The sequence below is a fragment of the Marinobacter persicus genome (genome assembly GCF_002934325.1).
Lineage (GTDB): Bacteria > Pseudomonadota > Gammaproteobacteria > Pseudomonadales > Oleiphilaceae > Marinobacter > Marinobacter persicus_A.
Genome location: NZ_PTIV01000017.1, coordinates 1 through 57671, shown reverse-complemented (window position 1 = coordinate 57671; position 57671 = coordinate 1). Strand labels below are relative to the sequence as shown.

Sequence of the window (57671 nt, the reverse complement as noted above, 5' to 3'; positions counted from 1 at the left end):
TCGCTGGCCGGGTCAACGCCTTCACGGAGCAGCATGGCCACAGGAATATTGAAACTGGAAGTGGAGTTGACATCGCCCAGTGCGATTCGTTTGCCGCGGATATCGGTAATGCTGTCGATACCACTGTCCTTGCGGGCAAAAATGCCGGAGTAGTAGACGGATCCGCCTTTTCTGACCGCCATGGCCAGCAGATTGGCGCAACCACGGTCATGGGCCTGCAGATAACTGACGGGGCCAAACCAGGCAATGTCGGCAGAGCCATTACACATGGCTTCAACAACCGCGCCGTAGCTCTGGCCAACTTTCAGCTCAAAGTTCAGGCCGGTAGCTTCGGAGATGGCATTGAAGATGGGTTCAAAGTCTTTCCGGGTGCCGTCTTCAGTGCCGCCGTCGGCGGGAATTAGCACTACCCGCAAAGGCCGGTCACTGGTGCCATCGCTGGCGGCGGCCATGGTAAAGGCTGAACCGAGCATGGCGATGATGGCCACAGCGGACATCGCGTATTTGAGAATAGAGTGCAGTTTCGGATACATTACAAAAGCTCCCGTAGGGTGTTGATTCAGGTGTTCGACCGTTAGCAGACAGTCATGGGTTGATGCACAGTTGGATCCGGTCTGCGCGAAACCGGGTAATCACGTACTCAAGCGGGGTCAGATCCCGCTCATGCACGTTGGTACTCTTTACCCGCAGCACGGGCTGGGTCCGTGGCATCGCCAGAAGACCGGCGTCGTCGCCCTGCGGGAGCATCGCTGTTACCAGGCTCTGGACGCGCTTGAGCGAGTAGCCGTAATGTTCCGCCAGAAAGCCGTGCAGAGAGCCACCCTCATATTCGTCCCGGACCTTTGCGAACCGAGCTTCCGGCAGGAAGTGCGAAATAACGCAGAAGGGCGAGTCATCCACGGTTCGCACGCTTTCAATCCAGATAACCGGCTCCCCCACCTCAATGCTCAGTCGTTCCGCTACCCGTTCGATGGCAGGCAGAACCTGTTTGCGAACCACACGCCCACCAGTGGATGCACCCATGGCCGTCAGGTTTTCGGTAAACCGGGTGTCGGAGCTCAGTGGGTAGTCGATCTGGTTATTGATCACGAAGACGCCGCGACCGTGCTGACGCTCCAGAAGACCATCGGCAACCAGAAGATCAATCGCGCGCCGGAGTGTGTGGCGATTAACACCAAAACGATCCGCCATCTCGTTTTCCGAGGGCAGCATGTCGCCGGGGGCGTACTGGTTCAGAACATCACGCTCCAGATGCCGGGCAATCTGGCGGTAAAGGGCGTGGCCGGTTTCGCGTTGCAGGGTGTAGAGGCTCATAGGCATGTCTATACAAGTTGATTTGTAAGAGAGCCTAAAGGACTAATGTGACAAAGCTGTGATGGTTTAGTGACGAGACTGCCGGGACCGAATGAGCTTTACTGAAACTTAAATTCCATCAATGTGGCTTGCCGGATTTGGGGAATGCCTACCGGGCGAATTTTTCGGACATTGAAAACAAGATTGGACTTACCCCCTTACGAACGACACACCCGAGCCTCAAACAGGGGCTTTGCGACTCGGATCTGAATGTCCGCTTTGCGACCATACCGGCTACCAAATAGCTTGTTCCGATATCACCTAAGGCGGCCCCGAATCCGCGGGGCTGATCAATGGTTGCCACCGCGACAATGATCTTAAGGGAAGGAGCCGCGATCTAACCGACCAATCACTAAGCACAAGGTTTCAATATCTTCGACTGACTGCAGCATCTGGTCTGGCGACTTCCAGCCAAGAGCGCGAATTGGGCTCCTCATCCAGCGATCTCTTGCTGCTTCATCCCCTTCAAAAAGATCCAAGGCTTTCATGTGAATCTGCGCTACGAGTCCATCGAGATTGTCTCCCGTACTGCCTTGCTCGCCCGAGTTAAGTATGATGGTACCATCCTCGACGGTAACCTGAATCAGCTGTCCGTCCTTGAAACCAGAGTCAGCGAGAACCCCTAGAGGCAATGCAATCAAAACCTCAGTCTCAGATACTCGGATTTTCGTGATCCTTCTAGATGGCATCGACCTCTAGCTCCGGGCACGCATGCAGTTCTTCAGAAAAAAGAACTTGGCGGTATGTAGTATCGTTATCTTCTTTAGGATCGCGAGTATCGTAAATCAAGCCGTTCTCGAACTGATAAATATAGTTCATCCTCTGCAGATCGGTGCGATCTGACAATGCCACAAGCTTCAAAAGGCGCTGCATTCTCCAGCTTCCAGTTTGGTTGACCCTGGGAGGGGTGACTGCCATGACCTTGGTAATACAAAACAGCTCGTCATTCTCTTTGATTAAGGCAACGAGGTCGGAAGGTCTCGTGTATAGGTAGTACCGGTATCCAGTGCCGCCTTGTCGAAAGTATGCGGTGCTGACAAAGAACCAAACATCGCTGTGCGCAAGTTCCACGCTAAGCCAGAACTGCTCATCAGAAAAAGGGCGTCCCAAGAGTTCTTCAGTGTAAGCCTGAGTCATAAACATAGTTGGTACTCCACCCCAAAATGCAAACTATAGCGTGTAGTGTTATAGCGCGCAATTCGCTTTCATGGGCCCTTTCCTTGGGGGGGCAACATGGAACTGCAGCAGGCTTTCGGGATAGCACTTAGGCGACAGAGAAAAGCAAAAGGGCTCTCTCAAGAAGCATTCACACCCATCAGCAGCCGAACGTACCTGAGCGAACTCGAACGAGGTCTCAAGTGCCCAACGCTCGACAAGATTGAAGAACTCGCCTCGACTATGGGCATCCACCCGGTGACACTACTGGTTGAATGCTTCAAGCTTAAAGATGAAACAGACACGAAGAAAATTTTTGACAGGGTTTCGAAAGAGCTTGCCAGTCTCAAAGACAGTTAGCACGCCATATAGTGAATCTCTCTGGATCTGGCCTGATGCAGGTCTCACTGGTGAGGTCGCATTTTCCCAATTCTGCCAGGGCGCAATATGGAGCCGGCTCAACCTGCCGACCTTCCTACAGAGCCATTAAATAAATACCGGGGTGTACAAACGGCATTCCGGTAATCAGGGGGAGTCGTTCAAAAACACCAGTGAATCTTGCGTTTCAATGTTCACTTCTCTCTATTCGACAGGTGAACGTCGCATACTCCAGTTGGTAGATTGACAAACATCTGAATTTGACACAATTTCCCTTATTTCGGTGCAATCAACAATTCGTGAAATTCGTCGAAAAGCACCGCCGAGTAGGCTTCCAGCATCGGATCATTCTGGATCAGACGGGTGAGGATGCCTTCGGTGACCACCTCAATGCGGGTGGCGGAGGAGACTTTCGTATCCAGGCGGGTGCGATAACCGACCGTCTGGCCGGGCTTTTCACCCAACTGCCGGGCCATGAACCGCGCCGCCGAACGGGCCGCCAATCGCCTGGGTTCCAACATCAGGATTCTGCCGTCACCGCGCCAGGGCGCATCCAGCAGGGCCAGGGGCACGCGGGTGGTCTTACCCGCGCCCGGCGGCGCCTGCAGGAGGGCCGTGTTGTGAGCTTCCAGCGCCGCTTTAAGGTTGGGGAGAATATCGTCTATGGGCAGCATTCGGAGTTATTTCGAGCGGGCGTGCCAGTCTTCCGGCTTGGGCACGAAAAAGGCCAGCAGCAGGCCAAACGCGAGCGCCGCCACGCCGATACCAAAAGCGGATACCAGAGTGCCACCGGCATCCAGCCACTGCTTGGTAAGCCAGGGGCCTACCATCTGGGTGAAGCCATAGAGTGCCACCATGGCCGCCGAGAGGCGCGGCCCCTGATGCGGATGCAGCGCGCGGCCCAGACGCTGGGTCAGCAATACCGTACCCAGGAAGGTACCCCCCACCAGCGCGGCACACAGCACCAGCCCAATGGCCCCTGGCCAGAGCACGGCCGCCAGCACACCCAATAGTTGAATCAGGAAATTCAGCTTCAGCGCTGCCAGGTCGCCCAGCCGGGCACCCAGCTTGTTCCAGAGCCAGGGCGCGGGAATGGTGAACAGGGCCACGATCACCCAGGTACCATCCAGCAGCGCATGCCCGTCCGGCAGTTCCAGCTTGGCCAGCAGGGGCAGGAAGGTCATGGGCAGGATATAACCCAGTCCGGCTCCGGCGTAGGAAAGGAACAGCGGCGCACTGGCACGGTCGATCAGCGGCGTGTTCACAACCGCCTTGCCGGACTCGTCATGCTCTCGCACCGGAATGTGCAGTTTGCGTAGCTGCATTACACCCCACCACGCCAGCGGAATGGACAGCAGCGCCGCCGGCCACCAACGCTCAGCACCCTCCAGCCAATCGGCAGTGCCGGTCACCAGGCCACTGGACACCAATAAACCCGCGCCCACGCCGATGTACACCAGCCCACTCATGGTGGCGCGGTTGCGCAACACCAACCATTCCAGAATCAGCGCCGGTGCCTGCACAAACACCACGCCGTTGGCCACACCATTGAGCCAGCGACCAGCAGAAATCACCGTCAGGTTATCGGTCTGGGTCATGACCAGCGTGGTGATTACATGAACCACTAGAAACAGCGGCAGCATGAACCGGATCTGGTCAATGCGGTGCCACTTGATCGCCACCATGGCGCCCATCAGGTAACCCAGGTAATTCCAGGTGGCCACCGCCGCGCCATCGGCGGCACTGAACTGGCCATCGGCCACCAGGTAGGGCAACAGAGGGGTATAGATAAACCGACCCAGGGTGTGCACCACCAGCAATACCAATGCGCCGGCCAGCAAAACAGTGAACAGTTGCTTAGGGTTCGGGGCAGTCTGTGAAGTCATGGCAGTTACCCGATTATTGTTGGTATATGAGTCGAAAAACCGCCAGTGTATGCAAAGCTAACAATCTTGTCAGTGTGACCTTCGATTGAGGAGCCTCTGATGAACTCCGGATCATCCCCGTGAATCACGCTCTCGATTAGCCCGCGCCCATTGATAGATCCGCTCGTAGGCCTTCAGGAGGTGCTGTGGATTGTGGGGTGGCTGGATCAGCGCCTGCACCTCCGCCTCCGGGTTCAGCAGGGCAAAGTGCCCGGAGTGATCCACCAGCAACTGACCGTCCTCCTTCCGATGCTGAAATACCGCGCTCATACTCTTCGCCAATTCTCGGGTCGTTTCGAGATCCCCGGTCAGGCCATGGAAGTGTTCTCCGAAAAACGCTGTGTAGTTTTTCAGCCGCTCCGGCGTGTCATGCTCCGGATCGGCACTGATCAACAGGTATTGCGGCTGCGGCAGCTCCGCCGGCAACTGCCCGTCCATCTGCCGCAAGATGGTCATCGCCATCGGACAGATGTCCGGGCAGCTTGTATAGCCAACAAAGGCAAAGGTCCAGCGGCCCTTCAGATCTTCCCGGGTGGTGGGCTCGCCCTGCTCATCGGTCAGCGTAAACTCCGCGAGCGGCCGGGCCTCGGTATAGACATAGGCGTTGTATTCCGCCAGATCCGGCGCGGGTTCCGGCTCGGCGCTGGCCAGATGCATCTGGCGGTAAAGCACAAACGAGAAAATGCTGGCGACAACCAGCAGCAAAACGACCAGCGTCGTCCGTACAGACCCACTCATCATGACTCCAGAATGATTGCCCGAAAGAGGGAGGGTATGGGATGTCTTTTCTGGCGGAAAAAAGATGTCTGAGCGCAGCGAGTTGCTTTTTTCCAGAAGAAAAGATGTCCCATGGCCTCCCGGCCCCGCCAGAACGGGGTTTCAGAAGAACACAAAATGGTCCACAAGAAGTACCACAAACAGCGCCATGAGGTAAGTGATGGAATACTTGAAGGTATTGAGCGCCACCCGGCGATCATCGTCCTTCAACAGCCGGACGGCGTACCAGACAAAGCGTAGCCCCAGTGCCAGGGCACCCACCAGATAAATACCGCCCGACATGCCTGTGACAAAAGGTAGCAGGCTGGCCGCCAGCAACAGCAGCGTATACAGCAGGATATGCAGCTCGGTGTAATGGTTGCCATGGGTCACCGGCAACATCGGAATCCCCGCCTTGGCGTACTCCTCCTTGCGGTGGATCGCCAGCGCCCAGAAGTGCGGCGGCGTCCAGGCGAAGATGATCAGCACCAGCAGCAGCGCATGCCCCTCCACCTGACCGGTCACCGCCGTCCAGCCCAGCAGCGGCGGCATGGCGCCGGCCAGACCGCCAATAGTGATATTTTGCGGCGTGGCCCGCTTCAGGAACAGGGTATAGACCCCGGCGTAACCCACCAGGGACGCCAGGGTGAGCCAGGCGGTCAACTGATTGACCATCACCATCAGGACCGCCATGCCGGCACAGGCCAGCGCCATGGCAAAGGCAATGGCCTCAAACGGCGAAACACGCCCGGTAGCGACCGGGCGCCGACGGGTCCGGGCCATCAGGGTATCGATCTTCTGGTCGACAATATGATTGACCACCGCTGCAGAGCCGGCCAGCAGGGCGATGCCCAGGTTGCCAAACAAAAGCACCTCCCAGCCTGGCACGCCCGGCGCCGCCAGCAACATGCCGATCACCGAAGTCAGGATCATCAGCGCGACCACCTTGGGCTTGGTCAGCTCCAGGAAATCCCGCCAGCCAATCGCCCGGCCGCGGGCTTGAAGTGGTTTCTGGATCGGCAGTGTTCTTGTGGAATTGTTCATGCCGTCGCCTCCCGAGAGATGACTGGTGGGCTATCCATACTAGCCCTGGGTTCCGGTAACTGGTGATGGCGCCAGATCAGGTGCACCACCGACACCAACAGCAACGCACCCATGGCATTGTGCGCCACCGCAATGGCCAGCGGAATGTGCAGAAGGACATTGGCCAGCCCCAGCGCCACCTGCAGCGCCAGCGCCAGGGCCACCCATTGCAGTGCGCGGGTCAGGCCGGTGTCACCGCGCTGGCGCCAGAGTACCGCCAGCAGTACAGTGAAATACGCCAACACCAGCAGGGCACCTGCCCGATGGGTCACATGGATGGCCACCCGGCCATCCGCCGTCAACTGGCCACCCAGGTAATTGGGACCAACCTGCTGGGTAATATCGAAGCCATGCCGGAAATCCATACCCGTCGGCCACCACTGGCCCTGACAGGTGGGCAGATCGGTACAGGCCACGGCTGCGTAGTTAGCCGCCGTCCAGGCGCCGAGCGCAATCTGCAGTACCACCAGTAGCAAGCCGCCATACAACCAGGGCCGAAAGCCCGCCACCGGACTGTTGTTGTGCGCCGTGCCGGCCGATTGGCCGAACCGGGCCCATTTTCTCAATCGAAGGGTCAGTAACACCAGCAGCGTCAGGGTGGTAAAACCGCCAAGCAGGTGCAGGGCCACTGCCTGGGGCCAGAGTTTGAGGGTCACCGTCCACATGCCAAACGCGGCCTGCAGGACCACAAAGCCAGCGATAAACAACGGCAAGCGAACAGGAATGCCGGACTTACGGTAGCGAACGGCCGTCCCAGCCAGTCCAAAAATTAACAGGCCGAGGGTGCCTGCGGCATAACGATGAATCATTTCCGGCCACCCCTTGGCCACATCCACCGGGGTTTCCGGGAAGCGGGCATTGGCGATGGCAATATTGTCGGCACCCTGGGGCACGGTCAGGAAGCCATAACAGCCGGGCCAGTCCGGGCAGCCCAGGCCTGCGTGGACGAGCCGGGTCCATGCGCCCAGGGTGATCACCACCAACGCCAACCCACAGCCAACCGCAGCCCAGACAGCCATTTTCCGGGCCGGGGCCTGGGTCGCCAGGGTTGTCTCACGCTCAGTTTCCACCTTCGCCATGCCCACACGCCTCGTCAGCCAATCTGGGAGAGCTTCAGCAAATGCTTCAGATCCTTCAGTAATTGCTTGCCGGTATGCTCCGGACCATAACCCATCATCACATTGCCGAAGGGGTCAATCAGCAGAATGCCCGGCTGGTTCGCCGGATTGATCGCTTCAGGCCAGGCACCAGTACCCGACCGTTGCAGACGCTCCATTAAGCGGTATTCTTCAGGCCAGCGCTGCGCCAGGTCGGCAGGGATGGAGCCCAGCCAGGCCGACCGACTGACACGGGGCGCGCTCTTGCCCAGTGCAATGTTTACCTGACGGGCCAGATACAACAGTCGCTCGCAACGGGCGTCACAGTCCTGGGCGACAACAAGCATATGCCACTGAGGGTCCGCCTGCTCGACGCCAAAACGAGCCGAAAAAGGCTGGCCGTTGGCAGTTTCGAGATTCAGCTGCTGTACCGGAATCAGGGGTTGGATCAAAGTGCCTTCGTTGGTCTGGCTGGAGGGATTCAGCCACCCGGTGAAGTACATGATGCTGGCCACAATTATCGGCCCAAAACCTACTGCAAACAGCAGCAGGGCCGTTCGCCGACCCCGGCGAACCTGTTGGGGGCCAGGCTGCCCTGAATCTGGCGTGGCATTAGCCGTCGTTGTTGTCATTATCGGCTCCTGGGGTTTTCCGGTAACTTGCCACTACTGTCAATATAGTCAGCGCCAGGGCCAGTGCAAACCACTGGGCGGCATAGCCATAGTGGGTTTTGGGTCCCATCACATCCGGTGACTGGTCAGCCCGGTAGGCTCCTGGCTGCCGGCTGCCGGAGAGCTGGATAATCATCGTCGCTGGCCGGAACGCCTCGCCGGCAACCACTTCTCTGGGCAAGGTCTGGACCCTCCGGGGCCAGGGCCCGGTTGCCGGTTTTGATTCCGCCAGCATCGGTGGTTCCGGATACGGTGCCAGCCGGCCCTGCAACGTTACCCGCTGCGTCGGTGTGTCGATGGACGGCAACTGATCGCGGGTCCGCCCGGCAGGCACCCAGCCACGATTGACCACCACAACCGGCCCGGCTTCCGGCTCAAAAAGGCTCAACACTTCATACCCCGGCACACCGTCCCGGGTGCGGTTATCCAGAAGCCATACCGGCTCCGCGTATCGGCCAGAAAGGGTGACCGGCTGGCCGGTGCGCATCTCCCGGCTCACCTGCTCAGCCCAGGGCCGCTGCTGTGCCGAGCTCTGCCAGGCCCGTAACCGTTCTTCCTTCTGTGCCGCCCGGTCCAGTTGCCAGATTCCCAGAGCCACCAGAACTGGCAGAAACACGCCAGTGAACAGCAACAACCGCCAGTCAAACTGCCATTGCCGTGCCATTACCCGGCCCTTTGTGCGGCTTTGCTATAGTGAAACCAATTACCCGGAGATTCTTCGGCTATCCAGAATGTCCCAGCAGGGGATTGGCCCATGCTCAAAATTGCCATCGTCATACTGCTCCTGGCTGTCATTGTGAGCCTGTTCAGCGGCCTGTTCTTCCTGATTCGCGATCGCGGAAAAACCCGCCGGGTGGTGAACTCCCTGGCGGTGCGGGTCTCGCTCAGTGTCTTGCTATTGCTGGTAGTACTGATTGCCCTGTGGACCGGCAATCTATCACTGAATCCAACGCCATGACCCACTGATTTAAATGATGTAGACGAAGACAAACAGACACAACCAGACCACATCCACGAAGTGCCAGTACCAGGACGAGGCTTCAAAACCAAAGTGACTGTCTTCGGTAAAGTGCCCTTTCTGAACCCGGAAGAACATGACGATCAGCATGATGGTGCCCAGGGTCACATGGGCCCCGTGGAAGCCGGTCAGCATGAAGAAGGTACTGCCGTAGATGCCGGAGCTCAGCGTCAGGTCCAGGTCCTGGTAGGCATGCATGTACTCCTCGGCCTGCAGGACCAGGAAGGCCAGGCCAAGCAGGATGGTCGCGCCCAACCACAGCTTGAGTTTCTGGCGATTACCCGCCTTCAGGGCATGATGGGCCACGGTGATGGTGAACGAGGAGCTGACCAGAAGAATAGTGTTGATCAGCGGCAGTCCCCAGGGGCCGATGATCTCTTTCGGCCCTGGGTAGGCCTCCGGGTCGGGGTTATTGACCAACGGCCAGCTGGCCTGGAAGCCCTCCCAGAGCATGTTGGCCGTGGCCTTGTCCCCCTCGCCGCCAAGCCAGGGCACGGCAAACACCCGCACGTAGAACAGCGCGCCAAAAAAGGCGGCGAAGAACATGACTTCCGAAAAAATGAACCAGCTCATGCCCCACCGGAAAGACCGGTCCATCTGATCGCTGTATAGCCCGGCGCGGCCCTCCCGGATGACGCTGCCAAACCACCCAAACAGCATGTACGCCATCACCAGGGCGCCAGCGAAGAACATCAGCCAGGACAGGGTGGTGCTTTCGCCCTGCTTGGCGTTGACCATGATCGAAGCCACCCCGTAGAGGGTCAGCCCCAGGCCCACCGTGGCAATGATCGGCCACTTGCTCTGCTCCGGAACGTAGTAGCTCTGTTCTTGTGCCATGACTCTCTCCAATCTGCTGGCCGGAGGTTATTTCACCTCCGGCGGCGTGGCAAAGGTGTGGTAGGGGGCCGGCGAGGGCACCGTCCACTCCAGACCTTCCGCCCCTTCCCAGGGCTTGGCCGGGGCCTTCTCGCCGCCTCGGACGCACTTCACCACAATGAACAGGAACAGGATCTGGGTAGCGCCGAACATGAAGGCGCCGATACTGGAGACCATGTTGAAATCGGCAAACTGCAGGGCGTAGTCCGGAATCCGGCGAGGCATACCCGCCAGCCCCAGGAAATGCATCGGGAAGAACGCCAGGTTCATGCCCACGAACGACAGCCAGAAATGGGTCTTGCCCAGGGTCTCGTCGTACATGTGCCCGGTCCACTTGGGCAGCCAGAAATACGCGGCGGCGAAGATACCGAAAATGGCCCCCGGCACCAGCACATAATGGAAGTGGGCCACCACGAAGTAGGTGTCGTGGTACTGGAAGTCCGCCGGTGCGATGGCCAGCATCAGGCCGGAAAAACCGCCAATGGTGAACAGGATGATGAAGGCCACGGCAAACAGCATGGGGGTTTCAAACGTCAGGGAACCCCGGAACATGGTGGTCACCCAGTTGAATACCTTCACCCCGGTGGGCACCGCAATCAGCATGGTGGCGTACATGAAAAACAGCTGGCCGGTCAGCGGCACGCCCACGGTGAACATATGGTGAGCCCAGACCACGAACGAGAGCAGGGCAATCGCCCCCACGGCGTACACCATCGAGGCATACCCAAACAGCGGTTTGCGGGAAAACGCCGAGACAATGTGGGAAATGGCCCCGAACGCCGGCAAAATCATGATATAGACCTCCGGGTGCCCGAAGAACCAGAACACATGCTGGAACAGCACCGGATCGCCGCCGCCGGAAGCGTCAAAGAAGCTGGTGCCGAAGTGGATGTCCATGAGCATCATGGTGACCACACCAGCCAGTACCGGCATCACTGCAATTAACAGGAAGGCGGTGATCAGCCAGGTCCAGACGAACAGGGGCATTTTCATCAGGGTCATCCCCGGCGCCCGCAGGTTCAGGATGGTGGCAATCACATTGATCGCGCCCATGATCGACGAGATCCCCATGATGTGGATTGCGAAAATAAAGAAGGTCGTGCTGGGCGGCCCGTAGGTGGTGGAGAGCGGCGCGTAGAAGGTCCAGCCAAAGTTGGGCGCGCCGCCCTGCATGAACAGCGTGGATACCAGGATCAGGAAGGCGCAGGGCAACAGCCAGAAACTCCAGTTGTTCATGCGCGGCAGAGCCATGTCCGGGGCGCCGATCATCAACGGCAGCATCCAGTTGGCCAGGCCCACGAACGCCGGCATCACCGCGCCGAACACCATGATCAACCCGTGCATGGTGGTCATCTGGTTGAAGAATTCCGGCTGCACAATCTGCAGGCCAGGCTGGAACAACTCGGCCCGGATCACCATCGCCATGCTCCCGCCCAGCAGGAACATCGCGAAGCTGAAGATCAGGTACATGGTCCCGATGTCTTTGTGGTTGGTGGTGAACAGCCAGCGAGTGATCCCGCTGGCCGGGCCATGATGGTGTTCCTGGCTGTGAGTATCTGCAACCGCGCTCATGAAAGCCCCCGTTATTCGCTCATGTATTCCATGATTTCTTTGGGTGAAACCATCTCGCCGGTGTTATTGCCCCAGGCATTGCGCTCGTAGGTGATCACTGCCGCCAGCTCCACTTCGCTGAGCTGCTCGCCGAACGCCTGCATGGCCGTGCCGGACACGCCATTGACCACGATATCCATATGCGCATCCATGTCTCCGGTCACAACGGCGGTGCCCCTCAATGATGGGAAGGCGGGCGGTGAGCCACTGCCATCCGGCTGGTGACAGGCCGCACACACGGTGTTGTAAACGCTCTCGCCCCGCTCCATCAGCTCTTCCAGGGTCCATTCCTTCTCGGTCAGCTGGCGTTCGCGCTCGGCGGCTGCCCGTTGTTCGGCCACCCAGGTCTGATATTCCTCTTCAGGAACAGCCTCGACCACCACCGGCATGAACGCATGGCCCTTGCCACAGAGCTCCGTACATTGGCCGCGATAAATGCCGGGCTCATCGATGCGGGTCCAGGCCTCGTTGATGAAACCGGGGATGGCGTCTTTTTTCACACCCAGCTCCGGCACCCACCAGGAATGGATCACGTCGTTGGAAGTCAGCAGGAAACGCACTTTCTTGCCCACGGGCACCTTGAGCGGCTTGTCCACTTCCAGCAGGTAATTCCGACCCTTGGCCTGGCGGTTCTCGATCTGATCCGTGGGAGTGGACAGGTTCGAGAAGAACCCGAACTCCTCATCCACATATTCATACTGCCAGCGCCACTGGTAGCCGGTGACTTTGATGTCCACGTCGGCGTCAGTCGTGTCGTACATATCGATCAGGGTTGCCGTGGCAGGGATCGCCATGGCCACCAGGATGGCAAATGGGATAATGGTCCAGAGGATTTCCACCACCGTGTTCTCGTGGAAATTGGCCGGCTTGTGGCCCTTGGATTTGCGGTGGGCAATGATCGACCAGAACATGACCCCGAAAACCACCACGCCGATGGCCACACAGATTCCAAGAATGGTCATGTGCAGGCCGAAGATGTCATTGCTGGTGCCAGTGACCCCCGGCGACATGTTCATGGTCCAGTCAGCCTGGCCCAAAGAGGGAACTAGAACGCCGGCCACCGCGACCATCCGGAGGGCCCGTTTGGATTGCACGCGCATACTGTGTCTCCACAGAGTGTTATTCTTGTCGGTTTTTGCGTCTGCCCGAAAACGGCTATATCAAATCCGAGTATAGACACAGATCAAGAAATGACTAAAAAACCGACAAATAAACCCGTGGTATTGACCGAATTTTGAAACCAATCACGACGAACAACACCTTCGGGACCATTGACCGACGCCTGTGGGCACTGGCCTGGCCACTGATGCTGACCAACCTCACCGTGCCGTTGCTCGGCTTGGTGGATACTGCCGTGCTCGGCCATCTGGACAGTCCCGAATACCTGGGCGCGGTCGCCGTGGGCGCCAACCTGTTCAGTATCCTGTACTGGACGTTCGGGTTCATGCGCATGGGCACCACCGGGCTGGCCGCACAGGCCTGGGGCCAACGCGATCCATTTGCCCAGGTGGCGCTCCTGCTGCGGTCACTGATGCTGGCGGTGGGCATCGGATTGTTGCTGATACTTTTCCACAAACCTCTGATTGCCCTGGGCCTGGAACTGATGAATCCAAGCCCGGCCGTGGCTGAATTGGCGGCGGAGTATGCAGGCATCCGTATCTGGAGCGCCCCGGCAGTGCTCTGTCAGTACACGCTGGTGGGCTGGCTGATCGGCACCCAGTTTCCCCGGGGCCCCATGGTGATGCTGATCATCGCCAACGGCATCAACATTGTGCTGGATATCCTGTTTGTGACCGTGCTGGGCTGGAACAGCCGGGGCGTGGCCATGGCCACGGTTATGGCAGAATACGGGGCCACGGCCATTGGCCTGGCCATCGTGCTAACCCGGATGCCGGAGGGGCAGCGCCTGACCCGGGAACTGTTCGGGCAGCTGGCCGATTACTTGAAGATTCTCCGGGTCAATCGCTACATCATGGTCCGCACCATAGCCCTGCTGCTGGTACTGGCCTTCTTTACCGCCCAGGGCGCGCGCCAAGGCGATACCGTCCTGGCGGCGAACGCGGTGCTCATCACCTTCCTGCTGGTGATTTCCAACGCCCTGGATGGCTTCGCCAACGCCGCTGAAGCCCTTATTGGAGAGGCGGTGGGCAAGGGCAGCCGGCGTCGCTTTCGGGCCGTGTTCGCGTCCGCCCTGCGCTGGTCTTTGTGGGGCGCGCTGATACTGACCATCGGATTCGTGCTGGGCGGGCGCTGGCTGATCAGTCTGTTAACCGGCATCGACGAAGTGCGAATCACGGCCTGGCAGTATCTACCCTGGCTCTGGCTGCTACCTTTTGCCTCGGTCTGGGGATTCCTGTTCGATGGCGTGTTCATCGGTGCCACCCGCACCCGGGAGATGCAGAACACCATGCTGTTTTCCGCCGTGGGAATCTTCCTCCCGGTGTGGTGGCTCACCACCGGCTGGGGCAACCATGGGCTCTGGTTTTCGCTGATCAGTCTGATGCTGGCCCGGGCCGCGAGCATGGGATGGCTGAGTTGGCGTTACACCCGAAGGAGCATCTGGTTTGAGCAGGAATGATTGTCACTTGCAGGGCAGTTTTCGAAATATTGGCTACACTGTGCCTAAACAACAGGGCGGCACCGGGAGCAGCCCATCAACCAACGGTTCGGATACCTCTGGAGGCGCCTTGCGACCTCAAATAGCGCAGAGTCAGACTGCACCCGATATGACACCACAGGTTGTCCTTGAAATCATTGACCAGGCAAGGCGCCAGGAAGCTCGCTCTGGCACCTTCTTCCGCCAGATGAAAGCTGTCCGCCTCCGGCTGCCTTCGTCTGTGGTGGTGGATTGTCGTCAACCGCCCAATTGCCTGTTCCGCTTCGCGGTGGAATACATCGAAATGGCCCCGCGCCTGATCGAATGTGTTGACGCCTGCGCGGCTGAGGCCGGCTGCAAATCCCTGTTCGAACCGTTCACCGATGCCGCCATTCGCTATTTCACCCAGCCTTCGGCGCAACTGCTGCGTTACGAGGGTTTGGATGGCCTGCTGATCCGTGCCTATCAGTGCCACCGGCTGATGGAAGACATGCACGATAATAACCGGTCTATCCGGGCCAGTGAGTTGTTTGACCTGGAAGCCGTGCGGGCCAACCTGCTGGTGCACCAGATGATTGGTGAACCCTTCGCCAATGAACTGGACGAAGCCATCACGCTGACCGTCATGAAGATTGCCGGCACCCCGGATTTCTACGACCTGGATCTCGAACCGTTTATCGAACAGGCCAACAACCGGGCCTGGGACTGGATGCGTAATTACTGGGAAAACCTATTGGTTCGCAATCACATTCATTTTGCCCTGGGCTCGTGTGGCTGACGCCGGTCACTGAATCTTTCCCCAAAAATCAGTATTCTTCGCGTTCTGATTCACCATCAAGGGGAAGACAACGTGCTGGAAAATACCGATCTGGGGAAGTTGCTGGTCCGATTGACCGTCGGCGGGCTACTGCTGTTCCACGGCATCGCCAAGCTGTTCAACGGTCTTGGATTCATTGAAGGCCTGCTGGCCAGCCACGGCCTGCCCACAGAGCTGGCCTGGGGCGTGTATATCGGTGAAATCGTGGCACCGCTGATGGTCATCCTCGGCTACCAGACCCGCATCGGGGCAGTCTTGATTGTCATCAACATGATCGTCGCGATTGTCCTGGCCCATACCAACGAGCTATTGGCCCTGAGCCGCTCCGGCGGGCTGGCACTGGAACTGCAACTGTTCTTCCTGATGAATGCCGCTGCCGTCATCTTTCTGGGTCCTGGCAAGTACAAGCTCAAGAACTGACCAATCCGCTTTGACTCCGGCGGGCATTTCCTGCAAATTACCGCGCTTTTCAAACTGCCGGCGCCCACAAGGCGCCGGTAAAGCCACAATTCCTACCCGGAGTTTGCCATGAATGCCGTTGTTGCCGCGGTCCTGATCATGCTCGTACTGAGCCTGTGCCGCATTCACGTTGTTGTTGCCCTGATTATCGGCGCTATTTCCGGCGGCCTGATTGCCGGAATGTCCCTGGACGCCACCATTGATGCCTTTAATAACGGCCTGGGAGGCGGCGCCACCGTGGCACTGTCCTACGCCACCCTCGGTGCCTTCGCGGTAGCCATTGGCAAATCCGGCCTGGCCCACGCCCTGGCGGACCGCGCCCTGGCCATGGTCGGTCGCCAGGACGACGGGGGCGCCGCCAAGGGGATCCGTTTCATGATCATTGGCCTCCTTGTGGCCATTGCCATGTCCTCCCAGAACATCCTGCCCATCCACATCGCCTTCATCCCACTAGTGGTGCCGCCGCTGTTATACGTGATGGCCAAACTACGCATGGACCGCCGGCTGGTGGCCTGCGTACTCACCTTCGGCCTCATCACCCCGTACATGTTCCTGCCGGTGGGCTTCGGCGGCATTTACCTGAACGAAATCCTGCTGGCCAACGTGGCCGACAACGGCGTGGATGCCAGCGAGTTGAACGTCATGTCCGCCATGGCCCTGCCGGCCCTGGGCATGCTGCTGGGGGTACTGGTGGCGGTGTTCTTCAGCTACCGGGGCAACCGGGACTACAACCTCGAGGCCATTGCCAAGACCGAACGCACCGACATCCAGTACAACCCGAAAACCCTGTTCATGGCCCTGGTGGCCATTGTGGTCGCCTTCGTGGTCCAGCTCTGGCTTGGTTCCATGATCCTGGGCGCCCTGGCAGGTTTTGTGCTGTTCAACGTCTCGGGCGTGGTGAAATGGAAGGAAGCGGACGACCTGTTCACCGAAGGCATGAAAATGCTGGCCATGATCGGCTTCATCATGATCACCGCCAATGGCTTTGCCGAGGTGATGCGGGAAACCGGCGACATCGCCAGCCTGGTGGAAGGCTCGGTGGGTGTGATTGGCGATAACAAGCCCCTGGCGGCCCTGCTGATGCTCGTCGTCGGCCTGTTGATCACCATGGGTATCGGCTCGTCGTTCTCCACCATTCCCATCATCGCGGCCCTGTACGTGCCCCTGGCCCTGCAAATGGGCTTCAGCCCCCTGGCCATCGTGGCCCTGGTGGGCACTGCCGGTGCCCTGGGCGATGCCGGCTCCCCGGCCTCCGACTCCACCCTCGGCCCCACCGCCGGCCTGAACGTCGACGGCCAGCACAACCACATCTGGGACACCGTGGTGCCCACCTTCCTGCACTACAACCTGCCTTTGCTCGGCTTCGGGTGGTTGGCCGCCATGGTGCTTTAGGGCTGGGAGTTGGCTTCCTTTGGTAGCCTGCTGGTATCTGGCGGGTAGTGAGGGGCTGGTGGGGGGTGTCAAAACGGAAAACGGTGGTTTTCCTGAATGTTTTGACACCCCCCACCAGCCCCTCACGTTTATCTCTTGTGATAACGCCTTTTGAAAAACATGAGAGATGCTACTCTCCAGCCAAATCTTTAAAGACCGGAAATTACTGAAATCAGCTCTTTAGGTGTACCGAAAGCACCAAAGCGATTTTAAAGAAGCCAAAAAAGGGGTTCGGGGGATAGGGTCCAAAACATTCAGGAAAACCACCGTTTTCCGTTTTGGACCCTATCCCCCGAACCCCGATTCCCGCAAAAACCCGCAGGCTACAGAGCCAAACTCCGAACTCAGTCCTCAGCGGCAGACTTAAAAAACACCACCTGCTTAACCGTATGGTCGTCCTCGTTGGCCCTGGTATTCACCCGGGTCTGCAACTCGGCAGCCGTCGGTTCGGGCTGATCAGACATCGCATCGGTAAACCCGCAGGCCACACACTCGCGCACCTGCTCGTCGTTGTCGTCCGTGAACATCATGATCTTGTCCATCTCGGCACAGCGGGGGCACACGGCACCGGCGATGAAACGTTTGGGACTTGCCATAATTCAACTCCAGATTACGTCACCGACCGTCTGTACGACGGCCGGCCAGCATTGTATCAGGCGGCGCTGTCGCTGTTGCCACTGATACCAGTTTGTTTGAGCAGCGCATCCACCTCGGGTTCCCGACCACGGAATGCCTTGAACAGTTCCATGGGCTCCTGGGAACCGCCTTTCTCCAGGATATTGGCCAGGAAAGCTTCGCCGGTCTCCGGGTGGAAGATGCCCTTTTCCTCGAACAGGGAGAAGGCATCCGCCGCCAATACTTCCGCCCACTTGTAGCTGTAGTAGCCCGCCGCGTAGCCGCCGGCGAAGATGTGGGAGAAAGCGTTGGGAAAGCGGTTGAACTCGGGCGCTTCGATCACCGCGATCTCTTCACGCACCTTGCGGTGCATGTCCAGCGGATTGGTGGGTGCTTCCTCGGTGAATTCCGCGTGCAGGCGGAAATCGAACAGGGAGAACTCCAGCTGGCGCACCATGCCCATGCCGGACTGGAAGTTCTTCGCCGCCAGCAGCTTGTCCAGCAGGTCCTGGGGCAGCGGCTCGCCGGTTTCGTGGTGGCTGGCGATCAGGGCCAGGGATTCGGGGTCCCAGCACCAGTTTTCCAGGAACTGGCTGGGCAGCTCCACTGCGTCCCAGGCCACGCCGTTGATGCCGGACACGTCCATCACGTCCACCTGGGTGAGCATGTGGTGCAGGCCGTGGCCAAACTCGTGAAACAGGGTGGTGACCTCGTCGTGGGTCAGCAGCGACGGCTTACCCTTCACCGGCGGGGTGAAGTTACAGGTCAGGAAGGCCACGGGCAGCTGCAACTGGCCACGCTGGTTACGCCAGCGCACCCGGCAATCCGCCATCCAGGCACCGCCACGCTTGCCCTGCCGGGCGTAGGGGTCGAGGTAGAACCAGGCAACCGGCTCGCCATCGCGACTGATGCAGTAGGCCTTGGCATCCGCGTGCCAGGTTTCCACCTCCGGCTTTTCCTCGATCTGCACGTTGAACAGCTTCTCGGCCACGCTGAACAGGCCACCGACCACCTTGTCCGCCGGGAACCAGGGGCGCAGGGTTTCCGGGGAGATGTCGTAACGCTTCTGGCGCAGCTTCTCGCTGTAGTAGCCCACGTCCCAGGCCTGCAGCTCGTCCACGCCATACTCGTCTTTGGCGAACGCCTGCAACTCGGCAAATTCTTTCTCTGCCTGTGGCTTGGATTTGGCCGCCAGCTGGTTCAGGAAGTCCAGTACTTCCTCGACACTGCGGGCCATCTTGGTGGCCAGCGACAGCTCCGCGTAGTTGTCAAAACCCAGCAGCTTGGCCATGGCGTGGCGGCGTTTGAGGATTTCCGCCATCACCGGGGTGTTGTCCCACTGTCCGGCATCCGGCCCCTGGTCCGAGGCTCGGGTAACAAAGGCTTCGTAGACTTCCCGGCGCAGCTCGCGGTTGTCGCCGTAGGTCATCACCGGGAAGAAGCTGGGGAAATCCAGGGTGATCACATAGCCATCCAGCTCTTTCTGCTCAGCCGCCTGCTTCGCCCCTTCCAGCGCCGATTCCGGCAGGCCGGACAGCTCGTTCACATCGGTGATGTGCTTGTACCAGTGCTGGGTGGCGTCCAGCACGTTGTCGCTGAACTTGTTGGACAGGTCCGCCAGCTCACGGGAGAGTTCGGCGTATTGCTTCTTCTGGTCCTCGGGCAAATCCACACCACCCAGACGGAAATCCCGCAGGGTGTTTTCCACCGCCTTGCGCTGGGCCTGACTCAGCTGCTCAAAGTCGTCCCGTTCCGCCAGTTTCTTGTAGGCGTCACACAGCTCGGCGTTCTGACTGATCTCGGTGCTGTACTCGGTGAGTTTTTCCAGGCAATTCTTGTACACCTGGCGCAGCTCGTCGTTGTTGGCCACGCCGTTGAGGTGACAGATCACCGACCAGGCGTTGGCCAGCTTGTTCTCCATCGCCTGCATGGGCTGGACCAGCGTGTCCCAGGTAGGGTCGTCCTGCTGGGCCAGCTGCGGAATTTTCATGCGATTTTCGCTGAGAATCTGGTCAATCGCCGGTTCCATGTGTTCGGTGCGGATATGATCGAACTTCGGCAGCAGATCGTCAGTCAGTAGCGGGTTGTTCATAAAGGCCCTTCTCAGCTGTTCGTTTATGAGATAGCTTGCATCTAAGTACGGGGTGCAGGTGGGGGATGGCTTTCAGAAACTGTGCGGAGCCAGGGATGGCGGAGCTCAAGCGTCACATGGATGTGCCGCAAGGAGCGTGTTTCTGAAAGCCATCCCCCACCTGCATCTTGCACCGTATTTTGACTATTGAGGTATATGTAATGGCGAATGTACGAACACACAAGGGTATCACACCACAATTTGGCGAACGCTCGTGGGTGGACGAGAGCGCCGTGGTGATCGGCGATGTGCAGATGGGCGAGGACTGCTCGGTCTGGCCGATGACGGTGATTCGCGGCGACATGCACAAGATCCGCATTGGCAACCGCTGCAGCATTCAGGACGGCTCGGTGGTGCACATTACCCACGCCAGCGACTACAACCCCGGCGGCTGGCCAACGACGATCGGGGATGATGTCACCGTCGGCCACAAGGCCCTGTTACACGGTTGCACCATTGGCAGCCGCGTTCTGGTCGGCATGGGCTGTACCGTGATGGATGGCGCCGTGGTGGAAGATGAAGTGATCATCGCCGCCGGCACGCTGGTGCCCCCGGGCAAGCGACTGGAATCCGGTTATCTGTACGTGGGCTCTCCCTGCAAACAGGCCCGGGAACTGACCGATAAGGAAAAAACCTTTTTCAAATACACCGCCGCCAACTACGTCAAACTCAAGGACGAATACCTGAACGGCGACCAGTAAAACCTTTCCGGACCCTCTGCTGATCAAGGTCAACTTTTGATCAGTGGGGGCCTTGAAAACCCGCCAATGCGTCCTACATTCGTGAATAGCACAAGTTCACGGATCCCATCCGGCTGGCGCCACCGGCATGGAGCTGTTCCGCGAGCGAAGCTGAATGAACATCTCAGATTCGTCATCGTCAAAAGGAGGAGTTCCCTATGAGCAATCTGACCCGCTGGAATCCGATCAACGAATTCGATGATCTGATGAACCGCTACAACCGGATGTTCGGCCTGGCCCGCACCACCGGCGAACGGGAAGGCAAGGATCTGTTCAGCCGCAGTGACTGGTCACCAGCGGTGGACATCAAGGAAACCGACAAGGCCTTCACCATCGAAGCCGAGCTGCCGGGCATGAACAAGGATGATGTGAAAGTCACCGTGCACGACGGCGTGCTTTCGATCCAGGGTGAACGTAAGAGCGAAGAGGAAACCGACGACAAGAAGCATCACCGAATTGAGCGCTTCTACGGCAGCTTCCTGCGCCGGTTTACCCTGCCGGACAATGTCGATGAAAACAGCGTGAAGGCAAACTTCAAGGACGGTCTGCTGACGCTGACCATCCAGAAAGCCGAACCGAAAGAGCCAAAGGCCATTGAGGTGGACGTGCAGTAAGCAGTCCTCGAACCCGTTCGAACCTCCGAGGCAGTGCACCGTACCTCCGGGCACTGCCTTTTTTGTGGCTTACCGCCGGATTAAGGCAGGATTTCGATGGGCAGGTCCCGGGTGGGAGCCTGTTCGTCGCATTCCGGGTTACGAATGGAAATCTCCACCCGCCGGTTCTGGGCCCGGTTTTCCGGGGAGTTGTTGGGCACCAGGGGCCGGGTTTCGGCACGGCCGGCGGCCAGCACCCGGTCGGCCGGTATCTCACGATTCATGACCAGCTCATGGACAACGGAGACGGCGCGGGCCGCTGACAGGTCCCAGTTGGATCGATACTGACTGCTGGAAATGGGGCGGTCGTCGGTGTGGCCGGACACCACGATGTCGCCGGTGCAGTTGCCCACCACTTCCACCACCCGCTCAATGATCGGGATCATCTCGGGCTTGATGTTGGCGCTGCCGGAAGGGAAGGTGGCATCTTCCGAGAAACGGATGACCACCTGGTCCTTGTCGTAGTTGATGTGCAGCGCGTCCGAGGCCACTTCGGCTTCCAGCTCCTGAATCAGGCGCTGGGCGAGGTCGAGAACACCGCCAGGAATCTGGGCGGTTTCCGCAGAATCCTCCGAGCGTTCATCAATAAACTCGGGCTCTTGCTGCAAGGTTTCTGTGGGTTCCGGTAATGAAACCGCATCCGACTGCACCTGCGAAACCGGGGAACCACCGATATCTTCGCCGACAACGTTGTCAGTGCCGCCCAGCGCCGCCGACATGGAGTTTGCCATGGCGCGGTATTTTTCAATATCCATCTCGGCAAAAGACAGCAGCAGGATAAAAAAGGTCAACAGCAGGGTGGCCAGATCGGCAAAGGTGACGATCCAGTCCGGGTTGCCCTTTTTCTGGCTTTTCTTTCGCGGAGGCCGTATCGCTCGCAAACCTAGGCCTCCTGCTGCTCATCCAGCTTGGTACGATGCTCTGGCGTCACATAAGAGGAGAGGATTTCGGTCATGACCCGGGGGTTTTCGCCGCGCATGATGCTCTTGATCGAGGTGATGATCAGCATCTGGTTGCGGTATTCATCTTCCGCCTTGAGCTTCAGCTTTTCAGCCAGGGGCAGGGCGATCAACTGGGCGATAAAAGAGCCATAAAGGGTCGTCAGCAGGGCAATGGCCATGGCCGGACCGATGGTGGAGGGGTCGTCCAGGGTTTTCAGCATCTGAACCAGGCCCACGAGGGTCCCGAGCATACCGATGGCCGGGGCCGACTCACCAATACCACTGAAGATCCGCTCCGATACTTCATACCGCTCGGCGGTCTGGTCACTTTCCTGGTACAGGGCTTCTTCCACGGTCTCTGGCGGGTGGCCATCCACGCACAGATTGATGGCTTTTTTCAGGAATTCATCGTCGGTTTCGTGGTTTTCCAGCCCCAGTAGCCCTTCCTTGCGAACAATCCGCCCCAGGGTCGCGGTCTCGCGAATTAACTCGATTGGGCGGGCCAGGTGATCCGTGAAGGTGGCTTTCATGGCCAGCTTGAAGGCACTGAAGACCGAGGCCATACGGAACTTGATCAGGGTGACGGCAAACGTACCACCAACCACAATCGCCAGACCCGGCAAATTGACGAAGGTGTTGATACTGGCGTCCGCCACCATGGCAAGTATGACGATCAGCGTCCCGGCCAGCAGACCAACGAGCGTAAGAATATCCATGCAAAACCCTTTTCAGAGAGCCGGAAGCCGGCTTCAGTCGGTTCTCAATTCGTGGATGACCGGCGCGGTCTGCGGTCGTACCCCGCGCCACGCCTGGAACGATTCAGCCGCCTGTTCCACCAGCATGCCCAGTCCGTCAAACACAGTCGTTGCGCCGTGGTCCAGAGCCCACTGGTTGAAGGTGGTGGTGGTCAGCGAGTACATCATGTCATACACCACGGTATCCGGCCCGATCACCGAATCCCTGAGTGGCGGAAGATCACCCTGCAGGCTGGCACTGGTGCCATTGATAATGACATCAAAGGCGGCTTCCGGCTGCTCGAAACCGCAGGCTTCCAGCCGGGTTGTGCCGGCATCTTCGGCGAACAGGTCCACCAGGGCCTCTGCCTTGATGACCGTGCGGTTGGCGATGGTCAGGGACGCCGGCTGTTCCGCCAGCAATGGCCCCAGCACGCCACGCACGGCACCGCCTGCGCCCAGCACCAATACCCGGGCGTCAGCCAGTCGGACGCCGTGGTTACGGCAAAGATCCCGCACCAGCCCGACACCATCTGTGTTATCGGCCACCAGCACGCCTTCTTGATCCAGGTACAGGGTATTGGCAGCCCCGGCTTTCTGCGCCCGGACGGTTCGATGCCCGGCCAGGTGCCAGGCCTGTTCCTTGAACGGCACGGTGACATTCAGCCCCTTGCCGCCCCGCTCAAAGAAGTGCTCCACAGTGCCGGTAAAGTCGTCCAGCGGCGCCTGGATAGCGGTGTACTCCACCGGCTCGCCGGTTTCACTGGCGAACAGGCTGTGAATGCGCGGTGATTTGCTATGGCTGATCGGGTGGCCGACCACCGCATAGAGTTCGTTATGCATGCTCGTCCTCCAGCCAGTTACGCGCGGTCAGGAAATGCTCGGTTAGCCGGGCTTCCTCGCTGCCCGGCTCCGGATGGCGGTCGTAGTCCCAGCGCACCAGCGGCGGCAGGGACATCAGGATGGACTCGGTGCGACCACCCGACTGCAGGCCAAACAGGGTCCCCCGGTCGTACACCAGGTTAAATTCCACATAGCGGCCCCGGCGATACAACTGGAATTCCCGCTCCCGCTCGCTCCAGGGGTGGTCTTTGCGACGACGGACAATCGGCTCGTAAGCCTCGACGTAGCTGTTGCCCACCGACTGCATAAAGGCAAAATCCCGGTCAAAGTCCCCGGTGTTGTAATCGTCAAAGAACAGGCCGCCAACCCCACGCGGCTCCTGGCGGTGCTTGAGATAGAAGTAGTCGTCGCACCACTGCTTGTACCGGGGATACACCTCTTCGCCAAACGGCGCGCAGGCATCGCGGGCGGTGCGGTGCCATTCAATGCAGTCCTCATCAAAGCCGTAGTAGGGGGTGAGGTCGTAACCGCCACCGAACCAGTACACCGGCGCACCGTCTTTGGGGGTGGCGATGAAAAACCGGACGTTGGCGTGGGAAGTAGGTACGTAGGGGTTTTCCGGGTGAATCACCAGGGACACGCCCATGGCCTGCCAGGGCGCACCCGCCAGGTGGGGGCGGTGAGCCGTGGCGGACGCTGGCATGGTGTCCCCCATGACGTGGGAAAAGTTCACGCCGCCTTTCTCAAATACCGCGCCATCGGCAATTACCCGGCTGATGCCACCGCCGCCTTCCGGACGCTGCCAGCTGTCGCGAATGAACGGTGCCTTGCCATCCACCGCTTCCAGGCGCTGACAAATGGTTTCCTGAAGGCCGAGAAGATACGCTTTAACCGCTTCGGTATCCGGCTGTTGTGACATGAATGCTCCTAACGAAACTGTTTTCCGGTGACAATATCAATAATCCGGCTGGGCTTGCGATTGCCGCCCAGGGCGCCGGGAACGACGTAATCCAGTTGCGGACCAAAATACCGGCGCACCTGCCAGCTATAACGGGCCGGCTGGCGGCCGGCGGGGTTGCAGGACGTGGATACCAGGGGCATGCCGGCGGCGTTGCACAGGGCCTGAACCCCGGAATGATCACTAACGCGCACGGCAATCGAGTCGTGCTGGCCACGTACCCATTCGGGAATCTGGCGGTTCACGTCCGGGAGCAGGCAGGTGACCGGGCCCGGCCAATGACGGATGGCTTCCTGCTGCAATGCCTCGGGCAAAGGGTCCAGCAGAAAACGGATCTGGTCAACCGAGGCCGCCACCAGGATCATGCCCTTTTCAACAGGGCGTTGCTTGAGCGCCAGAATACGCTCAACCGCCGCCTGGTCCCATGGGTCACACCCCAAGCCCCAGACCGCCTCGGTGGGGTAGGCAATCACCCCGCCGGCCAGCAGGATCCGCCGGGCCGTGCTCCGTTGCCATGAATTCAGTGAGGATGTCGCCTGCATAACACGCCCAAACGCTCGTAAAATTACGGACAGCATGCACGGCTCAGGCGATTTTCAGGTAGCCTCCGGGGGCGGCATTGGCCAGCCCCTGCAATTCCAGTAACAGCAAGGACTGCATCAATTGATCCGCGGGCAGGCCGGTTGCCTGGCTCAATGCATCGGTTGACTGGGGATCATACCCCAAAGCCTCGAATACCGCGATTTCCCGCTTATCCAGACCAGTCAGATCCGGCCCTTTGGACACCACCCTGTCGTCAGTGCCGACACCAGGCTCGTGCCACCAGATACCCAGCTCTTCCAGTACATCGTCCGCCGTCTCCACCAAAGTGGCGCCCTGGCGGATGAGCTGGTGACACCCCCGGGCGACGGGACTGTGGACCGAACCGGGAATGGCAAACACTTCCCGCCCCTGTTCCAGGGCCAACCGAGCAGTGATCAGGGAGCCGCTTTTCAGACTAGCCTCCACCACCAGAACGCCACGACTCAGGCCACTGATAATACGGTTTCTTTTGGGGAAGAAGGCCGCCCGGGGCTGGGTACCGGGCGGATATTCAGAGACAATCAAGCCATTGTCGATCACCCGGTGGGCCAGCTTCCGGTGCTGGGCCGGGTAGAGCCTGTCCAGGCCACAGCCTATTACCGCCAGCGTCGGAAAGCCGGCATCCAGGGCGCCGGCGTGGGCGGCGCCATCAATGCCCAGGGCAAGGCCACTGGAGACCAGCAAACCCCGGCGGCCCAGTTCGGCGGCAAAGTGTCGGGCGTGATCCAATCCGGCCCGGGTGGCATTGCGACTGCCGACGATACCGATCTGGTCTTGGACCAACAGGCGGGTATCGCCCAAGCCATACAGCAACAGTGGGGCATCGTGGATTTGTTTGAGTGCGTCGGGGAAATGGTCGTGCCCCTGGCCAACCAGTTCCATACCCTGCTGTTGGCACTGGGCATAAATACGACCGACCTTGGCGAGCACCGGTTGCCCGGTGTCTCCTATCTGCCAGGCGGTCACCGCCTCGACGGTATCCGCGCCCAGGCCCATGGCGCGCAGGGTCGCCGGGTTCATGGACAGCAGATCGGTCAGCTCATCGGTATGAGCGGCGATGCGCTCACGCAGCTTGAGACCAAAACGGGGAAGGAGGGAAAGCAGCAGCCAGGGCGCCTCACTGGCTGACTGCCATTGGCATTCCGACATGGTTCATCCTTGAACAAACGACCGGACCTCATTGTCCGGTCATGGAATCATCAAACGGGTGACCGCTTCAGGGGTTGGCCACCTTGTCACCCACAGACAACGGGCGGGTGGCCTGGAGCACCAGACCGTAACTCATTTTCTCATAGGCCTGGAAAACCATCAGCAGACCAGCGCGCTCGGAGGGCAGCTGGATGGTCTCGTCGGTGACCGGATCGCGCACAAGGTTGCCGCTTTTAAGCACCGCCAGCACATTGCCCGGCTTCATGCCCTCGCGCTCACCACGGTTGATGGCAACCACATCGTACTGGCCGATCTGGGTCACACCGCCGTCCACGGCAATCATCTGGCCTTCAATGTCTGCGTCCGGCGCGCTCGGCACAAAGCTGGTGGTCAGGCGACGATCTTCGCTGACCAACAGGCGGTCACCAATCCGAACCTCTTCATTGGAGCGAGTCAATTCCAGGGTCAGGATGTCGCCCCGCTCCGCCACAATGTTGCCGCCCGCAATACTGCGCGCCTCAAGACCGAGGAACTCACCGGTCTTCGGATCCACGAATTCCTTGGAGCGACGGAAAATGCCCACCCGATCAGCGGAAATTTCGCCCCGGGCATACAGCCGATCACCGCTACCGGTAATAATGCGGCCATCCTCGCCTTCAAGCACGTAAGGCGCACCGTTCAGCTGCGATGGGCTGACAATGCGGGTATCGGTCAGGAAACTGGCAATGGCATCCAGGGGAATGGTCGGGATCGGTGTCTCGATCGGTTCGGAGCGAACTTTCGGCGACAGCTTCACCACATCGTTGCTGGCGACCTTGGTCACCCTGGGCTTGCCATCGATGTACACCAGCGCCAGAACGTCGCCGGGGTAAATCAGGTGCGGGTTGTTCACCTGCGGGTTAACATGCCAGATTTCCGGCCAGTACCACGGATTGTCCAGAAAACGCCCCGAAATGTCCCAAAGGGTGTCTCCCTTGACCACGGTGTAACGCTCGGGATGATCAGACCGCAGTTCCGGATTGGCCTGGGCCCAGGAGGCAAACAGCAGCATCGAGGCTGCCAGAGCGTACAACAGTTTCCTCATTGTCCATGTCCTTGATCGAGAACTTCATTTGAATCTTATTACTTTGCCAATTTCGTTACTATAGAAGAAGACTTATGCTTTGTGTTGTTATCTTTTTGTCCCACCCGGAATTATGTCTGAGCGTTGAAAGTTTTTGACTATCGACTGATCAGTTTGTACTCAATCGACGATTTGTCAGATAATAGGCGTTAACGAAACATTCTGCGCTGTTCCCTGTCTCATTTTCAGAGAAGGATTTAACAATTAAGGAATCGATGAATCAGGGCAGCCTTGAGAACACAGGCCAGACAAAGGGCATTATGATACGAGAAATTCTTGAATACCCGGACCCCAGGCTACGCACCCTTGCCAAGCCGGTGGACGAGGTAACAGACGACATCCGTACACTGATCGACGACATGTTCGAGACCATGTACGATGCCCGCGGCATTGGCTTGGCGGCGACCCAGGTTGACGTGCACAAGCAGGTGATCGTCATGGACCTGTCGGAAGACAAGAGCGAGCCGATGGTGTTCATCAACCCGAAGGTGGAAGTGCTGGATGGCGACCTGGAAGCCATGCAGGAAGGTTGCCTATCGGTCCCCGGCTTTTACGAGGACATCAAACGTATCGAACACTGCCGCATTACGGCCAAAGACCGTAACGGAGAGGAGTTCGAACTGGAAGCCGAAGGCCTGCTGGCCGTGTGCATCCAGCATGAGATGGACCACCTGAATGGCAAACTGTTTGTCGATTACTTGAGCCAGCTCAAGCGAAATCGTATTCGCAAGAAGCTGGAAAAACTGCACAAACAGAGCGCGTAAACCGCGCAATGACTCAGCCAGCATGACAGGACCGGGTTACGACCCGGTCTTTTCGTATTCCAACGACCACACCAACAGAGACCCAGCACCGTGCGCATCGTTTTTGCCGGAACCCCGGATTTTGCCGCCACTGCCCTGAAAGCCCTGATACAAGCCGACCATGACATTGTCGGCGTTTACAGTCAGCCGGACCGCCCTGCCGGGCGAGGGCGCAAACTGGTGCCGGGCCCGGTCAAGCAGGTGGCCCTGGACGCCGACATTCCCGTGTTTCAGCCCCTGAGCCTCAAACCGGAAGAAGCGCAGCAGGAACTGGCCCAGCTCAAACCCGATGTAATGATCGTCGCGGCCTACGGCCTGATCCTGCCCAAGGCGGTGCTGGATATCCCCACCCACGGCTGCCTGAACATCCACGCCTCCCTGTTGCCCCGCTGGCGCGGCGCAGCGCCCATTCATCGGGCCATTGCCGCCGGTGACAGCGAAACCGGCATCACCATCATGCAAATGGACGAAGGTCTGGACACCGGCGATATGTTGCTGAAGGTCACCACCCCCATCCAGCCGGATGACACCGGCGGCAGCCTGCACGATCGTCTGGCCGACCTGGGTAGCGAAGCCATTGTCGAGGCCCTGGATAAGTTGCAAAAAGGCGAACTGAGCCCCGAGCCGCAAAATAACGACGAGGCCTGTTACGCTCATAAACTGTCGAAAGAAGAAGGTCACCTGGACTGGCAGCGCAATGCCGATGAGCTGGCCCGACTGGTGCGTGCTTTCAATCCCTGGCCCGGCACCTTTACCGACCTGGGCGACCAGCGCATTCGATTTCATCTGGCCGAGGCACTGAATCAGGACAGCGGCCAGGCGCCAGGCACCGTCCTCAAGCGCGAACGGGACGGCATTGATATCGCCTGCGGCAGTGGCACCCTGCGCGTGACCCGGGTACAACTGCCCGGCACCCGGGCCCAGAGCGTAAATGACCTGATCAACGGCGGTAAGCCGGTGCTCATGCCCGGCCAGGAGCTGCACTGACCATGGCCGGACACTCCCTGCCCCTGCGCGCACTGGCTGCCCGGGTCCTGCTGGCGGTGGAAAACGGCCAGTCCCTGAGCCAATGCCTGCCATCGGCCCTGAACCAGTTATCCCCAGAGCAACGCCCCCAACTTCAGGCCCTTTGCTACGGCAGCTGCCGCTGGTTTCATCGCCTGGAAGGCGAACTCAACAGTCGGCTGAAAAAGCCCCTGCGCAAACCTGACCGCGTCATCCACCACCTCATGCTGGTGGCGCTGTTCCAGCTGCGGTTCAGCGAGCAGGCCACCTATGCCGTCCTGAATGAAACCGTGGAAGCCTGCAAGGCCCTGGACAAGCCGCACCTGACTGGCTTGGTGAACGGTGTACTACGCCGGGCCGAACGGGAAGGCGCGCCGGAGCCTGCCAACGACAGCAGCGCTTTCAGTCATCCGGTCTGGATGGTGGAAAAGTTGCGCCACAACTGGCCGGACGACTGGCAGGCCATTCTCGAGGCCAACAACCAGCAGGCCCCCATGACGCTGCGGGTCAACGCCCGTCGGTTTCGCCGCGATGAGTACCTGAATTTACTGAAGGAAGCCGGAATCGAGGCGCAAGCCACCCGTTTCGCCCCGCATGGCATCCAGCTGCAACAACCGGTACCGGTCGACCAACTGCCCTGGTTTGCCGATGGCGCCGTCAGTGTCCAGGACGAAGCGGCCCAACTTTGCACCACCTTGCTGGATCTGCAACCCGGGCAGCGGGTACTGGACGCCTGTGCCGCCCCGGGCGGTAAAACCTGTGCGATTCTGGAATCGGAACCGGCACTCTCCGAGGTCGTGGCCATTGATGAATCCGCCGAGCGTCTGCCCCGGATTGACGAAAATCTGGAACGCCTGGACCTGACCGCCACCCTGAAACAGGCGGATGCCGCCAACACGGAACAATGGTGGGATGGAGCGTACTTCGACCGCATTCTGCTGGACGTGCCCTGCAGTGCCACCGGTGTCATTCGCCGACACCCGGACATCAAACTGTTGCGCCGGGAATCCGACATCGTGCCTCTGGCCAATACCCAGCTTGGCCTGTTGAAGGCGATGTGGGACATCCTGGCCCCCGGCGGCCGGCTGGTGTACGCAACCTGCTCTGTGTTTGTGCAGGAAAATCACCGTATAATTGAGCGATTCCTGAAACAGCAGGAACAGGCGCGGCTGGTTGGCATTGACGCGGACTGGGGCCGGGACATGGCCGCCGGCCGACAGCTGTTACCGGACCCGAACAGCCACGACGGCTTTTTCTACGCTGTGTTGGAGAAACCAGAAGCATGAAAATCCTGATTCTCGGAGCCGGCCAGGTAGGCGGCACCCTGGCGGAAAACCTCGCCAACGAAGCCAACGACATTACCGTCGTGGACAGCGACAGCGTCCGCCTTCGGGAACTTCAGGACCGGCTGGACATCCGAACGATCCATGGCCCGGCCTCGTACCCCACCATCCTCGTGGATGCCGGTGCCGAGGATGCCGACATGATCATCGCCGTCACCAACAGCGATGAAACCAACATGGTCGCCTGCCAGGTCTCCAAACTGCTGTACAAGACCCCGACCACCATCTGCCGGGTGCGGGCCAACGCCTACCTGGCCAAGCGTGAGCTGTTCTACGACCGCGATGCCGTCACCGAGCCGGACAAACTCCGGGGCTTTCCCATCGACGTCACCATCAGTCCCGAGCACCTGGTCACCAAGCACATCACACGCCTGATCGAATACCCCGGCACCCTGCAGGTGCTGGAATTCTCCAAGGGGCTGGTCCGGCTGGTCGCCATCCAGGCCACCAAAGGCGGGCCTCTGGTGGGCCACGAGCTGTCCTACCTGCGCAGCCACATGCCCCGGATCGACACCCGCGTGGCGGCCATTTTCCGCAAGGGCCGGGCGATCATGCCCCAGGGCGACACGGTGATCGAAGACGGCGACGAAATCTTCTTCATCGCCGCCGCCGACCACATCCGCTCGGTGATGAGCGAACTGCAGCCACTGGTCAAACCCTACCGTCGTATCTTTATCTGTGGCGGCGGCAACATTGGCTTCCGACTCGCCAGTTCCCTGGAAAACCGGTTCCACGTAAAGATCCTGGACCGCAACCACGACCGCTGCGTGATGCTCTCTGAACGCCTGAAGAAGACTGTGGTTCTGGAAGGCAACGCCGCCAACAAGGACATCCTGCTGGAAGAAAACATCGAGAACACCGATGTCTTCTGCGCCGTCACTAACGACGACGAAGCCAACATCATGGCCTCGTTGCTGGCCAAGCGCCTGGGCGCCCGAAAGGTCCTGACCCTGATCAACAACCCCGATTACGTGGATCTGATCCAGGGCGGTGATATAGATGTGGCCATTTCCCCCCAGCAGACCACCATCGGCAGCCTGTTGACCCACGTGCGCCGGGGCGATGTGGTGAACGTTCACTCCCTACGCCGGGGCGCCGCCGAAGCCATCGAGGCCATCGCCCATGGCGATCACCGGTCCTCGAAAGTGGTCGGCAAACGGCTGGACGAAATCCAACTGCCCGAAGGCACCACCATCGGCGCTATTGTCCGAAACAATGAGGTGTTGATCGCCCACGATCACATCCGGGTCCAGCCCGATGACCACGTGATCCTGTTCCTGGTGGACAAATCCAGGATTCGCGAGGTGGAGAAGCTGTTCCAGGTGGGCCTCACCTTCTTCTGATTGACCTCAGGCAAAACAAGAACCTGGCCGGCACTTAGAAATACCGTGCCGGCCCGCGTATAATGCGCGTTTTCAAATTTTCCGTGTTTTGAATTTCAAAGTGCTCCGAGAGCGGGGCGCCACACACAGACTGATCAGCAGGCAACCGTCGTGACAGACAAGGCAACCAACAACTCCGCGCCGGATCTCCAGACCTTCCAGGGTCTGATCCTGGCACTGCAGAATTTCTGGGCGCAGCACGGCTGCGTGGTTCTCCAGCCCCTGGACATGGAAGTGGGCGCCGGCACCTTCCACCCGGCCACCTTCCTGCGCTCCATCGGTCCGGAAACCTGGAACTCCGCCTACGTACAGCCAAGCCGCCGCCCCACCGACGGCCGCTACGGCGAAAACCCGAACCGCCTTCAACACTACTACCAGTTCCAGGTGGTTCTGAAGCCGTCCCCGGACAACATCCAGGAGCTGTACCTGGACTCTCTGCGCGCCCTGGGCCTGGACCCGCTGGTGCACGACATCCGCTTTGTGGAAGACAACTGGGAATCGCCCACCCTGGGCGCCTGGGGCCTGGGCTGGGAAATCTGGCTCAACGGCATGGAAGTGACCCAGTTCACCTATTTCCAGCAGGTGGGCGGCCTGGAATGCTACCCGGTCACCGGCGAGCTGACCTACGGCCTGGAGCGCATCGCCATGTACCTGCAGGGCGTGGACAGCGTGTACGACCTGGTCTGGACCAAGGGCCCGGACGGCGTGGTCACCTATGGCGACGTGTTCCACCAGCAGGAAGTGGAAATGTCCACCTACAACTTCGAACAGGCCGACACCGAGTTCCTGTTCCACAGCTTTGATGTCCATGAGCGCGAAAGCGCCCGCCTGATCGAAGCCGGCCTGCCGCTGCCGGCCTACGAGCAGGTCCTCAAAGCCTCCCATACTTTCAACCTGCTGGACGCCCGCCACGCCATCTCAGTGACCGAGCGCCAGCGTTTCATCCTGCGCGTACGCACCCTGGCGCGTTCCGTCGCACAGGCCTACTTCGACAGCCGCCGCAAACTCGGCTTCCCGCTGGCGCCCGAGGCCCTGCGCAAGGAAGTCCTGGCCGCCGCCGAGGCCGCTGACGCCAAGGCCGCCAAGAAGAAAGGCAAGAAATCCAAGCAGGCACCGCAGGAACAGGGGAACGCATAACCATGGCTACACAGGATTTTCTGGTTGAACTGGGCACCGAAGAGCTGCCCCCGAAAGCGCTCAAGCCACTGTCGGACGCCTTTACCCAGGGCATTGCCAAAGGCCTGGAAGACGCTGGCGTGGAATTTGGCAAGGTCGAAGCCTTCGCTGCGCCCCGTCGCCTGGCCGTGCGCATCCGTGACCTGGCCGACGCCCAGCCGGACAAGGCCGTAGAGAAGCGCGGCCCGGCGGTAAAAGCGGCGTTTGATGATTCCGGCAACCCGACCCGGGCACTGACCGGTTTCGCCACCTCCCTGGGCATTACCCCGGACCAGCTCGACACCATGGAAACCGACAAGGGTGCCTGGGTGGTGTACCGCACCGTGGAGCAGGGCAAACCCACCGTGGAGCTGCTTCCAGAACTTGTGGACAAATCCCTGGCAGCCCTGCCCATTCCCAAGCGCATGCGCTGGGGCGCCCACCGCACCGAATTCGTGCGCCCGGTGCACTGGCTGATCATGCTGTTCGGCAACAAGGTGATCGACACCCCGATCATGAACCTGACCCCGGGCAACACCACCCGTGGCCACCGCTTCCATTGCCCGAAGGAGCTGATTGTTCCCACCCCGGGCGATTACGAAGTGGTGCTGAAGGAAGAAGGCTGTGTGCTCGCGGACTTCGCCGAGCGCCGCGAGCAGATCCGCCGGGGCGTAACCGAGCTGGCCGAGAAGGAAGCCGGCGGCAAGGCGGTGATCAGCGATGACCTGCTGGACGAAGTGACCGCCCTGAACGAATGGCCGGTGCCACTGATGGGCCGCTTCGAGGAGCGCTTCCTGGACGTGCCCGCCGAGGCACTGATCTCCTCCATGGAAGAGCACCAGAAGTACTTCCACGTGGTGGCCGCCGATGGCGAAATGCTGCCGCTGTTCATCACCGTGGCCAACATCGAGAGCAAAGACCCGGCCCAGGTGATCTCCGGTAACGAAAAGGTGATTCGTCCGCGCCTGGCCGACGCTGCCTTCTTCTACGACACCGACCGCAAGAGCCGTCTGGAAGACCGCATCGACGCGCTCAAGCCCATCGTGTTTCAGGACAAGCTGGGCAGCATCTACGACAAATCCGTGCGGGTGGCCGCCCTGGCGAAGAAAATCGCCGACGCCATCGACAGCGACCCGGCCCTGGCCGAGCGCGCCGCCATGCTGGCCAAGACCGACCTGGTCACTGAAATGGTGCTGGAGTTCACCGACCTGCAGGGCATCATGGGGCAGTACTACGCCGCCAACGACGGCGAACACGAGGATGTGGCCAAAGCCCTGAACGAGCAGTACATGCCGCGCTTTGCCGGCGACGACCTGCCGTCCACCCTGACCGGCTGCGCCGTGGCCATCGCAGACCGCATCGACTCGCTGGTGGGCCTGTTCGGCATCAACCAGCCGCCCTCCGGTACCCGTGACCCGTTCGGCCTACGCCGTGCGTCTCTCGGTGTGCTGCGCATCATCATCGAGCGGGAACTGCCGCTGGATCTGCAAACCCTGTGCGAGTGGGCCGAAGAGAACTTCACGGTACTGACCGAACAGAACACCGCCAGCACCGTGGTGGACTACATGCTCGAGCGCTTCCGCGCGCACTACGACGAGCAGGGCATCAGTGCCGAGGTCTACCTGGCCGTGCACGCCCGCCGTCCGACACGGCCGCTGGACTTCGACCGCCGCGTGAAAGCCGTGGAAGCCTTCCGCCAGCTGCCCGAAGCCCAGGCCCTGGCCGGCGCCAACAAGCGGGTGTCCAACATTCTGACCAAACAGGGCGGTGACAGCATCGGTGAGACCGTCGACAGCAGCCTGCTGCAGGACCCCGCCGAGCAAACCCTGGCCGAGCAGGTGAACGCCCAGGCCGACAAAGTGGTGCCGCTGTTCGAGCAGGGCGACTACGCCAGCGCCCTTAGCTCACTGGCCAGCCTGCGTGCGCCGGTGGACACCTTCTTCGACGAGGTCATGGTCATGGCCGACGACGAAGCGGTGCGCAACAACCGCCTGGCGTTGCTCAACCGCCTGCGCAACCTGTTCCTGCGGGTGGCGGACATCTCCCTGCTGCCCACTGCGGGCTGATCAGGGCGCGGAGCCGCTGCTCCGCAGTTGTAAGGACAAATTTCCCCAGGGAAGGGGGTAGCATTCAGCGGCCGAATGAGTATAATACCGGCCGTTGTTCGGCGTGTGGCGCAGCTTGGTAGCGCACTTCGTTCGGGACGAAGGGGTCGCAGGTTCGAATCCTGCCACGCCGACCACTTTCCCTTCTTGTTTTCCCTTTTTTAGTTTTCCAACACTGTTTCATTTGGGGTTCTTCACCCTAAGCTTCATGAATTTCTGTATCCTTAGTTAATCTGCTCATGATTGAAGGGGTATTTTGATGAATGAGGCCATCGCCCGGCTACGTCAGTTCCGGGATGAGAGAGACTGGAAACAATTCCACAATCCGAAAGACCTATCACTGGCCCTGAGTATCGAAGCGTCTGAGCTGCTCGAACTGTTCCTGTGGAAATCACCGGAACAAGCCGATATCAATAAAGTGAAAGAAGAGCTGGCCGATGTCGTCGCCTACGCACTGCTTTTGGCGGACAGCTACGATCTGGATATCGAACAGATCGTCCTCGACAAGATTGGCCTGAACGAAAAGAAATACCCCGTCAGCAAGGCCAAAGGTACTGCGAGGAAGTACACCGAGCTATGAGTCACTCGCCGATGGTAGAGGTACAGCGCTACCCATTTGGTCAGCACGCTTTCAATGATCTGCGTGATAATGCCTTTGCCACGAGTAACTGGCCATTGGTCTACGTACTCAGTGATGAAAAACACCTGCGCGCCTATATCGGTGAAACCACGGATACGCTCACCCGCATGAGCACCCACCTGAAACACGACGAGAAGCGGTTACTGACTGCGGTTCACTTGATTACCAGCGAGTATTTCAACAAATCCGCCACGCTTGATGTGGAATCTATGCTGATCAAGTACATGGCAGCCGATGGTAAATACACGCTGCTAAACGGTAACCTGGGGCTGGCAGATCACAACTATTACCAGCGTGATGAACTTTATGAAGAGGTATTCCGGGAAGTCTGGAACCGGTTGATTGCTAAGGGTGTTGTGTCGCGCACTCTGGATCATCTTGATAACTCCGATATTTTCAAATATTCGCCCTACAAATCCCTGTCATTCGATCAACGTCAGGGACTGCTCACCATATTGCATGAGCTCACCAACCCCGATGTCCAGAATATTTTGGTGGAAGGGGGAGCTGGAACCGGCAAGTCTGTCTTGGCCATTTTTCTTTTCAAACTACTAACTTCAGAAGATCATCAGATCAGCCTGCGAGAATTCTCCGATGAAGAGGCCGAAATCAAATCGCTGCTGGCATCGCTCAGGCAGACCTTACCCAATCCGAAAATGGCGCTGGTCGTTCCCATGACCTCCTTCCGGACTACCCTGAAGAAGGCGTTCAAACACGTTTCCGGGCTTAGCCCCAACATGGTGATCAGCCCGTCCGAGCTGACCAAACAGCACTACGACATTGTACTTGTGGACGAATCCCACCGTCTGCGCAAGCGCAAGAATCTGGGTGCGTATTTCGGCAGCTTTGACAAAGCCTGTGAGGCTTTGGGCATGGACAAGCACACCTGCAGTGAAGTGGATTGGGTTTGCAAGCAGGCGAACAAAGCGATTTTTTTCTACGACGAAAGCCAGTCCATCAAACCTTCCGATGCCGATGTCGACGTATTCCAGCGGTTGAAATCTGCCAAGAGCTCGGCAACACACCGGTTGCTGTCTCAATTTCGGGTCAAGGCCGGGCAACCCTATGTGGAGTTTGTGGATAATTTGCTGAATGGTCGTATTGATGACGACGAGGTGTTCACCGCCAAGAACTACGAATTTGAAGTGTTTGATTCGCTCAGTGACATGGTCCAGACGATTCATGAGAAAGAGGAGCAGGTTGGACTGTCCAGACTAATCGCCGGCTATTCCTGGCCTTGGGCCTCCAAAAAAGATGCTGAGGCCTATGACATCGTGATCGGTGATGTTCGGCTTCGCTGGAACAGCACCAACACTGACTGGATTAACAAAACAGGCTCACACAAGGAAGTAGGCTGTATTCATACCACTCAGGGCTACGACCTGAACTACGCCGGCATTATCTTCGGCGAAGAGATACGGTATGACCCGGAAAGCCAGTCTATCGTGATCGAGCAAGACAACTATCATGATCGCACCGGCAGGCAAGGTATCAAAGACCCGGCAGAGCTGCAGCATTACATCATCAACATTTACCGCACCATCATGCTCCGAGGCATTCGTGGCACCTTTTTATACGCTTGTGACGATGCTTTGCGGGAATACCTCAAACAGCACATTCCGGTTCACAACGTTGGCCAGATACAGCCTGAAGAGAACAACGTGGTCGAGCTTGAACCTTATGTGAACTCCGTGCCGCTGTTCGACCTGCAAGCCGCCGCAGGAGAGTTCGGTACACTCAATGATGTAAGTGATCTTGACCCAGATAAACACGAGGAATGGGTCGCGGTGCCCGAGGGAGTTCGGGTGCACAAGGACATGTTTGCCTGCCAGGTGATCGGCGAATCCATGAACCGGGTTATTCCGAACGGTGCCCTTTGCCTGTTCCGGACAGATCTCGGCGGTTCCCGAAGTGGCAAGACCGTACTGGTAGAGTGCATCGACAGCGTTGATGCCGACTCCGGTTCACGCTACACCGTGAAGGTTTACGAAAGCTTCAAAACCGAAGACGAATACGGCTGGCGTCACCAACGCATTCAATTGAAACCCAACTCATACGATAACGATTTTCAGCCCATTGAACTGTCGGATCATCAAGATCAGCAATATCGGGTGGTTGGGGAATTTATTTGCCTGATTGAGCAAAGCCAGTGACCAATTAGAGCTCTTAAACTGACAGATGTCTCCGGAACAGCACCAATATCAGGTGCTTCATCAGGTCAGGCATGCTTTCCCTTTGAGTTGGAGCGGTTTCAGGCGTCTTCATCGGGTGGAAACATCTGTTCCTGAACCGCGGGCGGTTCAATATCTGCCAGCGACCTTACGATTAATCCCCTGGCGCTGGCGATTTTGCGAAGTGACTCATCATGCGACCAGACTTCATCCGCCATGGCAGCAAGTGCAATAGCGACGATCTGTCGGTCGTACTTGAGCTTGCTGGCAACCTGCTCCGGTGAGATCTGGGCCAGCTCTTTGCGGTCTGGAAGCTGAGCACATTCAATCGCGGCGGCGGTGTCAAAGTCCACAATTTCAAAACAGGCACTGCCATTAAGAACATCCAGATAATCCTGATATCTGGATACTTCCACACCAATTAGAAATTCTGAGAGGACCGGTGCCGGAATCAGGATCAGGGCGTTTTGCCTTTCTGCCTCTGCGACGAATGCCTGGGCGCTTTCATCAACGCGCTCCAATACACTCTTTGTATCTGGATGGGTAAGCCCCGTCGAGTTCGGGGCGAGCATCTGTATGAGGATGTTGTTATCAACTAATAATCTCAAATCAGCCCCTCAAATCCCTGGCCACTCCATGCGGATCTTCCATGTCCGCCCATTTCAAACCGCCAATTGTCTGAAGCCGGCCTACAACGCCGCCAATCCTGGCGGTATCAAGCTCCTGATAAGATTCGATTCTGAGCTTTTTGAGCTTCCAAACACCCTCGGGTGAACGCTCCCAGGTGCCATGCCCACTAACCCGAACCTGCTTAAACAGCAGGGCCGACAGCGCTTGGGCAATATCAATCGACGCTTCACAACGGAGCGTTTCCCCATTAGCCCCTTCCAGGCTTACAGGAATGGTGTCATCTTTGCCCCCAACCCGGTACAAACGCCCCTGGACAGAGCCCGGTTTGTTTACCACCAATGGCTTCTCATCATCCGAACGTTTTTTAAACGACAGTATTCTAGTGTCCGTATCGTTCAAAATCGCACCTCCTGTGCCATCCTGATCCATGAGCTCCCCTAGGTTACGATAGGCCAATTGCTGTTTTTTCGTGCCCATGCCGTTGGGTACTTCCCGCACGTGTGTGAGTACCTTCTGGTAATAAAGGTCTTCAATATCCACATTCAGCTTGGCGCTGCCCTCTTCGACCGAGTCAAAATGCACATGCTCCACCTCTCCCAGCATGTCGGAGAGGCAGGCAATGTACTGGCCCAACCGCTTCATTGAGAGCGTGTCAGGAGTACGATCATTTAATTTCAGGGTCAGCTTTTTCATAAACGTGATTATAGAAGGGCATTGGCCTACTTACTACCAACTGACCTTTCGAAGCTCCCTGCGTCACGAAACCGTCAACTTCCCGCAACAAACACGTCATCTGACTGCGATATCAAAGAGCTCTCATTAAAAGGGAGCAACCGTCATGTCAGATCAATCCTCCTTGCTGGTCGAAAAGCTGTGGCAACTGAAACGCCGCGTCGACAAAGGCCAGTGTCCGGGCGTGGATTTCGTGCATCTCAATGTCCTACTCAGAGAGCCGGTGTACCGCGCGGACGTGCTCAGAAGGGTGGAAGCCAACGGCACGCCGGAACTGCGGGCCCTGGCACGGGAAATCCTGGCCAGCGATAACGGGCAGGCCCTGCTGGCGCAATCATCAAGCCGTGACACGCAAAGGTTGGAAGAACCCAGTCGTCGCCCCCGCCGAAGCTGGCTGGGGCGACGCGCCATGGTGCTGGTGCCAACCCTGGTGGTGGGCATCGCCCTTGCCGCCGGCTTCACCGCATTTGAAAACCGCGCCATCCGCATCGATACCGACATCACCACCGACACCGTCTGGGAAACCGGCAACCGCTACGTGCTGGAAGACAAGATCTTTGTGGAAAATGCCGCACTGACCATCGAACCTGGCGTCGTTATTGAGGGTGAAGCCGGTTCGGCACTGATCGTGGCCCAGAGCGCCCGACTTTTCGCCCGTGGCAGTCGTCAGGAGCCCGTGGTCTTTACCAGCGCCAAATCCGAAGGCGAACGCGCCCGCGGCGACTGGGGCGGCGTGGTGCTGCTGGGCAAGGCGCCGGTGAACCAGACCGATGCCCGCATCGAGGGGCTGTCGGAAACCGATGCCCGGGGCCGGTTTGGTGGCTCCGATGAAAAGCACAGCTGTGGCGTGCTCCAGTACACCCGCATTGAGTTCGCTGGCTTCGAAGTCTATAAGAACAACGAACTTAATGGCCTGACCCTGGGCGGCTGCGGCTCCAACACCATTGTCCAGAATGTACAGGTGCATCGGGCACTGGACGATGGCATCGAAATGTTCGGCGGCACTGTCGACCTGAAAAACATCCTGATCACCGGCGCAGCCGATGACAGCATTGACTGGGACTGGGGTTGGCAGGGCCGCGTGCAATTTGCCGTGATCCAGCAACACCCGGACACCGGCGACCACGCCTTCGAAGGCGACAACAACGGCGATGATCACAACGCCCAACCACGCTCGACGCCTTCGTTCTACAATGTCACCGTGTATGGCAATGGCAACGCCGCGAAAAAGCACCGCGCCATCCTGCTGCGGGAAGGCTCCGGTGGGCACTTCCACAACATGATCATCGACAGTTACGCCATTGAGGTGATGGATACCCGCGATGAGGTGCAGGGACTGGTCGAGTCAGGCGACCTCACTTTCAGTCACAACGTGCTGGCCAACAATAATGGTCTTGATCAGCGTTCGTCAGAAATAGGCGCCGATGATGATGACGGTGGTTTTGACGAGGCCCAGTGGCTGACCGGCCCCAGCCACAAGAATACGCTCATGTCCGCCAGCGGGTTGCATCCGACGGTCAGCAACATCCTGGCGCCACACTTCCGCTCTCGCGGTCTGCCTCCGGGTGTTATTTCCAAAACGATACCCAAGAGCGAATTCTTTGATGAATCGGCGGATTACCCCGGCGCCATCAATCCAAGGGCCAGCAGCACCTGGCTGGATGACTGGACCGCCTATCCGGAGGCCTGACGCGCCTCCTCATCGGGTGGCCCTCAGGCCTCACCGTTAAACCACCAGTCCGGCAGCAGGCGTCGGACCGGTGGCTGCAGGAAGCGGTCATCGATCAACCAAATCACGCCCCGGTCATCCGGTGTACGGATAACCCGCCCGGCGGCCTGGGCGACTTTCTGCAACCCCGGGATCCGGTAGGTGTAGTCATAGCCCGCGCCGAACCGCTGTTGGAGGCGATCCTTGAGCACTTCGTGCCAGGCGTCAAAGGGCGGGAGCCCCAGGGTGGCAACGAACGCACCGATCAGTTGGTCACCGGGCAGGTCGATACCCTCGCTGAACACCCCACCCAATACCGCAAATGCCACACGGCCCTCCGGTTTTTGAAAGTCCGCCAGAAACGCACGGCGCTGCTCTCTGCTCATGCCGGGCTGCTGGGCTCGCTGGGGAATGTCCGGGGCCTGTTCCGCCAGTGCTTCACTGACCGCCTGGGCGTATTTGAAACTGCTGAAGAACGCCAGGTAGTGGCCGGGCCGTTCCCGGAACTGACGGGCGATCACCTGGGCAATAGGTGCCAGTGAACGATCACGATGCGCCTGCCGGGTACTGATGCCGGGGGTGAAGTTCACCTGAAGCTGATCGTGGCTGAAAGGACTGGGCAGGGACGTAAACCGGGTGCCTTCCGGCAATCCCAGCAGATCCCGGTAATACACGCCGGGGCTGAGGGTGGCCGAAAACAGCAGCACCGAGTGCGCGGCGGCAAAGCGGTCGGTGAGAAAATCCGCCGGGATCAGGTTCTGGATGCTCAGGCTGGCCCGGCCACGCCCGGCGCGCTGGAATTCCAACAGGGAATGATCGCCAAATTGATCCGCCAGTTTCAGGAAGGCCACACTCTCGAACAGAAGTTCCTGCAGTGCCAGGTCCGGCGGATGGTCCGCCAGGTAATCGGTGAGCGACGACACCAGACCCTGCAGAGCGCCGGGCAATTGCGCGGGCAGGCTGTCCAGGAATACTGGCTGCTGGCTTTCACCATGGTCACGCACCAGGCTCTGCCAGCCCCGGGCGGTCCGGTCCATGGCCGCTTTCACCGGTTTCGGCGCGGTTTTCCGGGTTTTCAGCAGGCGCTGCTGGTCCAGGCGCACCGAGTACATGCCCCGTGCCCGGTCCACCAGGTTGTGGGCTTCGTCCACCAGTACGCCGGCCCGCCACTGGTTCTGGCGCACCAGACCATGGAGCAGGGCGGACTGGTCGAACAGGCGGTTCACATCGCCAATCACGAGGTCACACCAGCGGGCCATCTCCTGGGCCAGGAAATAGGGGCAAATATCGTGACCGGCCGCGATTGTGGCCAATTGTTCCTGGTTTAGGGGTACTTTGCTCTGTGTGGCCTCGGCCCGCGCGTCGGGCAGGCGGTCAAAGAAGCCTTTGGCCAAGGGGCAGGAGTCACCATGGCAAGCCTTGTCCGGATGTTCACAGGCGTCGTCCTTGGCCACCAGTTCCAGGGTCCGTAGGGGCCAGGGTTCGTTCTCCGGCTGTGCCAAGCGCAGTTTCTCTACCCCATCCAGGGCCAGTTGCCGGGCGGTGTTGCGGCAGGTGAGGTAAAACACCCGGTCCTGGCCGGCTTTGGGCATGGCCATCAGCGCGGGAAACAGGGTGCCCAGGGTTTTCCCCAGCCCGGTGGGCGCTTCCAGCAGCAGGTCGGCGCCTTTCACCGAGTTCTTGTACACGGTTTCCGCCAGTTGCCGCTGGCGGGGCCGAAATTCCGGGAAGGGGAAGGTGAGGGTCGCCAACCGGGCGTCCCGCTGTTCCCGGTGGTGGGCCTCCTGTTCGGCCCAGGCTTTGTAGAGGCCACACAGGGTTTCCAGTTCCCGCCAGAGCTCATCAGCGGTGGCGGTTTCGGTCACGGCGGTTTCCTTGTCCCGGCCGGTGTCGTAATAAACCAGCGCCAATTCCACGCTTTTACGGTTTTCCTGGCGGCAGAGCAGGGCACCGTAGGCCCGAAGCTGGGCCCGGTGCAGGGCACGCTGGTGCTCGCGGATGCGCGACACATCACCTCGGTGGGTCTTGATCTCTTCCAGCCGGTTCTTGTGGGGATGGTAGCCGTCGGCGCGGCCGGAAAGCTTTAATCCCAGGCACTCACCGGTCAGTAAATACTCGCTTTGGTAGCCATAACCACGCCTGGCCTGCAGCGCCTGGTGGCCGGCAATGCCTTCCTCGGCGCTGGGCGCCGGGGTATAGCGAAAATCCAGGTCGCCGGTGCGGGCGGCGAATTCGCACAGGGTGCGGACCGCCACTTTCAACGAGGTATCCGCCACGCCCTTCATTCCACCGCCTCGCCGTCCTGCCAGCGCACGTAACAGACACTGGCCGGCATGCCTTCCCGGGCAAAGAATTGCAGCCAACGCACCTGATGGTCCTGCAATCGGTCTCCCGGGCCTTTCACCTCGATCATTTCATAGCGGGCGTCGGTATCGAGAGCATTGGGCACCAGTCTAATCAGGTCAGTAAATCCGCTGCGGTGTTCCCGGATGTTATTCAGCAAACGGCGGAACAATGCTCTGAGGTGATGGGGCGGGATGCAGTCCAGGGCCAGTTCGAGCAGGGCTTCATCGAGTACCGGCCAGACCACAAAGGGATTGGCGATCCCGTGTTTCAGCCGGAACGCCTTCAGGATTTCCTGGCGATAGTGGCCGTTGGCCAGCAGCGCAAAGCGCTGCTCAAAAGCCTCGCGGCGACGACGAACAAAATCCTCCCGGGTCAGGTCCGCCGGGCCGATGTGAAAAGGGTGGAAGAAAGCCCCGGGCAAAGGCTGGAAAATCACCGGCCAGCACAGCAGACCAAATAGGGCGTTGATCAGGGTGTTCTCGACGTAGAACACCGGGGCGTCATCGGTGCCCAGATGCGAAAGCGCGGCCAGCTCGACGGTGCCACCGGCCGGTTTCGGCAGGGTCAGGGTGAAGCTCCGGATCGCTGGCACCTCTGGCAGCTCGGGTTTTGGTTCGCCCACCTTTGGGGCCAATCGCTTGAGCAGTCGCGCGAGCCCCTGGGCTTCAGCATCGCTCAGATCACCCGTCTGCCACTCGCAGGCCAGGGCCCAGGCCTGTTCAAAGCGCTTCATGCGCTCCAACAGCCGGAGTTGTTTGAGCCGGGCTTCCCGGTGCCCGCTGGCCGACCAGACTTGCAGTGCCAGTTCCCGGTCGCCCTGGCGTTCGGCCTGCCGGCCGAGCTCCAGCAGCAGCCGGTTCCAGCGGCTGGCCAGCCAGGCATTATCCGGTGCCGGCGGCACCTGCGGCCACACTTCCGCGGCCGGAACGCCCTCATCCAGTTGCTCCCGACAGTGATGCATCAGCAGATAGGTGTCCACCTCGGCCCGCTGCCGGAACGCCCGGGATTCCGGGGTGAAGGGCACCGGCTCAAATTGCTGCACACCCAATTCCACCAGCACAAAATCGGTCCAGCTTTGGCGAAGGTTGCCAAAGAACATCAGGCGCAGGCGATCAAACAGCGGCATTTCCCGCAACCGCACCACCGCCCCGGTACCGGCCATGTCAGTCTCGCCCAACCAGCTCCGCAGCGGCCGGGCTTCGGGGAAAGCCTCTGCCAGTTGTTCACGCATCTGCGCCTTGCCCAGGGTTTTCGACAGGCCCTGTTGTTGCAGCCAGGGACCAAACATCGGTCGTAACTCGGCCAGGGTGAACAGCCGGAACACCTCCGCCAGGGTCAGTTCCGGATCGTCGTCGAGCCAGCCATCACGCCTTAACACGGCCAGGGCCTCACGCTCGGTTTCCGGCAATTCCGGGTAGCGCAGCTTGTCGGCACGAAACAACTCGCCGGTGCGCATAACCATGCGGGTCAGCAGCGCCCGTGGGCCGGTATTCAAGGCTGCAAACTCAGCCAGCCGTGCCTGCTCCCGTTGATTCAGCAGGTCCTGGTGGTGGTCCGCCACCCAACCTACCAGGAGGTCCATGTTCTCCAGGTAATACAGGGGGTTTTCCAGGCTGGCTGGGATCAGTGTTTGGTGGCTCATGGGGGATTGCGATCGGATAGCGAAGGAACCCTGACTTTACGATGGAAGCGGGCCACGCTCAAATCCGTAACCCTGCGTAAAATGCCATCGAGGTATGCCCACGTCCCCTCTGCGAATCCGGGCGCGCATGAGGTAACCTGTTATCCCGGCAATCCAGCAACACTCGCAGCTAAGGACACTCATGGCCAACGCCCCCGCCATCGAACCCGGCTTTCACGCCATCCACGCCAACCACCTGGAAGATCTTCGCCGGGCGGTGGTGTACATCTGCCGCCAGAACCCGCTGCCACCGCTGCAGAGCGAAACCTTCCTGGTGCAGAGTAACGGCATCGCCCAGTGGCTGAAGCTGGCGCTGGCCGAGAAGCGCGATGACGACGGGATGGACGGTGGCCTGGGCATTGCCGCGGGCATGGACTTCCTGTTCCCCGCCCGCTTCATCTGGCAGGCCTACCGGGCGGTACTGTCCGATGCCGAGGTGCCGGAGCAATCGCCATTCGACAAAAGCCGGCTGGTGTGGCGCCTGTATCGTTTGCTGCCCACCCTGCTGGACCAGGATGACGCGTTTGTTCCCCTGGCCCGATTCCTGGACGGCAGCGATCCGGACGTGCGCACTTTCCAGTTGGCGGAAAAAGTGGCGGATCTATTCGACCAGTACCAGGTGTTCCGCGCCGACTGGCTCGCCGCCTGGGAGCAAGGGCGAGACGTGCTGATCACCGCGCGGGGCGAGGAAAAGCCCCTGGCCCCGGAGAACCTGTGGCAACCGATGCTCTGGCGGGCCCTGGTGGACGATGTCGGCGAGGCCGCCCACACCAGCCGGTCGCGGATTCATACGCGGTTTATGACACAGGGCCAGCAACTTGCGGAACCGGCCAACCCGACCCGGCTGCCCAAACGCATCGTGGTGTTTGGGGTGTCCTCCCTGCCGCGCCAGGCGCTGGAAGCGCTGTACGTGCTCAGCCGGTTCAGCCAGGTGGTGCTGTGTGTTCACAACCCCTGCCAGTTCTACTGGGCCGACATCATCAGCGACCGGGAACTGCTGAAAGCCGAACGCAAACGGGGCGCGGCGCATCCCGTTCTGTCCACCGTGGACGACCCGGATCAGTTGCACCAGCACGCCAACCCACTGCTGGCCGCCTGGGGCAAGCAGGGCCGGGACTACATCCGCCTGCTGGATGAATTCGACAACCCGGAAGAATACCGGGACCGACTACAGACCCCGGACCAGAAGATCGACATCTTCTCCGAACACACCACCGGCGAATCGCCCTGCCTGCTGCACCAGTTGCAGGACGACATTCTCAACCTGACGCCCTTGCAGGAAATCCGAGACCAACACCGCACCCTGGACCCGGGTGAGGACCACTCGCTGGTGTTCCACCAGGCCCACAGCCCCCAGCGGGAAGTGGAAATCCTGCACGACCAGCTGCTGGCCGCGTTCAACATGGATGCAAACCTGCGGCCCCGGGATGTGATGGTGATGGTGCCGGACATCAACGTGTACGCGCCCCACATCCAGGCGGTGTTCGGGCGTTACACGCCGGGCAGCAAACGCCACATTCCCTTTACCATTTCCGACCAGGGCCAGCGTCACCAGGAACCGGTGCTGATTGCCCTGGAAACCCTGATGTCGCTGCCCCGCAGCCGTTTTGGCGTGAGCGAGATCCTGAGCCTGCTGGAAGTGCCCGGCATCCGGGACCGCTTCGGCATCACCGAAGACGAGATCCCTCTGGCGCGGCGTTGGGTGGAAGGCGCCAACATCCGCTGGGGCCTGCACGACAAGCACCGCCAAAGTCTGGATCTGCCCGCCGAGCTGAATCGCAACACCTGGCAGGCCGGCCTGCGCGCCATGCTCCTTGGCTACGGCATGGGCGAGGACGAACCCTGGGGCGGGGTGGAGCCCTACGGGGAAATCGGCGGGCTGCAGGCGGACCTGGCCGGGCGGCTGGACGAATTCCTGCATCAGCTCGAAACCCTGTGGCAGGCCCTGCAGGAAAGCCGTACCCCCAACGAGTGGGAAGCCCTGTTCTCCCGCATGCTCGAGCAGTTTTTCCACAGGGTGGAAGACACCGATCTCTTGCTGCTCAACCGCTTCCGCCGCCAGCTGGAACAATGGCTGGAGGATGCCCTCGCCGCCGGGCTGGCCGAGCAATCCCTGCCACTGAACATCGTCAAGGACGTACTGCTCGACGGCCTGGACGAGGGCGGGCTGAACCAGCGCTTCCTGGCCGGTAAAGTGAACTTCGCCACGCTGATGCCCATGCGCGCCATCCCCTTCCGCAAGGTGTGTCTGCTGGGCATGAACGACGGCGACTACCCGCGCTCCCGCCCGCCGGTGGATTTTGACCTGATGGCCCAGGACTACCGGCCCGGGGACCGTTCCCGCCGGGAGGACGACCGCTACCTGTTCCTCGAGGCGCTGCTCTCGGCACGGGAGCAGCTGTACATCAGCTGGGTCGGGCGCAGTATCAAGGACGACTCCGAACGCCCGGCCTCAGTGCTGATCGGCCAGCTGCAGGACCACCTCAACAGCCTGTGGGCATTGGCTGACGATCCCGACACCGCCGTGACCGAGACCCTGACCACCCAGCATCCGTTGCAGCCGTTCAGCCGAGCTTATTTCCCGAAGGCGAATGGCACGGGTGAGGGCGACAACACCGTACCCAAACCGCTGGCCGAAGTGCTGAAAAGCCGCCGCCTGTTTACCTTTGAACGGGAATGGCGTAGCGCGCATGGTGAGGAAGTGTTTACTCACTCTGAAGAACCGCTGGCCTACCAGGCATTGGAAGAGCCCATCACCCTGAGCGCCCTGGCGAATTTCCTGAAAAAGCCCATCGACACCTTCTACCAGCGTCGCCTGCAGGTGCGCTTCGAGGATGTGGAAGACGAGGACACCGACAACGAAAACTTCGACCTGACCGGCCTGGACCGCTGGCGCCTGGACAACGAGCTGATCCAGCACGCGGTGTTCAAGGCCGCCAGCGAGGAGGAGCTGTACGACCGGGTGGAAGCCCGCCTGGACCGCATGGCCCGGCGCGGCGACCTGGGCATGGGCGTGACCGAACACCGGTTGCGCAACGAACTGGCCGGTCGCCTGCCGGACCTGTTCGGTCGCTACCGCACGGCCCTGGACGAATGGCCGGAGGCGGTGAACGAGCCCATTGGCTTTGACGAACGCTTTGCCAACGACCTGGGCGAAGTGGAAGTGGTGGACCTGATCGACGGCCTGCGCCGCAACGCCGAGGGCCAGCTGTGCCGGCTGGTGGTGGCCCAGTCCGGCTTGCTGACCGGTTCCGGCTACAGCAAGAAAGTGCGTTATGCCAACCTGCTGCGGGACTGGGTGATTCACCTGGCCGGCCAGCTCACCGGCCGGCCCTTCGAAACCCGCATCCTGGCCAAGGAAGAGGGCCGGGACTTCCGCTTCGCGCCCCTGGACCCCTTGGCCGCCCGCAGCCATCTGGAAGCCATTGTCGGCCGGTGGATGGCCGCCACCACCCGCACCCTGCCGCTGCACTGCGAGGCGGGCTTTGCCTGGATCACCAGTTTCTACCAGAGCAAAAAATACCGGGGCGATCACGAGCGGGCGTTGGACGAGGCCGAGCAGGCCTATCTCACCGCCCTGGAACGGGATACCGGCTACCTGCGAGCCGCCTACGACAGCCCGGAACACCTGTTCGACAGCGGCGAATTCGAGGCCCTGCTGCACGATCTCTACGTGCCTTTGTGGGAAGCGGAGCAGGGCAAATCGGCCGCCGAACAGATTGGGGGTGAACAATGAGCCAGCCTGTGGATAACTTCACCCAGAGCCAGAACCCGAACCTGGACCCGCTGTCCCTGCCGCTAAACGGCAGCGCCCTGATCGAGGCCAGTGCAGGCACCGGCAAAACCTTCACCATCGCCATCCTGTATGTGCGTCTGGTCCTGGGCCATGGCCAGGACGAAGACAGCCCGCTTCAGAACCTGTTGCCACCGAACCTGCTTGTGGTCACCTTCACCGAAGCAGCCACCAAGGAGCTGCGCGATCGCATCCGCACCCGACTGACCCAGGCCGCCGAGGTATTCTCCGACACCCCGGACGACCCGGAACCGCCGGCGGAAACAGCGCTGATCTATAAGCTGCGCGATGAAAACTACCCGGACCCGGCCACCTGGCCGGATTGCCGCAAGCAGCTGCTGCTGGCCGCCGAATGGATGGACGAGGCGGCGGTGTCCACCATCCACAGTTTCTGCAACCGCATGTTGAGCGAGCACGCCTTCGACAGCGGCAGCCTGTTCAAGCTCACCCTCGAAACCAACCAGAACGATCTGCTGGACGACGTCGCCCGGGATTACTGGCGCACCTTCGTCTACCCGCTGCCGCCGGCCTGGATGGACGAAGCCCTGAGCCACTGGAAAACCCCGGAAGACCTGCGCCAGGCCGTGCGCAACCTGATGGACGACCCGGACAGCCTGGGCACGCCACCGGCCAGTGTGCATGCGGCCATTCAGCAATCCGTCGAGCAGCGCGAGCAAGCGTCTCAGGCTCTGAAAAATCGCCCCTGGGCGGACTGGCAGGAAGACGTGCTTGACCTGCTGGCCAACCTGCAAAAGGCCAAGCGCCTGCACGGCAACAGCAAAAAATCCATGCTCACCGCCTGGGACAACCTGGTGGCCTGGGCGAACTCCGACGAGCTGCTGCCCGAAGGGCTGGACAAGGCCGGTTTCAAAAACCAGACCCCGGAAGGGCTGGCCAAGACCCTGAAAGGAGAGGGCGAAGCGCCGGATCATCCCGCGTTTCACGCCATTGAGGAATTACTGAGTTTCGCCACCAACCAGCCCAGCGCCAAGGCCGACATCCTGCGCCACGCCAGCCACTGGATGGCCGACCGGCTGGAAGCCGAAAAACAGCAGCGCTCGGAAATGGGCTTTGACGACCTGCTCACCCGGCTGGATGACGCGTTACATGGCCCCCGGGGCGACCAGCTGGCCGCCACCATCCGCCGGCAGTTCCCGGTGGCGCTGATTGACGAATTCCAGGACACCGACCCGGTGCAGTACCGCATCTTCAACCGCATCTACTGCGTGGAGGAAAATTCCCCGGACACCTGCCTGCTGATGATCGGGGACCCCAAGCAGGCTATCTACGCCTTCCGGGGCGCGGATATCCACACCTACCTGCAGGCCCGCCAGGGGGTGAAAAATCGCACCTACACCCTGGGCACCAACTTCCGCTCCGCCCAACCCATGGTGGCGGCGGTGAACCGAGTGTTCGAATACAGTGACCAGAACAGCCGGGCCGGGGCCTTCCTGTTTGGCCAGGGCGAGGCCTCGCAATTGCCCTTCCAGGGGGTGAAAGCCAACGGCACCAAGCGCCTGTGGACGGTGAACGGCGAATTCCAGCCCAGCCTGACCTTCTGGACTCACGAATCCGGGGAAAAAGACAATAACGGCCAGCCTAAGTGCCTGGCCAAAGGCGCGGCCACCGCCGCCCTGGCGGAAAGCTGCGCCAGCGAGATTGCCCGCCTGCTGACCCTGGGTCAGGCCGGGCACGCCGGCTTCGCCCGGGCCGAAGATCCGAACGATCTACAGCCGGTGGAACCCAAGGACATCGCCGTGCTGGTGAACAAAGGGGCCGAGGCCAAGGCGGTCCGGGATGCCTTGGGCCAGCGGGGCATCAAGAGCGTGTATCTCTCGGACCGGGACTCGGTGCTCACTTCGGCCGAGGCCAAGGAAATCCTGTGCTGGCTGCGGGCCTTCGCAGAGCCCCGGCAACTGAGCTATCTTCGCGCCGCACTGGCCACACCCACCCTGGGCCAGTCCTGGCAGACGCTGGACGAGCTCCTCACCGACGAACTGGTACTCGAAGCCCGGATCGAACGCTTCCTGGGCTACCAGACGCAGTGGCAACAACAGGGCGTACTGCCCATGCTGCGCCGCTTCCTGATGGACTTCGAGGTGCCCGGCCGGTTACTGCAACGCCCCGATGGCGAGCGGCGGCTGACCGACATCCTACACATTGCCGAGCTGCTCCAGCAGGACAGCCTGCAGCTGGATGGCGAACACGCCCTGGTCCACCACTACACCCAGATTCTGCGGGCCGCCGATGAAGAAGAGGAAAACCGGACCCTGCGCCTCGAAAGCGACGCCGGGCTGGTCAAGGTGATCACCGTGCACAAATCGAAGGGCCTGGAATACCCGCTGGTGTTCCTGCCTTTCGGCACCGCCTACCGGGCCCAGAGCGAAAAACAGGCCTTCGTGCGTTACCACGATGCCAATGACCGGCTGGTAACCGTGTTCAATCCCACGCCGGAGGACGTGGCCCGGGCTGACCAGGAACGGCTGGGCGAGGACATCCGCAAATGCTACGTGGCCCTGACCCGCGCCCGCTTCGCCACCTGGGTGGGGGCGGCAGCTTTGGATAACTGGCCCGAAAGCGGGCTGGGCTATCTGATTGCTGGCAACAGCGAACGTCCGATCAGCGACTGCCTGGCGCCCCTGGCCGAGGGGCGGCACGAGATCCTGATTGAGCCCCTGCCGGAACCCGAGACCCGCCACTTCACCGAACGGGCCCCGGAGGCCCTGGGTCCCGCACTGGAATCCACCCGGGAGGCCCGGGAAGACTGGTGGATCGCCAGTTACTCGGCCATCGAATACCGCGACATGGCAGGCACCGGCATCGCCTTCACCGGCGAGGTGGAAGACGCCCAGACCCAGAACCTGCTGGAGGAAAGCGCCCAGCAGACGGACGAGGAGCGCATCGTGGCCACAACCGTTGTCCGTAACCAGCACCAGTTTCCCAAAGGTGCCGCGCCCGGCACCTTCCTGCACGAACTTTTGGAATGGTGCGCCCAGCAGGGCTTCGACCGGGTTGTGGATAACCCCGAAGACTTGCGGGATCAGCTGGCACGCCGGTGCAGTACCCGCGGCTGGAGCGAATGGGTGGAGCCGCTGGAACACTGGCTGCTGGCGCTGATGCGCACGCCCCTGAGCCTGCAACGGGGCTGCGACGAACTATGCTCACTGGCGGGGCTCACCAGCCTGCGCCCGGAACTGGAATTCTGGTTTGAAAGCCGCAACGTCCAGGTCGCCCGGCTCGACCAGCTGGTCACCCGGCACACCCTGAACGGCGCCGACCGCCCCCGGGTGGAGGAAAAGCGCTTCAACGGCATGCTCAAGGGCTTTATCGACCTGGTGTTCGAACACAACGGGCAGTATTACGTGCTGGACTACAAATCCAACGCCCTGGGCGAGAGCGACAGCGCCTACACCGACCAGGCCATGGGCGAGGCCATTCTGGACAAGCGCTACGACCTGCAATACGTGCTCTACCTGCTGGCCCTGCACCGGCTACTGAAAGCCAGGCTGCCAGATTACGATTACGACCGGCACGTGGGTGGGGCGGTGTACTTGTTCCTGCGCGGCATTGAAGCCCCCGGAAACGGCGCCTTTGTGGACAAACCACCCAGAACGCTGATGGAACAACTCGACGCCCTGTTTGATGGCGAAGCCCTAGATGGGGAGGTGGCCGCATGAGCCGGACCCGACATTCCGATAACCAGTTTGCCCTGGACCTGGGCGAAGACAGCCCTATGACAGGCCAATCCGAGCAGAACATGGCTATGGAAAAACCCGACCCGCTGGCCAGCCTGGCCGACACCGAAGCGTTGCTGCAGCATTGGCAACAGGCCGACTGGATTCGCCCCCTGGACACCGGGTTTGCCCGGCTGATCCGCGATCTCTCGCAAGAGCAGGGCGAAAAGCCTGAGCCATTGGTACTGCTTCTGGCGGCACTCACCTCCCACCAGGTTGGGCGGGGCCATGTCTGCATTGATCTGGCGATACTGCTTAACGAAAGCAATCACACGCTTTCCCTGCCACCGGAAGACGCACGGGCTGTGCCTCCCGTTATGTCGGAGGAACCCGATTCAGAAACACCCACTCCGGGTGAAGTGTTGGCCCGGACCACGCTACCCGAATGCCTGGTGGCCCTGAACGCCTCACAGGCGGTGAGTGCCGGGGAGTTATCCACACCCCTGGTGCTGAACGACGCCCGGCTGTACCTGCGCCGCTTCTGGCGGTACGAACAGCAGATTGCCGGCGCCATCGAAACCCGGTTGGCGCTGCCTTCGGCATTGGCCGATCCCGGCTCGGACGCCACCGATACCCTGTCGCAGGCCCTGGCCACGTTGTTTCAATCCTCCGAACCGGTGGATTACCAGAAACTGGCCTGCGCCCTGGCCGCCCGCCAGCGCTTTTCGGTGATCACCGGCGGTCCGGGGACCGGCAAGACCACCACGGTGGTCAACCTGCTGGCCGCGCTGCAGGCGGTGGCCGGGGAAGACCCGGAGCGGGCCGGGCGCAAGTACCGCATCCGCCTGGCCGCGCCCACCGGCAAGGCCGCCGCCCGACTGAACGAATCCATCGGCGGAGCGGTGCGCCGCCTGCCACTGGATCAGTTACCGGGGCAGGTGGTGCTGGACGACATACCCACCAAGGTCACCACCCTGCACCGCCTGCTGGGCAGCCGCCCGGACACCCGCCAGTTCCGCAACAACCGGGACAACCCGCTGCTGGTGGACATCCTGGTGATCGACGAGGCCTCCATGGTGGACGTGGACCTGATGGCCTCGGTGGTGGATGCGCTACCTGAAAGGGCGCAACTGATCCTCCTGGGCGACAAGGACCAGCTGGCGTCGGTGGATGCCGGCGCCATTCTGGGCGAACTCTGCCAGCGGGCCGCCGATGCCCACTACACGCCGGAGACCGCGGACTGGCTGCGGGCCGTCACCAGCATGGCGGTGCCCGCCGATCTGCTGGACGATCAGGGACAACCGCTGGACCAGGCCGTGGCCATGCTCCGGAAAAGCTATCGTTTTCAGGAGGAAAGCGGAATACGACAGCTCGCCGAGGCGGTCAATACCAACACGCTGGACGCCGACATGCTGGCGCGAATTCGCCAGCCGGCCTTTGACGACGTGGTCTGGCTGAACGGCCACACACCCCGGCCCGATGCCGAAGCAACCCTGGCGCAGATTTGCCAGCACGCGGTGACCGGCACGCCGAATGCCTTTGCCAATCAAGGGGAGGATCGGGTTATCCACAACCGGCCCCTGCCGCCTCCTGTGGGCTACCGGCAGTACCTGGAACTCATGAACAATCATGGCCTGTGCGCCGACAGCCCACGCGCTGAATGGGATGCACTGGCAGTCGGGGTACTGGAAGCCTTTAACGATTTCCAGGTGCTCTGTGCGCTGCGCAAGGGCCCGTGGGGTGTGGAAGGGTTGAACGATCGCATTGCCCGGCACCTGCTGGCGGAAAAGCTGCTGCCCCGGGCCGAAGGCTGGTACGCCGGCCGTCCCGTGCTGATCACAGGCAATGACTACAATCTGGGCCTGATGAACGGCGATATCGGCATCACCTTCTCGGTGCCCTGGGGGCAGGATGACAACGGCGAACCCACGTTCGTGCTGCGCGTGGCGTTCCCGGACAGCGACAGCCCGGGCGGCATCCGCTGGATTTCCCCCAGCCGTCTGCAGCAGTTGGAAACCGTGTTCGCCATGACCGTGCACAAATCCCAGGGGTCGGAATTCAACCACACCTGCCTGGTGCTACCAGACCGCCTGAGCCCGGTGCTCACCAAGGAACTGGTCTACACCGGCATTACCCGGGCGAAAAACTGGTTCAGTCTGATTACGGGGGATGCACAGGTGCTTGGCGAGGCGGTTAATCAGCGGGTGGTGCGGGCTTCTGGACTCGGGATTCGGCTAGGCACGAACGATTGACGCCGCATGGCGTGAGCGTACTCCTACTGCGATTGGAGCCTACGAAGATATTAATAATTTATCGCTCACGCTCTGTCGTCAGACCGAGCCGCCACTACCAGATGCGTTCCTAGCCAAAAAGCGTATCGCAGGGCGTCATAACCTGTTTAGGCCATATATGGCACAATGACAAAAACGTTTCATAGAACAAGGATGTACCATGAAGCCAGCAATCGCATTGCTCGCCCTCTCGGCGTTTACCCTGACTGCCTGCACTTCAGGCAAGGCTACCCCCGATAACCAGCAAGCCGTGGAGGCCCTGCTCAAGCGAACCCAGGAACATCTGGTCTATGTGAGAGGCGGCAGCTTTGAGATGGGAGATTTCGGGCCGAAAGACCCCCGGGGCTACTTACCCTGGAGTTTTAAGCAGGACGACAAACACCTCCACAAGGTCACACTGGATGGCTACTACATCATGGATCGTCAGGTATCCTACGCGGACTATGACACCTACACAGAAGCCACCGACCAAGCCAAGATCAATACCGATAACCGCAGTAGTGACACACGAGCCCCGAACGTGCCGGCAGGCGTGGACTGGTATCAGGCCCGGGATTACTGCCAGTGGCTGGCCGAGCAAAGTGGCCGGCCCTTCGCGCTGCCGACCGAGGCCCAGTGGGAATATGCCGCGCGTAGTCGTGGACAAATGATGCCCTATGCCACGGATGATGGCATTTTGCGGAAAGGGAAAAACTATCCCACTCGGGAAGAGCGACGGCAAGCTACTTCAGGCAATTCTCCCTACGCACCGTATACAATCGCAAAAAAGTACCCCCCAAATCCTTTGGGTATCCATCAGATGGGACTTAATGGTTATGAGTGGGTCAGCGACTGGTACAGCGAAGACTATTACAAACACTCGCCGGAACAGAATCCGACCGGCCCCAAGTCGGGAACACTCAAAGTGCGCCGTGGGGGGGCCACAGGAGAAAGCTTCCTGGGCATGGTCACGGTTATACGAACGCCGTATAACCCAGACCTGACGGAGATTCTACCAAAGCATAGTGATGTGGAAATCGACCCAACAAGGAAGCAGCGATATAGCATGAGCACTGCACGCTGTGTGGTCAATGAGACTAAATAGCTCAGCGGGAAGCCCAATCCCCGCCATTCCATGGTGACCTAAACATTTTCTTTGTGGGGAGGTGGCAAACATTCGGTGTAATTGAAACAGGCGCGGTGAAACTTTGGCTCAACGTCATACTGGGTCAGATAGTCTGCCATGTCGTTGCGGACTATCGGGGTTCCCTTGGAGGCCGTTGGCTTTAGTTGCTGGTAAAAGCGCTGGAGATTTCCAGGATAATCACTGGACAGCCAGGACTTCTCACCTCGCCCCAGAAACTCAAGCAGCGCCGCTTCGCCCTCATCCACGGGGATATTATCATTACTGATTTTCGGTTTAATGCGCTGCATAATGTTGCGGTATTCCGCCTGCGACTGCGCCCAGGCAAAGATGTTGATAATGGCCCGCTTGCGCTCTGTCATAAAGCCAAAGCGCCAAAAGTTGATGTCCTCCCAGTTCCAGGTGCGATTTTCAGGCTCCAATGCGTCAAAGGCATTGACCTGAATTAAGCGGTAGAGTAAAGCTCCTTTGGCATCTGGAGTGATATACCGGAGCACATCCGGGTTAGTGTTAATTCGTTCAACTAAAATACTGCGAGCCTCCGCAGCAGCCATCTCATCCCTCAGACCATCCCAGAAGTCAACCAAGGCATCTTGTGCTTGTTGAGCGGTGTCATATATATAATCTTTCAATTCTCTTCCATTTTGCAGCGCAATAACCAGAATGTTAGACAACGCCTCAAAGGCCTCCTCATCAATAAACTCCAGCCGCTCGTAATTGATGTTCTTGAGTTGGTAGGCCACCCATTGGGCGAATTCCCAGATCAGGTCGGCATCAACTTCCAGCGTCAGCTTGCCTTTGGCGCCTATGCCGAAGCAAAACCCCGCTTTGGCCACGATGCGAAATTTGCCTGCTGCATAATTTATTTTGAATGTTGATTCCGCCCCTACACCAACCTGCCCCATGAGCGCAGGCGCAATCTTCGCAAACGGAGCAAACTTATCAGTCTCCGGGCTTTTCCACTCCACCTGACCAGCCACCGTGACTCCCAGCTCGCCGCCAGCAAACGCTTTGAGTTCTGTGCCCTGATCCGGGTCGTGTTCCGCCATGTCCACGACCTGTTGTCCCGGAACACCCGCTTCGCGGGAGGAGCCTGGAATGCCTTTGGCTTTGGCCCCTCGGCCGGTAAACTCGGCCTGGAGATTCAGCTCGATAGCCACACTGGCACCCAGGCTGCCGCCGACGCTCAGCAGGGTATGGCTGCGCAGCATGCCGAGATTCACGCCAGCAAAGGCCATCATGTAGCCCCCGGGCGGTTCATAGCAGTCGATGGTGCCTTTTGCCTGGGCCAGCATGAGCTCAGCGTGGCCACTGGCCTTGATGGAGGCTTTGCCCTGAAAGGGATTGAACTCACCGCTCAGTCCACTAGCGCCATACCCCCAACGCATCAACTG

48 protein-coding genes, 1 tRNA gene and 1 pseudogene (1 of these 50 running past the window's edge) are annotated in these 57671 nt (G+C 60.0%); 22 read left to right on the top strand and 28 right to left on the bottom strand.

What is annotated here, in order from left to right:
• The 4 genes from BY454_RS10230 to BY454_RS10215 form a co-directional block, all read right to left on the bottom strand.
• A protein-coding gene (locus BY454_RS10230) for a phosphate/phosphite/phosphonate ABC transporter substrate-binding protein (protein ID WP_104416408.1) crosses the window boundary here: on the bottom strand, positions 1-533 show its 5' portion. The gene continues 415 nt to the left of window position 1, outside the view; the window shows 533 of its 948 coding nt (coding positions 1-533); it begins with the start codon at positions 531-533; its stop codon lies beyond the left edge, outside the window.
• Between the two features lie 52 nt (positions 534-585).
• Complete coding sequence (phnF, locus tag BY454_RS10225; protein WP_258075621.1) at positions 586-1314, bottom strand: phosphonate metabolism transcriptional regulator PhnF; 729 nt, start codon at positions 1312-1314, stop codon at positions 586-588.
• Between the two features lie 356 nt (positions 1315-1670).
• Positions 1671-1994, bottom strand: coding sequence for an antitoxin Xre/MbcA/ParS toxin-binding domain-containing protein (locus BY454_RS10220; RefSeq protein ID WP_181049685.1), 324 nt, complete (start codon positions 1992-1994; stop codon positions 1671-1673).
• A 37-nt stretch (positions 1995-2031) separates the two neighbouring features.
• Positions 2032-2496 carry a hypothetical protein gene (locus BY454_RS10215; RefSeq protein ID WP_104416411.1) on the bottom strand — a complete coding sequence of 155 codons (465 nt, stop codon included), beginning with the start codon at positions 2494-2496 and terminating at the stop codon, positions 2032-2034.
• Between the two features lie 90 nt (positions 2497-2586).
• Here BY454_RS10215 and BY454_RS10210 point away from each other — a divergent pair, with 90 nt between their 5' ends.
• Positions 2587-2868 carry a helix-turn-helix domain-containing protein gene (locus tag BY454_RS10210; RefSeq protein WP_104416412.1) on the top strand — a complete coding sequence of 94 codons (282 nt, stop codon included), beginning with the start codon at positions 2587-2589 and terminating at the stop codon, positions 2866-2868.
• Positions 2869-3182: 314 nt separating this feature from the next.
• Here the strand turns inward: BY454_RS10210 and BY454_RS10205 are convergent.
• The 7 genes and pseudogenes from BY454_RS10205 to BY454_RS10175 all read right to left on the bottom strand — a co-directional run.
• Positions 3183-3560, bottom strand: a pseudogene (locus BY454_RS10205) (DEAD/DEAH box helicase); the annotation flags it as partial.
• 6 nt (positions 3561-3566) lie between these two features.
• The gene (locus tag BY454_RS10200) at positions 3567-4772 is read right to left on the bottom strand and encodes a YbfB/YjiJ family MFS transporter (RefSeq protein WP_104416413.1); all 1206 of its coding nucleotides are present in this window, start codon (positions 4770-4772) and stop codon (positions 3567-3569) included.
• Between the two features lie 111 nt (positions 4773-4883).
• On the bottom strand, positions 4884-5549 hold the full coding sequence (locus tag BY454_RS10195; protein WP_104416414.1) for an SCO family protein: 666 nt from the start codon (positions 5547-5549) through the stop codon (positions 4884-4886).
• 141 nt (positions 5550-5690) lie between these two features.
• Entirely contained in the window at positions 5691-6611 is a 921-nt protein-coding gene (cyoE, locus tag BY454_RS10190; protein WP_104416415.1) for a heme o synthase, read from the bottom strand.
• A complete protein-coding gene (locus BY454_RS10185) occupies positions 6608-7729 on the bottom strand; it encodes a COX15/CtaA family protein (protein ID WP_104416416.1) in 1122 nt (373 codons plus the stop codon). The genes cyoE and BY454_RS10185 overlap by 4 nt, the downstream gene beginning before the upstream one ends.
• 14 nt (positions 7730-7743) lie before the next feature.
• Positions 7744-8379 (bottom strand): hypothetical protein, encoded by a 636-nt coding sequence (locus tag BY454_RS10180; RefSeq protein WP_104416417.1) that lies wholly within the window; start codon positions 8377-8379, stop codon positions 7744-7746.
• The gene (locus BY454_RS10175; RefSeq protein WP_104416418.1) at positions 8360-9082 is read right to left on the bottom strand and encodes an SURF1 family protein; all 723 of its coding nucleotides are present in this window, start codon (positions 9080-9082) and stop codon (positions 8360-8362) included. Before BY454_RS10175 ends, BY454_RS10180 begins: the two co-directional genes overlap by 20 nt.
• Before the next feature lie 90 nt (positions 9083-9172).
• Here BY454_RS10175 and BY454_RS10170 point away from each other — a divergent pair, with 90 nt between their 5' ends.
• A complete protein-coding gene (locus BY454_RS10170) occupies positions 9173-9376 on the top strand; it encodes a twin transmembrane helix small protein (protein WP_104416419.1) in 204 nt (67 codons plus the stop codon).
• A 9-nt stretch (positions 9377-9385) separates the two neighbouring features.
• On the opposite strand, the gene BY454_RS10165 is transcribed toward BY454_RS10170, so the two are convergent.
• Genes BY454_RS10165 through coxB form a run of 3 tightly spaced genes read right to left on the bottom strand, consistent with a single transcriptional unit; the run spans position 9386 to position 12993 of the window.
• Positions 9386-10273 (bottom strand): cytochrome c oxidase subunit 3, encoded by an 888-nt coding sequence (locus BY454_RS10165; protein ID WP_104416420.1) that lies wholly within the window; start codon positions 10271-10273, stop codon positions 9386-9388.
• 27 nt (positions 10274-10300) lie between these two features.
• Positions 10301-11884 (bottom strand): cytochrome c oxidase subunit I, encoded by a 1584-nt coding sequence (ctaD, locus tag BY454_RS10160; protein ID WP_104416421.1) that lies wholly within the window; start codon positions 11882-11884, stop codon positions 10301-10303.
• Between the two features lie 11 nt (positions 11885-11895).
• Positions 11896-12993, bottom strand: coding sequence for a cytochrome c oxidase subunit II (coxB, locus tag BY454_RS10155; protein ID WP_374953549.1), 1098 nt, complete (start codon positions 12991-12993; stop codon positions 11896-11898).
• A gap of 236 nt (positions 12994-13229) precedes the next feature.
• Between coxB and BY454_RS10150 the strand changes: the two genes are divergently transcribed.
• The 4 genes from BY454_RS10150 (at position 13230) to BY454_RS10135 (ending at position 17187) form a co-directional block, all read left to right on the top strand.
• A complete protein-coding gene (locus BY454_RS10150; protein WP_104416451.1) occupies positions 13230-14501 on the top strand; it encodes an MATE family efflux transporter in 1272 nt (423 codons plus the stop codon).
• 148 nt (positions 14502-14649) lie between these two features.
• Positions 14650-15297 (top strand): hypothetical protein, encoded by a 648-nt coding sequence (locus BY454_RS10145; protein ID WP_104416423.1) that lies wholly within the window; start codon positions 14650-14652, stop codon positions 15295-15297.
• Between the two features lie 72 nt (positions 15298-15369).
• The gene (locus tag BY454_RS10140; RefSeq protein WP_104416424.1) at positions 15370-15756 is read left to right on the top strand and encodes a DoxX family protein; all 387 of its coding nucleotides are present in this window, start codon (positions 15370-15372) and stop codon (positions 15754-15756) included.
• 108 nt (positions 15757-15864) lie between these two features.
• Positions 15865-17187 carry a Na+/H+ antiporter family protein gene (locus BY454_RS10135; RefSeq protein WP_104416425.1) on the top strand — a complete coding sequence of 441 codons (1323 nt, stop codon included), beginning with the start codon at positions 15865-15867 and terminating at the stop codon, positions 17185-17187.
• A 383-nt stretch (positions 17188-17570) separates the two neighbouring features.
• Here the strand turns inward: BY454_RS10135 and BY454_RS10130 are convergent, their stop codons facing one another.
• Both BY454_RS10130 and prlC read right to left on the bottom strand, forming a co-directional pair.
• Positions 17571-17822 carry a YheV family putative zinc ribbon protein gene (locus BY454_RS10130; protein WP_104416426.1) on the bottom strand — a complete coding sequence of 84 codons (252 nt, stop codon included), beginning with the start codon at positions 17820-17822 and terminating at the stop codon, positions 17571-17573.
• 56 nt (positions 17823-17878) lie between these two features.
• Positions 17879-19933 carry an oligopeptidase A gene (prlC, locus tag BY454_RS10125; RefSeq protein WP_104416427.1) on the bottom strand — a complete coding sequence of 685 codons (2055 nt, stop codon included), beginning with the start codon at positions 19931-19933 and terminating at the stop codon, positions 17879-17881.
• Between the two features lie 200 nt (positions 19934-20133).
• Here prlC and BY454_RS10120 point away from each other — a divergent pair, with 200 nt between their 5' ends.
• Positions 20134-20673 (top strand): gamma carbonic anhydrase family protein, encoded by a 540-nt coding sequence (locus tag BY454_RS10120; protein ID WP_104416428.1) that lies wholly within the window; start codon positions 20134-20136, stop codon positions 20671-20673.
• Positions 20674-20870: 197 nt separating this feature from the next.
• Entirely contained in the window at positions 20871-21326 is a 456-nt protein-coding gene (locus BY454_RS10115) for an Hsp20/alpha crystallin family protein (protein WP_104416429.1), read from the top strand.
• Between the two features lie 80 nt (positions 21327-21406).
• Here the strand turns inward: BY454_RS10115 and BY454_RS10110 are convergent, their stop codons facing one another.
• From BY454_RS10110 to BY454_RS10080, 7 genes are all read right to left on the bottom strand, one after another.
• A complete protein-coding gene (locus tag BY454_RS10110; protein WP_104416430.1) occupies positions 21407-22246 on the bottom strand; it encodes a flagellar motor protein MotB in 840 nt (279 codons plus the stop codon).
• Between the two features lie 2 nt (positions 22247-22248).
• Positions 22249-23022: a motility protein A gene (locus BY454_RS10105; protein ID WP_104416431.1), complete on the bottom strand. Its 774-nt coding sequence runs from the start codon at positions 23020-23022 to the stop codon at positions 22249-22251.
• Between the two features lie 33 nt (positions 23023-23055).
• On the bottom strand, positions 23056-23883 hold the full coding sequence (gene aroE / locus BY454_RS10100) for a shikimate dehydrogenase (RefSeq protein ID WP_104416432.1): 828 nt from the start codon (positions 23881-23883) through the stop codon (positions 23056-23058).
• Positions 23876-24802 carry an oxygen-dependent coproporphyrinogen oxidase gene (gene hemF / locus BY454_RS10095; protein ID WP_104416433.1) on the bottom strand — a complete coding sequence of 309 codons (927 nt, stop codon included), beginning with the start codon at positions 24800-24802 and terminating at the stop codon, positions 23876-23878. Before hemF ends, aroE begins: the two co-directional genes overlap by 8 nt.
• An 8-nt stretch (positions 24803-24810) precedes the next feature.
• Positions 24811-25383 carry an L-threonylcarbamoyladenylate synthase gene (locus BY454_RS10090; RefSeq protein WP_104416452.1) on the bottom strand — a complete coding sequence of 191 codons (573 nt, stop codon included), beginning with the start codon at positions 25381-25383 and terminating at the stop codon, positions 24811-24813.
• Positions 25384-25426: 43 nt separating this feature from the next.
• Positions 25427-26572, bottom strand: a complete 1146-nt coding sequence (dprA, locus tag BY454_RS10085; RefSeq protein WP_104416434.1) for a DNA-processing protein DprA — start codon at positions 26570-26572, stop codon at positions 25427-25429.
• A gap of 67 nt (positions 26573-26639) precedes the next feature.
• The gene (locus BY454_RS10080) at positions 26640-27656 is read right to left on the bottom strand and encodes a LysM peptidoglycan-binding domain-containing protein (protein WP_104416435.1); all 1017 of its coding nucleotides are present in this window, start codon (positions 27654-27656) and stop codon (positions 26640-26642) included.
• A gap of 296 nt (positions 27657-27952) precedes the next feature.
• Between BY454_RS10080 and def the strand changes: the two genes are divergently transcribed.
• From def to BY454_RS10035, 9 genes are all read left to right on the top strand, one after another.
• Complete coding sequence (gene def / locus BY454_RS10075; RefSeq protein WP_219820628.1) at positions 27953-28459, top strand: peptide deformylase; 507 nt, start codon at positions 27953-27955, stop codon at positions 28457-28459.
• A 90-nt stretch (positions 28460-28549) separates the two neighbouring features.
• Positions 28550-29485: a methionyl-tRNA formyltransferase gene (fmt, locus tag BY454_RS10070; protein WP_104416436.1), complete on the top strand. Its 936-nt coding sequence runs from the start codon at positions 28550-28552 to the stop codon at positions 29483-29485.
• A 2-nt stretch (positions 29486-29487) separates the two neighbouring features.
• The gene (gene rsmB / locus BY454_RS10065; RefSeq protein WP_104416437.1) at positions 29488-30789 is read left to right on the top strand and encodes a 16S rRNA (cytosine(967)-C(5))-methyltransferase RsmB; all 1302 of its coding nucleotides are present in this window, start codon (positions 29488-29490) and stop codon (positions 30787-30789) included.
• Complete coding sequence (gene trkA, locus BY454_RS10060) at positions 30786-32189, top strand: Trk system potassium transporter TrkA (protein WP_104416438.1); 1404 nt, start codon at positions 30786-30788, stop codon at positions 32187-32189. The genes rsmB and trkA overlap by 4 nt, the downstream gene beginning before the upstream one ends.
• Before the next feature lie 150 nt (positions 32190-32339).
• Complete coding sequence (gene glyQ, locus BY454_RS10055) at positions 32340-33365, top strand: glycine--tRNA ligase subunit alpha (protein ID WP_104416439.1); 1026 nt, start codon at positions 32340-32342, stop codon at positions 33363-33365.
• Positions 33366-33367: 2 nt separating this feature from the next.
• Positions 33368-35449, top strand: a complete 2082-nt coding sequence (glyS, locus tag BY454_RS10050; protein ID WP_104416440.1) for a glycine--tRNA ligase subunit beta — start codon at positions 33368-33370, stop codon at positions 35447-35449.
• 99 nt (positions 35450-35548) lie between these two features.
• Positions 35549-35625 (top strand) — tRNA-Pro (locus BY454_RS10045).
• Between the two features lie 122 nt (positions 35626-35747).
• The gene (locus BY454_RS10040) at positions 35748-36068 is read left to right on the top strand and encodes a nucleotide pyrophosphohydrolase (protein ID WP_104416441.1); all 321 of its coding nucleotides are present in this window, start codon (positions 35748-35750) and stop codon (positions 36066-36068) included.
• The gene (locus BY454_RS10035) at positions 36065-38281 is read left to right on the top strand and encodes a DNA/RNA helicase domain-containing protein (RefSeq protein WP_104416442.1); all 2217 of its coding nucleotides are present in this window, start codon (positions 36065-36067) and stop codon (positions 38279-38281) included. Before BY454_RS10040 ends, BY454_RS10035 begins: the two co-directional genes overlap by 4 nt.
• Positions 38282-38379: 98 nt before the next feature.
• Here the strand turns inward: BY454_RS10035 and BY454_RS10030 are convergent, their stop codons facing one another.
• Positions 38380-38820: a PIN domain-containing protein gene (locus BY454_RS10030; RefSeq protein ID WP_374953548.1), complete on the bottom strand. Its 441-nt coding sequence runs from the start codon at positions 38818-38820 to the stop codon at positions 38380-38382.
• Between the two features lie 88 nt (positions 38821-38908).
• Positions 38909-39622, bottom strand: a complete 714-nt coding sequence (locus BY454_RS10025; RefSeq protein ID WP_181049684.1) for a hypothetical protein — start codon at positions 39620-39622, stop codon at positions 38909-38911.
• A gap of 145 nt (positions 39623-39767) precedes the next feature.
• On the opposite strand from BY454_RS10025, the gene BY454_RS10020 reads away from it, so the two are divergent.
• The gene (locus tag BY454_RS10020; RefSeq protein WP_104416445.1) at positions 39768-41351 is read left to right on the top strand and encodes a hypothetical protein; all 1584 of its coding nucleotides are present in this window, start codon (positions 39768-39770) and stop codon (positions 41349-41351) included.
• 23 nt (positions 41352-41374) lie between these two features.
• Here BY454_RS10020 and BY454_RS10015 read toward each other — a convergent pair whose 3' ends face one another.
• Positions 41375-43654, bottom strand: coding sequence for an ATP-dependent DNA helicase (locus BY454_RS10015; protein ID WP_258075620.1), 2280 nt, complete (start codon positions 43652-43654; stop codon positions 41375-41377).
• Positions 43651-45357, bottom strand: coding sequence for a VRR-NUC domain-containing protein (locus tag BY454_RS10010; RefSeq protein ID WP_104416446.1), 1707 nt, complete (start codon positions 45355-45357; stop codon positions 43651-43653). The genes BY454_RS10015 and BY454_RS10010 overlap by 4 nt, the downstream gene beginning before the upstream one ends.
• A gap of 181 nt (positions 45358-45538) precedes the next feature.
• Here BY454_RS10010 and recC point away from each other — a divergent pair, with 181 nt between their 5' ends.
• From recC to BY454_RS09990, 4 genes are all read left to right on the top strand, one after another.
• A complete protein-coding gene (recC, locus tag BY454_RS10005; protein WP_104416447.1) occupies positions 45539-49132 on the top strand; it encodes an exodeoxyribonuclease V subunit gamma in 3594 nt (1197 codons plus the stop codon).
• Complete coding sequence (gene recB, locus BY454_RS10000) at positions 49129-52866, top strand: exodeoxyribonuclease V subunit beta (protein ID WP_104416448.1); 3738 nt, start codon at positions 49129-49131, stop codon at positions 52864-52866. Before recC ends, recB begins: the two co-directional genes overlap by 4 nt.
• On the top strand, positions 52863-55115 hold the full coding sequence (gene recD, locus BY454_RS09995; RefSeq protein WP_104416449.1) for an exodeoxyribonuclease V subunit alpha: 2253 nt from the start codon (positions 52863-52865) through the stop codon (positions 55113-55115). The genes recB and recD overlap by 4 nt, the downstream gene beginning before the upstream one ends.
• A gap of 199 nt (positions 55116-55314) precedes the next feature.
• Entirely contained in the window at positions 55315-56238 is a 924-nt protein-coding gene (locus tag BY454_RS09990) for a formylglycine-generating enzyme family protein (RefSeq protein WP_104416450.1), read from the top strand.
• A 38-nt stretch (positions 56239-56276) separates the two neighbouring features.
• Here the strand turns inward: BY454_RS09990 and BY454_RS16885 are convergent.
• Positions 56277-57671: hypothetical protein (locus tag BY454_RS16885; RefSeq protein WP_219821023.1), on the bottom strand; the 1395-nt coding region annotated here is incomplete at its 5' end.

Excerpts from the sequence above, each read along its gene's own strand:
- phnF (WP_258075621.1), bottom strand. The coding sequence starts at position 1,314 with ATGAGCCTCTACACCCTGCAACGCGAAACCGGCCACGCCCTTTACCGC.
- BY454_RS10215 (WP_104416411.1), bottom strand. The coding sequence starts at position 2,496 with ATGTTTATGACTCAGGCTTACACTGAAGAACTCTTGGGACGCCCTTTT.
- BY454_RS10210 (WP_104416412.1), top strand. The coding sequence starts at position 2,587 with ATGGAACTGCAGCAGGCTTTCGGGATAGCACTTAGGCGACAGAGAAAA.
- BY454_RS10200 (WP_104416413.1), bottom strand. The coding sequence starts at position 4,772 with ATGACTTCACAGACTGCCCCGAACCCTAAGCAACTGTTCACTGTTTTG.
- BY454_RS10195 (WP_104416414.1), bottom strand. The coding sequence starts at position 5,549 with ATGAGTGGGTCTGTACGGACGACGCTGGTCGTTTTGCTGCTGGTTGTC.
- cyoE (WP_104416415.1), bottom strand. The coding sequence starts at position 6,611 with ATGAACAATTCCACAAGAACACTGCCGATCCAGAAACCACTTCAAGCC.
- BY454_RS10185 (WP_104416416.1), bottom strand. The coding sequence starts at position 7,729 with ATGGCGAAGGTGGAAACTGAGCGTGAGACAACCCTGGCGACCCAGGCC.
- BY454_RS10180 (WP_104416417.1), bottom strand. The coding sequence starts at position 8,379 with ATGACAACAACGACGGCTAATGCCACGCCAGATTCAGGGCAGCCTGGC.
- BY454_RS10175 (WP_104416418.1), bottom strand. The coding sequence starts at position 9,082 with ATGGCACGGCAATGGCAGTTTGACTGGCGGTTGTTGCTGTTCACTGGC.
- BY454_RS10170 (WP_104416419.1), top strand. The coding sequence starts at position 9,173 with ATGCTCAAAATTGCCATCGTCATACTGCTCCTGGCTGTCATTGTGAGC.
- BY454_RS10165 (WP_104416420.1), bottom strand. The coding sequence starts at position 10,273 with ATGGCACAAGAACAGAGCTACTACGTTCCGGAGCAGAGCAAGTGGCCG.
- ctaD (WP_104416421.1), bottom strand. The coding sequence starts at position 11,884 with ATGAGCGCGGTTGCAGATACTCACAGCCAGGAACACCATCATGGCCCG.
- coxB (WP_374953549.1), bottom strand. The coding sequence starts at position 12,993 with ATGGTCGCGGTGGCCGGCGTTCTAGTTCCCTCTTTGGGCCAGGCTGAC.
- BY454_RS10150 (WP_104416451.1), top strand. The coding sequence starts at position 13,230 with ATGCTGACCAACCTCACCGTGCCGTTGCTCGGCTTGGTGGATACTGCC.
- BY454_RS10145 (WP_104416423.1), top strand. The coding sequence starts at position 14,650 with ATGACACCACAGGTTGTCCTTGAAATCATTGACCAGGCAAGGCGCCAG.
- BY454_RS10135 (WP_104416425.1), top strand. The coding sequence starts at position 15,865 with ATGAATGCCGTTGTTGCCGCGGTCCTGATCATGCTCGTACTGAGCCTG.
- BY454_RS10130 (WP_104416426.1), bottom strand. The coding sequence starts at position 17,822 with ATGGCAAGTCCCAAACGTTTCATCGCCGGTGCCGTGTGCCCCCGCTGT.
- prlC (WP_104416427.1), bottom strand. The coding sequence starts at position 19,933 with ATGAACAACCCGCTACTGACTGACGATCTGCTGCCGAAGTTCGATCAT.
- BY454_RS10120 (WP_104416428.1), top strand. The coding sequence starts at position 20,134 with ATGGCGAATGTACGAACACACAAGGGTATCACACCACAATTTGGCGAA.
- BY454_RS10115 (WP_104416429.1), top strand. The coding sequence starts at position 20,871 with ATGAGCAATCTGACCCGCTGGAATCCGATCAACGAATTCGATGATCTG.
- BY454_RS10105 (WP_104416431.1), bottom strand. The coding sequence starts at position 23,022 with ATGGATATTCTTACGCTCGTTGGTCTGCTGGCCGGGACGCTGATCGTC.
- aroE (WP_104416432.1), bottom strand. The coding sequence starts at position 23,883 with ATGCATAACGAACTCTATGCGGTGGTCGGCCACCCGATCAGCCATAGC.
- hemF (WP_104416433.1), bottom strand. The coding sequence starts at position 24,802 with ATGTCACAACAGCCGGATACCGAAGCGGTTAAAGCGTATCTTCTCGGC.
- BY454_RS10090 (WP_104416452.1), bottom strand. The coding sequence starts at position 25,383 with ATGCAGGCGACATCCTCACTGAATTCATGGCAACGGAGCACGGCCCGG.
- dprA (WP_104416434.1), bottom strand. The coding sequence starts at position 26,572 with ATGTCGGAATGCCAATGGCAGTCAGCCAGTGAGGCGCCCTGGCTGCTG.
- BY454_RS10080 (WP_104416435.1), bottom strand. The coding sequence starts at position 27,656 with ATGAGGAAACTGTTGTACGCTCTGGCAGCCTCGATGCTGCTGTTTGCC.
- rsmB (WP_104416437.1), top strand. The coding sequence starts at position 29,488 with ATGGCCGGACACTCCCTGCCCCTGCGCGCACTGGCTGCCCGGGTCCTG.
- trkA (WP_104416438.1), top strand. The coding sequence starts at position 30,786 with ATGAAAATCCTGATTCTCGGAGCCGGCCAGGTAGGCGGCACCCTGGCG.
- glyS (WP_104416440.1), top strand. The coding sequence starts at position 33,368 with ATGGCTACACAGGATTTTCTGGTTGAACTGGGCACCGAAGAGCTGCCC.
- BY454_RS10040 (WP_104416441.1), top strand. The coding sequence starts at position 35,748 with ATGAATGAGGCCATCGCCCGGCTACGTCAGTTCCGGGATGAGAGAGAC.
- BY454_RS10035 (WP_104416442.1), top strand. The coding sequence starts at position 36,065 with ATGAGTCACTCGCCGATGGTAGAGGTACAGCGCTACCCATTTGGTCAG.
- BY454_RS10025 (WP_181049684.1), bottom strand. The coding sequence starts at position 39,622 with ATGAAAAAGCTGACCCTGAAATTAAATGATCGTACTCCTGACACGCTC.
- BY454_RS10020 (WP_104416445.1), top strand. The coding sequence starts at position 39,768 with ATGTCAGATCAATCCTCCTTGCTGGTCGAAAAGCTGTGGCAACTGAAA.
- BY454_RS10015 (WP_258075620.1), bottom strand. The coding sequence starts at position 43,654 with ATGAAGGGCGTGGCGGATACCTCGTTGAAAGTGGCGGTCCGCACCCTG.
- BY454_RS10010 (WP_104416446.1), bottom strand. The coding sequence starts at position 45,357 with ATGAGCCACCAAACACTGATCCCAGCCAGCCTGGAAAACCCCCTGTAT.
- recC (WP_104416447.1), top strand. The coding sequence starts at position 45,539 with ATGGCCAACGCCCCCGCCATCGAACCCGGCTTTCACGCCATCCACGCC.
- recB (WP_104416448.1), top strand. The coding sequence starts at position 49,129 with ATGAGCCAGCCTGTGGATAACTTCACCCAGAGCCAGAACCCGAACCTG.
- recD (WP_104416449.1), top strand. The coding sequence starts at position 52,863 with ATGAGCCGGACCCGACATTCCGATAACCAGTTTGCCCTGGACCTGGGC.
- BY454_RS09990 (WP_104416450.1), top strand. The coding sequence starts at position 55,315 with ATGAAGCCAGCAATCGCATTGCTCGCCCTCTCGGCGTTTACCCTGACT.